This is a genomic window from Microbispora amethystogenes (assembly GCF_016863015.1).
In the GTDB taxonomy this organism is placed as follows: domain Bacteria; phylum Actinomycetota; class Actinomycetes; order Streptosporangiales; family Streptosporangiaceae; genus Microbispora; species Microbispora amethystogenes.
Window position 1 is genome coordinate 1 of record NZ_BOOB01000020.1, and the last position, 56249, is coordinate 56249.

Annotated in this window: 57 protein-coding genes (1 of these 57 running past the window's edge); 31 read left to right on the top strand and 26 right to left on the bottom strand. The window is 71.5% G+C overall.

Translation table 11 applies throughout. The annotated features are described in order from the left end of the window. Window positions 1-1285 (top strand): LLM class flavin-dependent oxidoreductase (locus Mam01_RS15530; RefSeq protein WP_204286037.1); only part of this gene is annotated, 1285 nt, incomplete at its 5' end. Between the two features lie 366 nt (window positions 1286-1651). After that, on the top strand, window positions 1652-2428 hold the full coding sequence (locus Mam01_RS15535) for a class I SAM-dependent methyltransferase (protein ID WP_204286038.1): 777 nt from the start codon (window positions 1652-1654) through the stop codon (window positions 2426-2428). Window positions 2429-2433: 5 nt separating this feature from the next. On the opposite strand, the gene Mam01_RS37345 is transcribed toward Mam01_RS15535, so the two are convergent. Both Mam01_RS37345 and Mam01_RS15545 read right to left on the bottom strand, forming a co-directional pair. Further along, entirely contained in the window at window positions 2434-4500 is a 2067-nt protein-coding gene (locus tag Mam01_RS37345) for a cellulose binding domain-containing protein (protein ID WP_204286039.1), read from the bottom strand. A gap of 239 nt (window positions 4501-4739) precedes the next feature. Beyond that, the gene (locus Mam01_RS15545) at window positions 4740-6137 is read right to left on the bottom strand and encodes an MFS transporter (RefSeq protein ID WP_204286040.1); all 1398 of its coding nucleotides are present in this window, start codon (window positions 6135-6137) and stop codon (window positions 4740-4742) included. 391 nt (window positions 6138-6528) lie between these two features. Between Mam01_RS15545 and Mam01_RS15550 the strand changes: the two genes are divergently transcribed. Beyond that, entirely contained in the window at window positions 6529-7929 is a 1401-nt protein-coding gene (locus Mam01_RS15550) for a hypothetical protein (protein ID WP_204286041.1), read from the top strand. 980 nt (window positions 7930-8909) lie between these two features. Here the strand turns inward: Mam01_RS15550 and Mam01_RS15555 are convergent. Further along, on the bottom strand, window positions 8910-9824 hold the full coding sequence (locus Mam01_RS15555; protein ID WP_204286042.1) for an HD domain-containing protein: 915 nt from the start codon (window positions 9822-9824) through the stop codon (window positions 8910-8912). Window positions 9825-9962: 138 nt separating this feature from the next. After that, window positions 9963-11363 carry a dihydrolipoyl dehydrogenase gene (gene lpdA, locus Mam01_RS15560; protein WP_204286043.1) on the bottom strand — a complete coding sequence of 467 codons (1401 nt, stop codon included), beginning with the start codon at window positions 11361-11363 and terminating at the stop codon, window positions 9963-9965. Window positions 11364-11471: 108 nt separating this feature from the next. Between lpdA and Mam01_RS15565 the strand changes: the two genes are divergently transcribed. Next, the gene (locus Mam01_RS15565) at window positions 11472-11873 is read left to right on the top strand and encodes an SRPBCC family protein (protein WP_204286044.1); all 402 of its coding nucleotides are present in this window, start codon (window positions 11472-11474) and stop codon (window positions 11871-11873) included. Between the two features lie 157 nt (window positions 11874-12030). Here Mam01_RS15565 and Mam01_RS15570 read toward each other — a convergent pair whose 3' ends face one another. Continuing rightward, window positions 12031-12309, bottom strand: a complete 279-nt coding sequence (locus Mam01_RS15570) for a hypothetical protein (protein ID WP_204286045.1) — start codon at window positions 12307-12309, stop codon at window positions 12031-12033. Window positions 12310-12738: 429 nt separating this feature from the next. Here Mam01_RS15570 and Mam01_RS15575 point away from each other — a divergent pair, with 429 nt between their 5' ends. From Mam01_RS15575 to Mam01_RS15610, 8 genes are all read left to right on the top strand, one after another. Continuing rightward, entirely contained in the window at window positions 12739-13311 is a 573-nt protein-coding gene (locus Mam01_RS15575; protein WP_204286046.1) for a COG4315 family predicted lipoprotein, read from the top strand. Window positions 13312-13523: 212 nt separating this feature from the next. Continuing rightward, window positions 13524-13997, top strand: a complete 474-nt coding sequence (locus Mam01_RS15580; protein WP_204286047.1) for a GAF domain-containing protein — start codon at window positions 13524-13526, stop codon at window positions 13995-13997. 65 nt (window positions 13998-14062) lie between these two features. After that, complete coding sequence (locus tag Mam01_RS15585; RefSeq protein ID WP_165900800.1) at window positions 14063-14791, top strand: GAF and ANTAR domain-containing protein; 729 nt, start codon at window positions 14063-14065, stop codon at window positions 14789-14791. Then, a complete protein-coding gene (locus Mam01_RS15590) occupies window positions 14763-15128 on the top strand; it encodes an STAS domain-containing protein (RefSeq protein WP_204286048.1) in 366 nt (121 codons plus the stop codon). Before Mam01_RS15585 ends, Mam01_RS15590 begins: the two co-directional genes overlap by 29 nt. A 60-nt stretch (window positions 15129-15188) precedes the next feature. Further along, the gene (locus Mam01_RS15595) at window positions 15189-16241 is read left to right on the top strand and encodes a quinone-dependent dihydroorotate dehydrogenase (RefSeq protein ID WP_204286049.1); all 1053 of its coding nucleotides are present in this window, start codon (window positions 15189-15191) and stop codon (window positions 16239-16241) included. 28 nt (window positions 16242-16269) lie between these two features. After that, window positions 16270-16467, top strand: coding sequence for a heavy-metal-associated domain-containing protein (locus tag Mam01_RS15600; protein WP_117408511.1), 198 nt, complete (start codon window positions 16270-16272; stop codon window positions 16465-16467). 122 nt (window positions 16468-16589) lie between these two features. Beyond that, window positions 16590-17060: a hypothetical protein gene (locus tag Mam01_RS15605; protein ID WP_204286050.1), complete on the top strand. Its 471-nt coding sequence runs from the start codon at window positions 16590-16592 to the stop codon at window positions 17058-17060. Between the two features lie 141 nt (window positions 17061-17201). Then, window positions 17202-18296 (top strand): DUF4037 domain-containing protein, encoded by a 1095-nt coding sequence (locus Mam01_RS15610; protein ID WP_239101330.1) that lies wholly within the window; start codon window positions 17202-17204, stop codon window positions 18294-18296. A 116-nt stretch (window positions 18297-18412) separates the two neighbouring features. On the opposite strand, the gene Mam01_RS15615 is transcribed toward Mam01_RS15610, so the two are convergent. From Mam01_RS15615 to Mam01_RS15630, 4 genes are all read right to left on the bottom strand, one after another. Continuing rightward, on the bottom strand, window positions 18413-20053 hold the full coding sequence (locus Mam01_RS15615; protein ID WP_204286051.1) for a beta-N-acetylhexosaminidase: 1641 nt from the start codon (window positions 20051-20053) through the stop codon (window positions 18413-18415). Window positions 20054-20139: 86 nt separating this feature from the next. Next, window positions 20140-21105: an N-acetylmuramoyl-L-alanine amidase gene (locus Mam01_RS15620; RefSeq protein WP_239101331.1), complete on the bottom strand. Its 966-nt coding sequence runs from the start codon at window positions 21103-21105 to the stop codon at window positions 20140-20142. Window positions 21106-21171: 66 nt separating this feature from the next. Further along, window positions 21172-21438 (bottom strand): hypothetical protein, encoded by a 267-nt coding sequence (locus Mam01_RS15625; RefSeq protein ID WP_150936638.1) that lies wholly within the window; start codon window positions 21436-21438, stop codon window positions 21172-21174. 115 nt (window positions 21439-21553) lie between these two features. After that, the gene (locus tag Mam01_RS15630) at window positions 21554-22657 is read right to left on the bottom strand and encodes a LacI family DNA-binding transcriptional regulator (protein ID WP_204286052.1); all 1104 of its coding nucleotides are present in this window, start codon (window positions 22655-22657) and stop codon (window positions 21554-21556) included. Window positions 22658-22889: 232 nt separating this feature from the next. Here Mam01_RS15630 and Mam01_RS15635 point away from each other — a divergent pair, with 232 nt between their 5' ends. Then, window positions 22890-23570, top strand: a complete 681-nt coding sequence (locus Mam01_RS15635) for a TetR/AcrR family transcriptional regulator (RefSeq protein ID WP_239101332.1) — start codon at window positions 22890-22892, stop codon at window positions 23568-23570. 302 nt (window positions 23571-23872) lie between these two features. Here the strand turns inward: Mam01_RS15635 and bldC are convergent, their stop codons facing one another. Continuing rightward, window positions 23873-24076, bottom strand: a complete 204-nt coding sequence (bldC, locus tag Mam01_RS15640; protein ID WP_013133571.1) for a developmental transcriptional regulator BldC — start codon at window positions 24074-24076, stop codon at window positions 23873-23875. Window positions 24077-24435: 359 nt separating this feature from the next. Then, on the bottom strand, window positions 24436-25302 hold the full coding sequence (locus Mam01_RS15645; protein ID WP_150936642.1) for a DUF8083 family protein: 867 nt from the start codon (window positions 25300-25302) through the stop codon (window positions 24436-24438). A 134-nt stretch (window positions 25303-25436) separates the two neighbouring features. On the opposite strand from Mam01_RS15645, the gene Mam01_RS15650 reads away from it, so the two are divergent. Together Mam01_RS15650 and Mam01_RS15655 are read left to right on the top strand one after the other, a co-directional pair. Next, window positions 25437-26555, top strand: coding sequence for a Leu/Phe/Val dehydrogenase (locus Mam01_RS15650; protein ID WP_275409001.1), 1119 nt, complete (start codon window positions 25437-25439; stop codon window positions 26553-26555). Between the two features lie 151 nt (window positions 26556-26706). Further along, window positions 26707-26937 (top strand): DUF3073 domain-containing protein, encoded by a 231-nt coding sequence (locus tag Mam01_RS15655; protein ID WP_117410310.1) that lies wholly within the window; start codon window positions 26707-26709, stop codon window positions 26935-26937. A 377-nt stretch (window positions 26938-27314) separates the two neighbouring features. Here Mam01_RS15655 and purM read toward each other — a convergent pair whose 3' ends face one another. Together purM and purF are read right to left on the bottom strand one after the other, a co-directional pair. Further along, window positions 27315-28343: a phosphoribosylformylglycinamidine cyclo-ligase gene (purM, locus tag Mam01_RS15660; RefSeq protein WP_204286054.1), complete on the bottom strand. Its 1029-nt coding sequence runs from the start codon at window positions 28341-28343 to the stop codon at window positions 27315-27317. Further along, the gene (gene purF, locus Mam01_RS15665) at window positions 28340-29776 is read right to left on the bottom strand and encodes an amidophosphoribosyltransferase (RefSeq protein ID WP_150936647.1); all 1437 of its coding nucleotides are present in this window, start codon (window positions 29774-29776) and stop codon (window positions 28340-28342) included. The genes purM and purF overlap by 4 nt, the downstream gene beginning before the upstream one ends. Before the next feature lie 164 nt (window positions 29777-29940). On the opposite strand from purF, the gene Mam01_RS15670 reads away from it, so the two are divergent. Continuing rightward, a complete protein-coding gene (locus tag Mam01_RS15670; RefSeq protein ID WP_204286055.1) occupies window positions 29941-30483 on the top strand; it encodes a DUF4190 domain-containing protein in 543 nt (180 codons plus the stop codon). Window positions 30484-30665: 182 nt separating this feature from the next. Here the strand turns inward: Mam01_RS15670 and Mam01_RS15675 are convergent, their stop codons facing one another. After that, window positions 30666-31106, bottom strand: a complete 441-nt coding sequence (locus tag Mam01_RS15675) for a sterol carrier family protein (protein ID WP_239101333.1) — start codon at window positions 31104-31106, stop codon at window positions 30666-30668. Between the two features lie 69 nt (window positions 31107-31175). After that, complete coding sequence (locus Mam01_RS15680; protein ID WP_204286056.1) at window positions 31176-32699, bottom strand: MFS transporter; 1524 nt, start codon at window positions 32697-32699, stop codon at window positions 31176-31178. Window positions 32700-32805: 106 nt separating this feature from the next. Here Mam01_RS15680 and Mam01_RS37350 point away from each other — a divergent pair, with 106 nt between their 5' ends. The 5 genes from Mam01_RS37350 (at window position 32806) to Mam01_RS15705 (ending at window position 37616) form a co-directional block, all read left to right on the top strand. Beyond that, on the top strand, window positions 32806-33501 hold the full coding sequence (locus Mam01_RS37350; RefSeq protein WP_204286057.1) for a TetR family transcriptional regulator: 696 nt from the start codon (window positions 32806-32808) through the stop codon (window positions 33499-33501). Between the two features lie 274 nt (window positions 33502-33775). Further along, complete coding sequence (locus Mam01_RS15690; protein ID WP_204286058.1) at window positions 33776-34525, top strand: collagen-like domain-containing protein; 750 nt, start codon at window positions 33776-33778, stop codon at window positions 34523-34525. Between the two features lie 345 nt (window positions 34526-34870). Next, window positions 34871-35710, top strand: a complete 840-nt coding sequence (locus Mam01_RS15695) for a collagen-like domain-containing protein (protein WP_204286059.1) — start codon at window positions 34871-34873, stop codon at window positions 35708-35710. Window positions 35711-36111: 401 nt separating this feature from the next. Further along, window positions 36112-36720: a collagen-like domain-containing protein gene (locus Mam01_RS15700; protein WP_239101334.1), complete on the top strand. Its 609-nt coding sequence runs from the start codon at window positions 36112-36114 to the stop codon at window positions 36718-36720. Between the two features lie 239 nt (window positions 36721-36959). Continuing rightward, window positions 36960-37616 (top strand): class I SAM-dependent methyltransferase, encoded by a 657-nt coding sequence (locus Mam01_RS15705; RefSeq protein ID WP_239101335.1) that lies wholly within the window; start codon window positions 36960-36962, stop codon window positions 37614-37616. A gap of 10 nt (window positions 37617-37626) precedes the next feature. On the opposite strand, the gene Mam01_RS15710 is transcribed toward Mam01_RS15705, so the two are convergent. Next, window positions 37627-37872, bottom strand: coding sequence for a hypothetical protein (locus Mam01_RS15710; protein ID WP_204286061.1), 246 nt, complete (start codon window positions 37870-37872; stop codon window positions 37627-37629). A gap of 169 nt (window positions 37873-38041) precedes the next feature. Here Mam01_RS15710 and Mam01_RS15715 point away from each other — a divergent pair, with 169 nt between their 5' ends. Further along, entirely contained in the window at window positions 38042-39049 is a 1008-nt protein-coding gene (locus Mam01_RS15715) for a NosD domain-containing protein (protein WP_204286062.1), read from the top strand. Window positions 39050-39126: 77 nt separating this feature from the next. On the opposite strand, the gene Mam01_RS15720 is transcribed toward Mam01_RS15715, so the two are convergent. The 7 genes from Mam01_RS15720 to purS form a co-directional block, all read right to left on the bottom strand. Then, a complete protein-coding gene (locus tag Mam01_RS15720; RefSeq protein ID WP_204286063.1) occupies window positions 39127-39684 on the bottom strand; it encodes a DinB family protein in 558 nt (185 codons plus the stop codon). A gap of 112 nt (window positions 39685-39796) precedes the next feature. Beyond that, window positions 39797-40222, bottom strand: a complete 426-nt coding sequence (locus Mam01_RS15725) for a type II toxin-antitoxin system VapC family toxin (RefSeq protein WP_239101336.1) — start codon at window positions 40220-40222, stop codon at window positions 39797-39799. Then, window positions 40219-40503, bottom strand: coding sequence for a hypothetical protein (locus Mam01_RS15730; RefSeq protein WP_204286064.1), 285 nt, complete (start codon window positions 40501-40503; stop codon window positions 40219-40221). The genes Mam01_RS15725 and Mam01_RS15730 overlap by 4 nt, the downstream gene beginning before the upstream one ends. A gap of 189 nt (window positions 40504-40692) precedes the next feature. Further along, window positions 40693-42972 carry a phosphoribosylformylglycinamidine synthase subunit PurL gene (gene purL, locus Mam01_RS15735; RefSeq protein WP_444980302.1) on the bottom strand — a complete coding sequence of 760 codons (2280 nt, stop codon included), beginning with the start codon at window positions 42970-42972 and terminating at the stop codon, window positions 40693-40695. After that, a complete protein-coding gene (gene purQ, locus Mam01_RS15740; RefSeq protein ID WP_150936678.1) occupies window positions 42972-43655 on the bottom strand; it encodes a phosphoribosylformylglycinamidine synthase subunit PurQ in 684 nt (227 codons plus the stop codon). The genes purL and purQ overlap by 1 nt, the downstream gene beginning before the upstream one ends. A gap of 194 nt (window positions 43656-43849) precedes the next feature. Further along, window positions 43850-44299 carry an ATP-binding protein gene (locus tag Mam01_RS15745; RefSeq protein WP_150936680.1) on the bottom strand — a complete coding sequence of 150 codons (450 nt, stop codon included), beginning with the start codon at window positions 44297-44299 and terminating at the stop codon, window positions 43850-43852. 173 nt (window positions 44300-44472) lie between these two features. Next, window positions 44473-44718: a phosphoribosylformylglycinamidine synthase subunit PurS gene (gene purS / locus Mam01_RS15750; protein WP_204286066.1), complete on the bottom strand. Its 246-nt coding sequence runs from the start codon at window positions 44716-44718 to the stop codon at window positions 44473-44475. Window positions 44719-45164: 446 nt separating this feature from the next. On the opposite strand from purS, the gene pdhA reads away from it, so the two are divergent. The 7 genes from pdhA (at window position 45165) to Mam01_RS15785 (ending at window position 52456) form a co-directional block, all read left to right on the top strand. After that, the gene (gene pdhA / locus Mam01_RS15755; protein ID WP_225311858.1) at window positions 45165-46256 is read left to right on the top strand and encodes a pyruvate dehydrogenase (acetyl-transferring) E1 component subunit alpha; all 1092 of its coding nucleotides are present in this window, start codon (window positions 45165-45167) and stop codon (window positions 46254-46256) included. Next, the gene (locus Mam01_RS15760; protein WP_204286068.1) at window positions 46253-47227 is read left to right on the top strand and encodes an alpha-ketoacid dehydrogenase subunit beta; all 975 of its coding nucleotides are present in this window, start codon (window positions 46253-46255) and stop codon (window positions 47225-47227) included. Before pdhA ends, Mam01_RS15760 begins: the two co-directional genes overlap by 4 nt. Before the next feature lie 13 nt (window positions 47228-47240). Further along, complete coding sequence (locus tag Mam01_RS15765) at window positions 47241-48680, top strand: dihydrolipoamide acetyltransferase family protein (RefSeq protein ID WP_204286069.1); 1440 nt, start codon at window positions 47241-47243, stop codon at window positions 48678-48680. A gap of 339 nt (window positions 48681-49019) precedes the next feature. Continuing rightward, window positions 49020-49166, top strand: coding sequence for a hypothetical protein (locus tag Mam01_RS15770; protein ID WP_204286070.1), 147 nt, complete (start codon window positions 49020-49022; stop codon window positions 49164-49166). A gap of 76 nt (window positions 49167-49242) precedes the next feature. After that, entirely contained in the window at window positions 49243-50142 is a 900-nt protein-coding gene (locus tag Mam01_RS15775; protein ID WP_204286071.1) for a hypothetical protein, read from the top strand. A gap of 137 nt (window positions 50143-50279) precedes the next feature. After that, window positions 50280-50573 (top strand): Dabb family protein, encoded by a 294-nt coding sequence (locus Mam01_RS15780; protein WP_150936695.1) that lies wholly within the window; start codon window positions 50280-50282, stop codon window positions 50571-50573. Window positions 50574-50965: 392 nt separating this feature from the next. Next, complete coding sequence (locus Mam01_RS15785; protein WP_204286072.1) at window positions 50966-52456, top strand: sodium:solute symporter family protein; 1491 nt, start codon at window positions 50966-50968, stop codon at window positions 52454-52456. On the opposite strand, the gene Mam01_RS15790 is transcribed toward Mam01_RS15785, so the two are convergent. Next, window positions 52453-54276: an acyl-CoA dehydrogenase gene (locus Mam01_RS15790; RefSeq protein ID WP_204286073.1), complete on the bottom strand. Its 1824-nt coding sequence runs from the start codon at window positions 54274-54276 to the stop codon at window positions 52453-52455. The two genes, Mam01_RS15785 and Mam01_RS15790, sit on opposite strands and share 4 nt — an antisense overlap. A gap of 222 nt (window positions 54277-54498) precedes the next feature. On the opposite strand from Mam01_RS15790, the gene Mam01_RS15795 reads away from it, so the two are divergent. Next, on the top strand, window positions 54499-54744 hold the full coding sequence (locus Mam01_RS15795) for a CBU_0592 family membrane protein (protein WP_150936701.1): 246 nt from the start codon (window positions 54499-54501) through the stop codon (window positions 54742-54744). Window positions 54745-54802: 58 nt separating this feature from the next. Next, a complete protein-coding gene (locus tag Mam01_RS15800) occupies window positions 54803-55180 on the top strand; it encodes a VOC family protein (protein WP_204286074.1) in 378 nt (125 codons plus the stop codon). A gap of 3 nt (window positions 55181-55183) precedes the next feature. Here the strand turns inward: Mam01_RS15800 and Mam01_RS15805 are convergent, their stop codons facing one another. Further along, window positions 55184-55633, bottom strand: a complete 450-nt coding sequence (locus Mam01_RS15805; RefSeq protein ID WP_150936706.1) for a hypothetical protein — start codon at window positions 55631-55633, stop codon at window positions 55184-55186. Window positions 55634-55840: 207 nt separating this feature from the next. Next, window positions 55841-56249, bottom strand: partial view of a molybdopterin-containing oxidoreductase family protein gene (locus Mam01_RS15810; protein WP_204286075.1) — the 3' end only. The gene runs 1637 nt beyond the window's last position; the window shows 409 of its 2046 coding nt (coding positions 1638-2046); the start codon falls outside the window, past its right edge — the gene reads right to left on this strand; the stop codon is at window positions 55841-55843.

The window sequence follows — 56249 nt, forward strand, 5'->3', positions numbered from 1 at the left end:
CCGCAGGAGTGAACCCATGACCGAGCCCGGCTCCCTCCCACCGCTCCCCGAGCGCCGCCTGGAGATCCTCTGGTACCTGATCGCGGGCGACGGCCGGTATCCCTGGGACCCGGCCTGGAGGCGGCGGGTCGACTTCGAGTACGTCCAGGCGTGGGCGAAGTCGATCGACGTCAACGGCTTCTACGGAGCGCTGCTGGCCACCCAGCCGACGAGCGGCATGGACCCCTGGATCACGGCGGCCTCGCTGGTCCCGACCACCCGGCGGATGAAGTTCGTGATCGCCGTCCACCCCTCGGTCTACACGCCGACGTCGCTGGTCAAGCTCGCGACGACGCTCGACCAGAACTCCGGCGGACGGGTCGTCCTGAACGTCGTCAGCGGCCACACCGGGCTGGAGGCCGCCGGGGTGCACCTCAAGCACGAGGAGCGTTACGAGCACACCGACGAGTTCCTCACCGTCTACCGGGCGCTGATGCGCGGGGAGCGGGTCGACTTCGACGGTAAGCACCTCAAGATCCGCGGGGCCGAAGCGGCGTTTCTGTCCCTCCAGCAGCCGTACCCGCCGCTGTGGTTCGGCGGCGCCTCGCCGATCGCCCGCGACGTCGCCGCCAAGCACATCGACAACTACCTGACCTGGGGCGAGCCGCCCGCCGAGACCGCCGAACTGATCGCGGACGTCCGCGCCCGCGCGGCGAAGCACGGCCGGAGTCTCCGGTTCGGCATCCGGCTCAACCTCATCGTCCGGGACACCGACGAGGAGGCGTGGGCCGCCGCGCAGGACATGCTCGACCACCTGGACGACGACGTCGTCGCCCGGGTGCAGGCCGAGTCCGGGCGGCAGGAGTCGGTGGGGCAGGCCCGGCAGCTGTCGTTCCACAAGGGCGTCAAACCCCGCTTCGCCCAGGACCTGGAGGTCTATCCGAACGTCTGGTCCGGCTTCGGCCTGATCCGGGGCGGTCCCGGCCTGGCGCTGGTCGGCAGCCCCGAGTCGGTCGCCGCCCGGATCCGCGAATACCACGCCCTCGGGATCGACTCGTTCATCGTCTCGGGCAACCCGCTGCTGGAGGAGACGTACCGGTTCGGCACCCAGGTCATGCCGTTGCTTCCGGTGACGCACGACGACCCCGGGGCGCTGCGGCCCGCCGGATACACCCGGCCGAAGCCCGCCGGTTCGCCGCCGTCCGGGCCGTCTGCGTCCGGGCCGTCTGCGTCCGGGCCGTCTGCGTCCGGGCCGTCCGCGTCCGGGCCGGCACCGTCCGGTTCGGCGCTGGTCGCCGCCGGCTGAGCGCCGTAACCGTCCGTACGCGGCACCGACGTGGCGCCGGCGCGGCACCGCCCTCCTCGTCGCGAAGAACGAGGAGGGCGGGCTTCATGCGGTTTTTCGCCATCTCAACACCGGGCGGCTTTGCTGGCGATGAGCCGCGGGGTCGCGCCCGGCGAGGCGGGCGCTTGTGAGAAAGCCTCTCACGGCGCAATTCAATCCTCAGCGGCATCGAGGGCAAGAATTCGCCGCAATCGTTCAAAACGGCATGTCCTCATTCGAGGAATTCCGGGAACCCCGGCGTGGCGGCGCCGTTCTTCCGGGCAAATTTTCCTTGATGCCGTACGTGAAACCGAATGACCTCGCCTGCCGCGCGCCTACCTTTGGGGCATGCAGCGACAGCCATATGTGAAAAGGCCGCGGTCACGTCTCAGCTACCAGGTGGCCTACGCCTTGCGCCATCCCGGAAAGGTCTGGCCGCATCTGCGGCGGATGACCCGCGACGCGCGGCTGCGGCTGACGACCGCCGACCACGTCTCCTACTACCGGGAGGTGATGCGCGCCGACATCGCGGAGATGGACGCGGACGCCGCGATCGGCAGTCACGGCAGGGAAAGCTGGCTGCGGATCGGCAAGCTGCAGTTCGACTACCTGGTCCGGCACGGGCTCACGCCGCGCGACCGCGTGCTCGACATCGGCTGCGGCAACCTGCGCCTGGGCTGGCGACTGATCGACCACCTGGAGCCGGGCCACTACCACGGCATCGACATCTCGCCGGAGATCCTGCTGGCCGCCGCGGACACGGTCGCGCAGCGCGGGCTGCAGTCGCGGCTGCCGCACCTGACCCTGGTGAACGACCTCACCTTCGGTTTCCTCCCCGACGCGCACTTCACCGTGGTCCACGCGCACAGCGTCTTCTCCCACAGCCCGATCGGGGTCATCGACGAGTGCCTGCGGCACGTCGGGCGCGTCCTGCATCCCGACGGCTTCTTCGACTTCACCTTCGACCGTACGGAGAAGGCCGAGCACCACGTGCTGCGCGAGGACTTCTACTACCGCACCGAGACGCTGGTGCGGCTCGCCGAGCGGTACGGCCTGAAGGCCAGGTTCATGGACGACTGGGAGCGGTCCCGGCACAAGCAGTCCAAGCTGCGCGTCACCCACTGACCGGCCTACAGCGTCGAGCAGACGGTGCCGTTCAGGCGGAAGACCGTGGGGGAGGGGTAGGCCCCCTCGTTCGCGCCGACGAACCCGACGCCGACCGACCCGCCCGCGGGGATCGTCGCGTTCTGTTCACCGGGGACGACCCGCACGTCCTGACCCTCCGACGTCCACGTGCCGCCCGACCCGCTGCTGACGCGTTCCCCGGCCACCGGGAAGCGGAACGCCAGCGTCCAGCCGGACACGTCGGCCGCGCCGCGGTTGATGACGGTGACCGTGGCGACGAAGCCCCGGCCCCAGCCCTGCGTCACCCGGTAACGGACCGCGCAGGCGCTGTCCGGAGGCGTGGGAGCGGTGAAGGTCACCGGGGCGGAGGGCCGCGACAGTCGTCCGGCCCGGTCCCGGGCCAGCACGTTGACCGTGTAGGCGGCGCCGGGCTCCAGACCGCGCAGTGTCAGCGAGGTGCCCCGGGTCGTGCCCAGCAGCGTGGTCTCCGCGCCCGCCTGCCGGTACACCTCGTACCGGTCCGGCCGCGGTCCCCCGCCGGCGGGCCAGCTCACGGTGACGCCGTCAGCGGCGCCGCGCGCCGTGGGTGTGCCCGGGGCCGGCGCGGGCTTCGGGCCCTTCGCCGCGCTCAGCGTCATCGTCGTCACCGAGTACGGCGGCAGCGTCCGCGCGTACGGGCCGCCCTGCTCCACCCGGACGATCGAGGTGGCCCCGCGCGTGAAGGCGTACGTCACGGGGGGCCGCCCCGAAGGGGTGAACCCGTCGTACCGGAGCCGCACGGGATAGGCGGTGGCCGGATCCTTGTTGACCAGCACGACCGACAGGTCGCCGTCGGCCCGCCGTGCGGCGTGCACGGCCACCTTCGGCTGGTCGGAGGCCGCCCTGATCAGGTCGTCGCCGGGGCGGGCGGCGGTGCCGAGGATCTCGATGCCGTGGTAGGAGGGGAACGGCGTGTTGACGGGGGGCTCGCAGACGCCGTCGGCGCACTGGCCGAGCGACAGGAAGCCGATGTCCTGGAAGTCGGTCTCGCCGTCGATCGTGCTGACCTTCTCGACCGCGTTGTGGGTGTCGAACCAGTCCACGGTGAAGACGCCGTTCTCCAGCGCGGTCAGGTAGGCGTCGGCGGCGAACAGCCCGGCCGCGTGCGTGTTGCGCCCGATGTTGGAGGCGACCTCGGTCAGCGCGAGCGGCAGGTCGCGGCCGCCCAGGGCGGCGACGTCGGCCCGCACCTGGGCCAGCATCTCGGCGAGCCGCGGCGGGGAGGCCAGCAGCGTGGCGACGTCGCCGGTCGTGTCCGGGATGCTCGTGCCCGGATACCAGTGCACGGTGAAGAAGTCGACCTCGGAGGCCAGGGCCGGGATGACCGTGTGGTTCCAGTTCGCCGAGTCGCCCGCGGCCACCACGCCGTCCGGCCAGCTCCCGGGGATGGTGAGCACCGCCCCGACCTTGACGGTGGGATCGACGGCCTTCATCGCGTGGACGAAGTCGAGCGCGTTGCGGGCGTACGCCGCGGGGCTCTTGTCCGGATGGTCGTCGGACTCCCAGGTGGCGCCGTAATGGCCGTTGCCGTAGATCTCGTTGCCGATCTCCCAGTACTTCACGCCGTACTTCTTGACGACGTTGGCGTACCGGACCCATCCGGCCGCCTCCTCCGGGGTCCCGGTGCCGTAGTTGGCGATCACCACGGGCTGGGCGCCGGCGGCCCTGACCGTGCGCATGAACGCGTCGAAGTCCGTGCCGGGCGCCACGGTCCCGCCCGGCGCCGTGTGGGTCTCCCAGTGATAGAGGTCGCCGTACGAGCCGCCCGGGTAGCGCACCGCGGCGATGCCCGCCCGCCGGTACAGCCGCGCCACCTCCGGGTCGTTCATGTGCGCGTCCCAGATGGCGGCGTTGGCGCCGTACGCCGCCTCGTGGACGGCGCCGAGCCCGGCGTTCGCATTGACGGTGACCGTGACGGCGCCGCCCCGAACCGGTGGGGCGGGCGGCGGCGGAGAGCTCTGGGCGGGGGCCGCGGCGGCGAGCAGGGGCGCGGCCACGAGCGCGGCGAGCGGAACGGCCAGGGCTCTTCGCATGAAGTACTCCGGTACGCGGGGAGGGGTGTTTCCGGTGCCACCAGGCTCCGACGATCGACCGCCGTGATCGTTTCGTCAAGCCCGGCGCCCGCCCGTCCGGCGTCGTCCCCGGGTGGGCGCCGATCAGCGCCGATCAGCGGTGGTCGGCCGCGATCGGCACCGGTCACGGCCATGATTCGTTCAGGCCCGTCGTCAGCCCCGCTCGGCCGGGGCCGGTGGCGGTCACGGTCGTGATTCGTTCAGCCTCGCTCGGCGGCGGGTGCGGCGTCGCGCGGGCGGGACACCCGGGGCCCGCCCTCACCGCGCGCCCGCAGGGCGGCCGCCGCGACGGCCACGGCCGGCACCAGGATGACCGCCGCCGCGACGTTGACCGCCTGGAACCCGCCGGCCGCGAGGATCGGGCCCGCCAGCGCGGCCGCCACGGCCCCCGCGTAGCTCATGCCGGCGTCGGTGGCGCCCTGCAACGGAATCCGCAACCGGTCCGGTGCGGCGTTCGCCAGCAGGACCGACGCGGAGAGCATCGAGGCGGACCAGCCCAGGCCCAGCACGATGAGCGCGGTCGCGGTGAGTGCGCTGCCGGCCTGCAGGGCGGCGGCGGAGAAACCGAGGACCACGGACGCCGCGAGCATCGCCATCCCGGCGAGGGCGACCCGGACCGGGCCGAACCGGTCGGCCAGCCACCCGAAGAGCGGGCTCAGCGCGTACATTCCGAGCACGTGCAGGGAGATCACCACGCCCACCAGCCGCAGCGACATGCCGTGGTGCTGCATGTGCAGCGGGGTCATGATCATCACCATCACCATCACCGCGTGCGCCACCGCGATCAGCACGACGCCGAGCCGGGCCACCGGATGCCGCAGGGCCCAGCCCAGCGCGGCGCGCGCCCCGCCCGGAGCCGCGCCGGGAGACGTGCTCTGGGATGTGCCGGGGGATGTGCCGGGGGATGTGCCGGGGGAGACGCCGTCCGCGCGATCCGCGCCGGGGGACGTGTCGTCCGCGCCCGGATCACCCGCTGCGGCCCCGGACCCGGCGGGACCGGCCGGGACGGGCGCGCGGGCCGCGCGCGGCAGGAACAGCACGGCCACGGCCGCCAGCGCGAAGGACAGGACCGCGAACAGGTACGGCCCGGTCAGCGCGGGCAGGCCCAGCAGGCGGCCGGTGCGCTCGCCCGGCTCGCTCAGGTTGGGCCCGGCCACCGAGCCGATGGTGGTCGCCCACATCACCAGCGACATCAGCCGGGCCCGGGTCGCCGCGGGCACGCCGTCCGCCGCGGCATACCTGGTCTGCAGGTTCACCGCCTGGGCGACGCCGAAGAGGGCGAGCCCGGCCAGCAGGACGGCGACCTGCGCGACCACCGCCGCGGTGATGATCAGCACGGCGCCGGTCATCGCCAGCGCGTATCCCACCGCGAGCGAGCGGCGCCGTCCGTACCGGGCGGCCAGGCCGGCCAGCGGGACCGCCGCGACCGCCGAGCCGAGCACGCTCGCGGCCTGGCCGAGCCCCGCGAACGAGGTGCCGCCCAGCCGTTCGACCAGCAGCCCGCCGACCGCGAACCCGCCCGCGACCCCGATGCCGCCGAGCAGGTTGCCGGTGACGAGGAGCCCGATCCTGCGTGTGTGGAACCTCGCCTCGCCCATCGGCGGCCCCCTTCTTCCGGCACCCGTCCACCGTCCGGCGGACCGGCACCGATCGTACGCACTCAGACCGACACAACCCGGGCACAGGCGGCGCCCTCGCTCCCCGCCGCGGGCGGCGGGCCGCCCTATCGGGAAATCGGCCCCTGACGAATTGGCGGCGGTTCCCGGCAATTGCGGCGAGCGCGTTAAAAGGTGATGCCGGATCGGTCGCGGCCCTGACAGGGGACCATCCGGGTCCTATCCTTGACGACGTCCTTTACAGAACTTCTCGCGGATTTCGGGAGAAGACGTGCCCAAGACCACGTGTACGCCGCGAAGGGAGAAAGCGCGAAGCGAGATTTCGTGGGGAGACGGGCTTCGTGATCGGGATGTCGAGTCTTTCATGGAGGTGATGCGGGCGCGCATCCGCGCCGACGCCGAGACGACAGGAGTGGATCTCCGGGCCCTGGAGATCCAGGTGAGGTTGCACCTGCCCCGGCTGAGCAGAACGGCGATCGTCGGATGGTCGCCGGACAAGGTCTACGAGGAGATCCGGCTGCCGGCCGTCGTACGGGCGGCGCAGGTGCGGCAGTCGGCGCAGGACGCGGCGCACCAGGCGCACGCCTCCGTCCTGCTGAACGTCGAGAAGGTGCGCCGCGATCTGAGCCTCTCGTTCACCGACGGCTACCGGACCCGGCTGCGCTTCGGGCAGGTCAGGCCCAGCGTCGGTCATCTCGTCCAGTCCCGCCTGCACTACCTGCACAGCGAGCGGGCCGACACCCTCCTCCAGTTCGGGCTGTTCCTGCCGGGCGCCACGATGCCGCTCACGTACGTGGCCTTCTCCCGGTGCGACCGGCAGTACGTCATGGACGCGCTGGCGGGGCACGGGCTGCGGGCCGAGCCCGGCCGGGTGCTGGTCCTGACGAGGATGCACGGACTGGCCGGGATCCCGGCCAACCTCATGAGCCTGACCGTCGCCCGCGCCGTCAGGGAGATCAGGCTCGCGGACGCCGGCGACTACGTCGTCACCGCCTACAACCCGATGCTCGGCTTCGACGGCGCCGCGTTCCTGGCGTCGGGGTTCACCCCCGTCGCGCTGTCTCCCGTGGCCTACCGGTACGACGAGACGGGGCTGTTCCAGACGCGGCGCATGCCGGGCGGATCGGTGCCGCAGCTTCTGGACACCCCGCGCAACGTCCTCATGATCCTCGGGGTCACCGCGACGGCGAAGCGGAAGGTCCGGGCGCTCGACGGCGTGATCACGGTGCCGCGGCGCACCCACTCCGGCGGTGACCACGTGAGGCCCCGGCAGGCGGATCTCGCCTCGCCCGAGTGGCGGGCCCGGCTCCTCGGCTACCGGCGGATGCTGGAGGCCTGCTGGTCGGACCGGACGGTCCATCCGCGTTACCAGGAGGAGCGGGCGGGCGGCGGCGACCCGCGCGGGCAGTGCGGCGTGACCTCGGTGTGGCTCGCTCGCGAGCTGCGCGCCGGCCTGCTGCTCGAACCCGCGTACTGCTACGGCCGCCTGCGGGTCGGCCGGCGCGGCGACGAGGACGTGAGCCACCACTGCTGGGTCGAGGTCGGCCCGTCCCACGACCCGGGGCGGCTCGTCGTCGACCTGACCGGCGACCAGTCGAGGAGCGTGCCGGAGCCGATCGTCCTCGGCGAGCACCGGGCGCTGGCCGAGCGGGGCCTGCGGTACGAGCCCACGACCCGGCTCGGCCTCGACGAACTGCCGAAGGACCGGGTGTGGCCACGGTTCCTCGCGCTCGACGACCACCTGCTCGACGGCCGATCGGAGGCCCGGCGATGAGGGCGCCGGGTCTCCTCCGGACGAGGGCGGCCGGCCCGCCGGACGCCCGCCCCTCGGTGCTCCTGCTCTCGTCCGACCTGCGGCGGAGGTACGCCGAGGACGTCCTTACGGCTCTGGCCCTGCCCCGAGGGGCGGTGATCCAGTTCCGCTACAAGGCCGGCTACGTCGCGCGGGCCCTCCAGCGGGCGGTCGCGGACCGCTCGGTCGTCGGGCGGCGGTGCCTGCTCGGCTTCGTGGCCGACGCCCACTCCCCGGCGCCCGGAAGTCAGGCGCCCCCGAGTCCGGCGGCCCCGACCCCGGCGTCGCAATCCCCGGCGTCGCAATCCCCGGCGTCACAGCCACCGCCGCCGCCGTTCGTCGTGCCGGTGCGCCTCGCGAGGGTCGTCGCGGCCGTGCGGGTCGCCGACATGTTCGTGTTCCGCCTCCGGGTGGACGACTACGCGAACCTGGACGACTTCCCCCTGACCGAGGCGGAGATCAGGGCGAGGGGCGCGTCGTTCGTCGCGGGGCTGGAAGCGGTCAACGGCGCCCGCTTCTACCCCGCCACCGCCCGGTTCCCCAACCCGCTCCCGCCGTCGCGGACCCGCGACGACGACCCGCACCTGTGGCTCGGCGTGGCCCGGCGGCTGGCGCAGCATCCCACCTTCAGGTCCTCCTACTTCGTACGGGTGGAGGAGCCCGTGCTGGGCGACGACAGGAAGGCCGGGCTCGACGCGGCGGGCCGGCTGAGCCTCAGCGACAGCGACTCGGTGAAGGTGCGGGTGACCTTTTATGCGGACGGCTACTGCGAGCCGGTGCGGCAACTCGCCTGCGCGACCGACGGCACCTACCTCAAGATCTCCTCCGACTGGTCGTACGACCTGTCGCTCCGCTACGACACGGTGGAGTTCTGGCTCCAGCCCGAGGCGCTCGCCTTCGACGCGCTCGCGCGGGTGACGATCAGGCTGGCGGCCGAGGGACCGGCGGAGCAGGCGCCGGGCTCACTGACGACGAAGGTGGGCTTTCCCGTGGTCGTGCACCGGTCGCGGTCGCGGCTCTTCCTCCGGGTGTCCGCGAACGCGGCCGGCGCCTTCCTCGTCGCCCTGCCCGCCGTGCTCGGGCCGTCGTTCCCCTTGCACCTGCGGATGCTGTCCGCCGTCACCGGGGCGGTCCTGCTCGCCCTGGCGACCATCGTCATCTCGCGCGGCGGGAGGTGACGGCTCCTGAGGTGGGGCCCCGCCGGAGAAGAGGTGAGGCCGCCGGGCGAACTCCCGGCACAGCTCCTCGAAGAGAGGCAGCAGTGCCGGGCAGCTCGCCGCGATCTTCCGCCTCGCCGTGATCTCGGTGCGCCGGTACGCCGCCCAGGTCGGCCGCAGCGGGTGATGATCGGCGAGCAGCACGTTGGCGTGGGGGAGCAGCTTGTCCAGCGCGTAGACGAACCTGCTCTCCGCGTCGCGCTGCGCCCGGTAGCCGTCGAGGTCCTCGACGAGCCAGGGGAACGTCCCGCCGAAGTCGCGGGCGATGATCTCCCGCGCCTCCTCCTCGCGTACGGCCTTCTTCTCCCGCTCCGCCGGGTCGGCGTAGACGGAGACGTCCCCCGCGTGGACCTCCGGCAGGTCGTGGACCAGCGCGTACCTGGCGATCCTGCCGAGGTCCAGCGCCGGGTCGACCAGCGGTGCGAGACAGACGGCGGCCAGGCCCAGGGCGAAGGAGTGCTCCGCGTCGTTCTCGTGCCGCGTGACGTGCTGCGGCACGACGGAGGACCGCTCGATCAGGTAGGGCGGGAAGACCAGCTCACGCATGACGGCCAGCAGCGCCGGCGCGTCCGCGGAGCCGGCGTGGCCGGGCGGAACCGGCGTGCCCGGGGTGCCCGGGATGCCTGGGGTGCCTGTGCCGTTCGCGTCGTCCCTCGCCATCGGGCCGCCCTCGCGTCGTCCGCCCGTACCGGGCCGCCGCGCCCCGCGCGGGCCGTACGGGGCCGCCCCTGGGGGCCCTCCCCACCCGCGTCCTCGCGCCTGGCCTTCCGATCAGGGTAACCGACCGTGCGGGGGCCCTCACATGTTGATCATGTGGCCGGCCAGGCCGTGGATCGCCTCCTTCACCGCCTCACCGAGGGTGGGATGGGCGTGGACGTTGCGCGCCACCTCGTGCACGGTGAGGTCCCACTGCTGGGCCAGCGTCAGCTCCGGCAGCAACTCGGTGACGTCGGGCCCGATGAGGTGGGCGCCGAGGATCTCGCCGTACTTCGCGTCGCTGAGCACCTTGACGAACCCGGCCGGATCGGCGAGGCCGTGGGCCTTGCCGTTCGCCGTGAACGGGAACTTGACCACCTTCACGTCGAAGCCCTGCTCGCGCGCCTGCGCCTCGGTGTAACCGAAGCTCGCGATCTGCGGCTGGCAGTAGGTCGCGCGGGGGATCATCACGTAGTCGAGCTCCATGGTCTCCGCGCCGGCGATCGTCTCGGCGGCCACGATCCCCATCGACTCGGCGGCGTGCGCGAGCATGAGCTTGGCCGTGACGTCGCCGATGGCGAAGAGGTGCGGGACGCTGGTGCGGCACCTGCCGTCCACGGCGATCGCGCCGCGCTCGGTGAGCCGTACGCCCGTGTTCTCCAGGCCGTATCCCTCGACGCGCGGCTGGAAGCCGATGGCCTGCAGGACCTTGTCGGCCTCCAGCACTGACGTCTCGCCGTTCCGGGAGACCGTCACCCGCACCTTCGCGCCGGTGTCGTCGATCGACTCGACCCGGGTGGAGGTCAGCACCTCGATGCCGAGCCGCCGGTAGCGCCGCGCGAGCTCGGCGGACACCTCCTGGTCCTCCAGCGGGACCATCCGGTCGAGGAACTCGACGATCGTCACCTTGACGCCGTAGTTGTGCAGCACGTACGCGAACTCGACGCCGATCGCCCCGGCGCCCGCGATGACGACGCTCTCCGGCAGGGTCTCGCTGAGGATCTGCTCCTCGTACGTCACCACGCGCTCGGACAGGGACGTCCCGGGCAGCAGGCGGGTCGTCGCCCCGGCCGCGACGATGCAGTGGCCGAACGTCACGGTCCGCACGGAGCCGTCCGGACCGCGCACCTCCATGGCGTTCGGGCCGGTGAAGGAGCCCCTGCCGTCGTACTCGGCGATGCCGTTCTTCTTCATCAGGTAGTGGACGCCCTTGACGCGGCCGTCCGCGACCTGGCGGCTGCGCCGGAACGCGGCGCCGTAGTCGAGGGAGATCCGGCCGTCCACCTGGATGCCGAACGTCTTGGTCTCGTTCGTGAGGAGGTGCGCGAGCTCGGCGTTGCGCAGCAGCGCCTTGGAGGGGATGCACCCGACGTTGAGGCAGACTCCACCCCAGTAACGCTCCTCGACGACCGCCGTGCTGAGCCCGAGCTGGGCCGCGCGGACCGCCGCCGTGTAGCCGCCGGGCCCCGCGCCGAGGACCACCACATCGTAATGATCGGTCATGCACCGGACCCTACGCCGCCGCCTTCTTCCGCGTTCCCCGGGGCCGGATGGACGGGCCCGCCCGGGGTAGGGGCCGGTTACGCGCCAGACAGGGAGGAATGACCGACCATGAGCGAATTCGAGCGTTCCCGCAGGATGCCCGCCTCGGCCGACCAGGTCTTCCGGCAGGCGAGCGACGTCGGCAGCCTCGATCTGTGGATGCCGCGCGAGCTGCACGTGCGCGAGGAGGAGCCGCCCGCGGTCACCGTCCACGAGGACCAGACGGGGGAGGACGAGCGCGCGCTGCTGCGGGCTGAGCAGGACCAGTTGCGCATGGAGTGGGGCACCCGGGACGTCGACCGGTACGCCGGCTGGCTGCAGGTGGCCGGCATCGACGACGACAGCAGCGACGTCACGGTCCACCTGTCCTTCTTCGACGAGGGGCACACGCCGCCCGCCGAGGCGGTCGAGCGGGCCCTCGACGAGAGCCTCGAACGCCTCGCCGAACAGGTGCGCCGCCAGGCCGCCTGACCCGCGGAACCCGTCAGGGGCGGTTCGCGGAGCCGCACGCAGGCGTACGGCGCGGCTCGCCCGAACCTGGCTGCCCGGTCCGCGAAGCGTCAACCCCCGCGCGCCGCCTGACCGCGACACGACGGGAGAATCTCCGGCCTTCAGGCAGGGGAGGAGTTCAACCGCCGCCGGTGTCGTCCGGCCCGGCGGCCGGGTTCCCCGCCCGGGCGGCATCGTCACGATCGGTGCCGGGCTGAGTGCTCTCGGCCGGGGCGCCGTCGGCGGGGACGGCCTCGGCGGGGGCGGTGGGCCGGGGCAGGGGAAGGGTGAACGCCGAGGCCCGGGCCCCGGCCAGGCCGAGGACCTGCCTTATCCACGCCTCCAGACCTGTGGCGTCCGGCGAGACCATCCCGGCCTCGGACGGCTCGACGGCGGGCGGTCGCGTGTCCTCGGCCATGTGGATGCTCCTTTTCTTCAGCGGCGTCGGCGACGGAGTGCCCCCCGCGAGGGACGTCGTCGGCGAGGGGCGTCATCGGCATGACCCCGGTCGCCGGCCTGCCGGGCGTGCCCACGGGCCGCCGCGGGTTCAGCTTCGCACCGCCCGGGCCGGGCGCCCGTGCACCTCCTCGTGATCGTTTCGCGTGTCGGCGCGCCTCCCGGCGGCCCGCCGGCGGACGCGGCGCGGCCGTACGGCTTCGTGCCGTCTTCCCGGGACGCGGCGGTTCATCCGCGGACGTCCGTCCTCCGCACCGAACGGGCGGGAGATCGGTAGGGCGGAACCCACGGAACGGCAAAGGCCTGTCCCCGATCTTGGCGTCCGACGGCGGGGGCCCCGGCGCCGCGTGTGTCCTTGGAGCCGACTCGCCCACTTCCGAGGAGGCCGAACATGAGGAAACTGCTGTATGCCGGCGCGGTCGCGCTCAGCCTGCTGGCCGCCGGATGCGGCGGTGCCGGCGACAACGATGCGAACCGTGTCGCCAACGACCAGGTCAACGAGCCGACCCCGGCGGAGCCCTCCGAGTATCCCTCGGGGACGGTCGCGCCGAGCACCGGAGCCCCGGCGACGCCGACCTCTCCCGTCCAGGCGACCCCGACCGGCCCCGCGCGCCTCGACGCGGCGTCCACCTCGCTCGGCACCGTGCTGGCCGGCGTGGACGGCCGGACGGTCTACCTGTTCAGCAAGGACAAGGGCGGCGTCTCCGCCTGCACCCAGGCCTGCGCCGCGGCCTGGCCGCCGGTGCTCACCGCAGGCACGCCCCAGGCCGGCTCGGGAGTGCGCGCCGACCTGCTGGGCACGATCAGACGGCCGGAGGGCGACACCCAGGTGACCTACAACAAGCACCCGCTGTACTACTACGCCAAGGACCGGAAGGCCGGGGACGTGTCCGGCCAGAACGTCCGCGACTTCGGCGGCGAGTGGCACGCCGTGACCCCCGAGGGGAAGAAGGCCAAGCACTGACGCCCGGGTCGTCCCGGGCCCGCCATCCGCCCTCCCGTACGGCTCCCGCCGGGCCGTCCGGGAGGGCGGTTTTTCGTGTCCCTCCCGACCGCCGGAGCGGCCTGTCGGCCAACCCTGAGGATCACCTGGATTCAACTGCTCACAGCCCACTAGGCTTAGGGGTAATCCGCCCTGTGTCCGCGGCCGCTTGATCATTTGAGAGTGGGCTCGCGATGGCATCGGACGCGTCGTCGGTATTGGAGAACGTCCTCACCGGCATGGCCGGTCTGTTCGGCGTGGACGGCGCGGCGTTGATGCTCCTCGACACGCAGGACCGCCTCCGCGCGATCGGTGCGACGGACGACGACGGGGTCCTGCTCGAGTCCGCCCAGGAGCACGTGGGCGACGGCCCGGCCATCGCGAGCGCCGCGAGTGGCGGTTTCGTCGCGATCCAGGATCTGCACGCCGATCGCCCCCTGGGGTTCCCGCATGTGGCCGTCCACGCACTCCCGGTCCGGGCCGTCCTCTCCGTACCGCTCATCGAGGGCGGGGAGCTCATCGGGGTCCTGGACTTCTACGCCCGAGCGGGGCACGTCTGGGACCGCACAGAGGTGGAAGCCGGTTACCGCCTCGGTGAGCTGATGGTCATCGTTCTGCAGGTCCTGGCAGAGAACAGGACTGATCGCGCCCCTTCCGGGCAGTTGTGATGGCCGAATCGCCACCTCTCCCACAGCCACGGCGGTGCGAGGTGAGGTTCACGAGAGGATACGGAATGACCCATATCGATCCTGAGGCTCTTGTCGCCAGCCTACGACGTCTGCAGAAGGACAGGTCGGCGACCGGGATCGTGCACCACCTTGAGCGCATCGTCCAAGTGGTCGATCGGCTTTTCGGGTACTCCGGTGCCGGCCTGATGTTCGCCGAGGAGGATCGCACCCTGCGTTACCTCTTCGCGACGGACGAGCGCGGCCGCAGCCTCGAACGGGCCCAGGCGGTGACAAGCCAGGGCCCGTGCGTGGCGGCGTACGTGGGGGACACCGCGGTGACGACGGTCGACGTGCGGGCGGACCGGCGGTGGCCGGCGTTGCGTGACCTGTTGCACCCCGAGGTGCGCGGCGTGGCGGGGGTGCCGATCCGGCTCGGCGGCGTGCCCGTGGGCACCCTGAACGTCTACCAGGACGCGCCGCACGAATGGCAGGAGACCGACACCCAGGCCCTCCACGCGTACGCGCACGTGATCGAGCAGGTCCTGCTCGCGTCGATGGAGGCGGACGAGAAGGCCGTGCTCGCCGACCAGCTCCAGTACGCCCTGGACTACCGGGTGGTGATCGAGCGGGCCATCGGCTATCTCATGGGCAAGCACGATCTGACGGCGTCACAGGCGTTCACGGGGCTGCGCAAGCAGGCCAGGGACAGCAGGCGGAAGGTATCCGAGCTCGCGGCGGAGCTGCTGGGCGAGCAGGGCCCGAGGAATGTTGCGAATCCAGACCACGTCGTCTGAGGCGGGCCTCGGGCTCATCCTGAGCGGCGACCTCGACGTGTCGGGGGCGCCGGACTTCCGCGCGTGCCTGGGCCAGGTGCTCGGGACCCACCGGCCCGGGCACGTCGAGATCGACCTCGCCGGGGTCGGTTTCCTCGACTGCGCGGGCGCCCGGAGCCTGGTGTGGGCCGACGAGCGCGTGCGGAGCTGGGGCGGCAGCGTGACCTTCCATCACCCCGGCAGAAGCCCGCTGCGCCTGCTGCGGCTGCTGGGCTTCGACGCCGCGCTGTCCATCCGGGTGGCGAGGCGGGTGCCGCTCGTCCAGCCCACCGCCCAGGGCCGCCCGCGGCTCAACTGACCCGACCGAACCGGGAGGTGCGGGCCGGACGCCCGGCCCCCGGACGATAGTCTGACCGTGATGTATCGACTCGTGTTCACGCAGGTCCTGAGCCGCCTCGACGCCGAGGCCGCCCACCATCTCACGATCAGGCTGCTCCGCCTGCTCGGGATGTTCCCGCCCCTCACGCGGCTGCTGCACCGGCTGCTCGCGCCGCGGGCGGAGTCGCTGCGCGTCCAGGCGTTCGGCGTCCACTTCCCCTCGCCGTTCGGCCTCGCCGCCGGGTTCGACAAGGACGCCCGCTGCGTCGAGCCGCTCTCGGCGATCGGCTTCGGCCACGTCGAGGTCGGCACGATCACCGCGCATGCCCAGCCGGGCAACCCGCGCCCGCGGCTGTTCCGGCTGCCCGAAAGCCGCGCGGTCATCAACCGGATGGGCTTCAACAACACGGGAGCGGCGGCCGCCGCCACCCGGCTGCGCCGGGTGCGCCACCTCCCGGCGGTGGTCGGCGTGAACATCGGCAAGACCAAGGTGGTGCCCGAGTCGGAGGCAGTGCGGGACTACGTCGACAGCGCCCGCAGGCTGGCGCCGCTCGCCGACTACCTGGTCGTCAACGTCAGCTCGCCCAACACCCCCGGCCTGCGCGACCTCCAGGCGGTGGACCGCCTGAGGCCGCTGCTCTCGGCGGTGAAGGAGGCGGCCGGGCGCACCCCGCTGCTCGTGAAGATCGCGCCGGACCTCGCCGACGAGGACGTGGACGCGGTGGCCGAGCTCGCCGCCGATCTCGGCCTCGCCGGGATCATCGCGACCAACACCACGATCAGCCGTACGGGTGTCTCCAGCACCGAGGCCGGGGGGCTGTCCGGGCGGCCGCTCAAGACCCGGTCGCTCGAAGTGCTGCGCCGCCTGCACCAGAAGGCCGGCGACCGGCTCACGCTCGTCTCCGTCGGCGGCGTGGAGGACGTCGACGACGTGTGGGAACGGCTGCTCGCCGGGGCCACCCTCGTCCAGGGATACACCGGCCTGATCTACGAGGGCCCGCTGTGGCCGTCCCGGATCAACCGGCAGCTCGCCCGCCGGCTGCGGCGGCACGGCTACCGCTCGGTCCGCGACGTGATCGGCCGCACCGCCTGAACCCCGCTTTCTCGGATAGGGAGACCGTATGAGCGTGAAGACCTACACCGTCGAAGGCATGACCTGCGGCCACTGCGTCAGCTCGGTGAAGGAGGAGGTCGGGGAGATCCCCGGCGTCACCGGCGTCGAGGTCGATCTCGGCAGCGGCCGCCTGGAGGTCTCCGGCGACGTCACCGACGACGCCGTACGCGAGGCGGTGAAGGAGGCCGGTTACACCCTGGTGTGACCCGGCCGGTCTTCGTAGGCGGAAGGGGCCGAACGCGATCTTTTCCGGGGAAAAGTGCGAGATCATGCATGGGCGACGTCTCGCAGCCCGCCCCGACGAGAACTGGTAAGCGTGACACCCCCATGAGCGCCATCTACGACCAGGCCGACGGCGAGAGGATCGCCGTGGCCGACAGCGGTGATCTCGTGAGCATCGTCAACCGCTCCGGGAGGATCGTCGTCGCCAAGAAGGACGTCCGCAGGCTCGCGGAGCGGATCCTCGCCGCCGCGGGTCGGATGGCCGTCGTCCTGTTCCCGCCCGCGCTGCGGAAGGACACCCTCTCGGTCGCCGCACGGTCCGGCGGCTGGACGGTCCGCGTCTCGCCGAAGAACGGCGCCCGCGTCCTCGCCGAGATCGACCCCCAGGGGCTCGGGCCGGACGACGCCTACGAGTTCGCCGCCGCCCTCGCGGTGGCCGCCCACCACATCGGCGACGCCGCCCATGCCGACCTGAGCCTGACCACCAGGATCCGGGAGGTGATCGAGGCCCACAAGGACCTCGACACCGAGAAGATCGCCGCCGCCATCGTGGCCGAGGTCCTCGACGGCACCTGACGCCCCCACTCCCACGCCTCACCCCCCACTCCCGGCCGCGCTGTCGCGGCCCGGCGGGTCGCCGAGAGGTCCCGCCCTGCCCTGCTCCCCGGCGCGGAAAGGCGGTTGCCGCGCGCGACGCGGTCACCGGAGGATGCCCGGGTGGAACACGGTCACGTACGCGGACTCGAACTGGCGCGGCGGTTCTACCTCGAGGCCGTCGCACCGCTGCTGGCGCGCCGCTTCGGGGGCCTCACCCATTCGGCGGCTCTGATCGGCGCGGGTTCCGAGGTGCTCGGGTACGACACCGAGCGGTCCACCGACCACGACTGGGGCCCGCGGCTGCAACTGTTCCTCAACGCGGCGGACGTCGCCGGTCAGCGGGAGGCGATCGACGCGGCGCTCGCCGGGGAACTGCCACGGGAGTTCCTCGGTTATCCGACCGGCTTCTCCCCGCCGGGCGCCGACGGGACCCGCCACATGCGCGCCGCCGCCGACGGGCCGCTGCGGCACGGTGTCGTCGTGGCGGAGCCGGCCGGCTGGCTCGCCGGGCATCTCGGGTTCGACCCGACCAGGGGCGTCGGCCTGGCCGACTGGCTGGCGACCTCCACCCAGGCCTTCGCGGAGATCACAGCGGGTGCGGTCTTCCACGACGGGCTGGGCCTGCTCGGGCCGGTCCGCGAGCGCCTCGCCTGGTATCCCGACGACGTCTGGCGTTACATCCTGGCCTGCCAGTGGCGGCGGATCAGCCAGGAGGAGGCCTTCGTGGGCCGGGCCGGCGAGGCCGGCGACGAACTCGGATCGGCCGTCACCTGCGCCCGCCTCGTACGCGACCTCATCCGCCTCGTCCTGCTCGTGCACCGGCGCTACCCGCCGTACGGGAAGTGGCTGGGCAGCGCCTTCGCCACGGTGCCGTGCGCCGCGGATCTGGCGCCCGTCCTGACCGCCGCCGTGTCGGCCACGACCTGGCGGGAGCGCGAGCGCCACCTCGCCGCCGCCTACGAGGCCGTCGGGGCCCTGCACAACGACCTGGGCCTCACCCCGCCCGTCGACCCGCGCACCCGGCCCTACCACGGCCGGCCGTACCGGGTCCTGCACGCGGAACGGTTCACCGAGGCGCTGCTGGAGAGCATCGCCGACCCGGAGGTGCGGCGGCTGCCCCTGACCGGCGCGGTGGACCAGTTCGCCGACAGCACGGACGTGCTCTGCCACCGGACCCGCGCACGGAGGGTGGCCGGGGCGCTGTGGGTGACCTGAGCGTGGGGGGCCATGAGCGTGGGGGTGACCTGAGCGGGGGTGACCTGAGCGGGGGGTGACCTGAGCGGAGGGGGACGTGAACAGGGGGCGTGGACTGGGGACGCGGACCGGGGGATTCACATGCTGGGGCGGGTGGAGTCGGCGGAGAGGCTCAGCTCGTGCAGGTGGCGCATGACCTCCTGGACGGTGACGACGCCCGGGCGGTGCCGCCGCCGACCGGCGCCGCCGCGCTGCCAGGGCCGGGGCCCCGAGAGCGGGCGATACTCGACGCCGATCGCGTCCAGCCGTCCAAGGTGCCTGCCGAGACGGCGGGCGAAGTCCTCGGACGCGGCCGGGCCGCCGATCCACGCGACCTCCGCGGCGGCGCAGCCCCGGGGCCAGGCGCGGTAGTCGAGCACGCGGCCGTCCGGGATGTGCTCGCTCCACAGCTGGAACTGCGTTCCGATCACCCGGGCCCGTTCCTCCGAGGACCATGACACGGGCGCCGGTTCGAACGCCGCCACGTCGGCCACGGTGATCGCGTCGCCCAGGCCGGCCGGTTCCTCGGGTGAGGCGGCCTCGGCGTAGTCGAAGTACATGGGGAAGACCGGCGTCGCCACCACGTCGTGCCCCGCCGCGGCGGCCCGCCGGGCGACGTGCTCGCCGCGCCACGGCATCACGATCGTGTCCGGCCTGAGCCCGCCGCTGACGAACGCCTCGTCCCACACCACCGCACGGCTGCCGCGCTCGGCCAGCGCGTCGGCCAGCCGCCGCAGGAACCACGCGTGCAGGTCGCCCGCGCTCTCCAGCCCCAGCGACGCGCGGTGCGCCGAGATCTCGGCGGAGGCGGCCCAGTCGTCCAGTACGCACTCGTCCCCGCCGATGTGGAAGTACGGCGCCTCGCCCAGGGCGCCGGCGATCTCGCCGAAGACGGTGAGCAGGAAGTCGACGGTCGCCGGAAGCGGGGAGAGGATCGCCGGCGAGATGCCCCACCGGTCGAGCACCCGGTGGCGCTCGCCCGGCCGCGACGCGAGCGCGGGATAGGCGGCCAGCACGGCCGAGGCGTGGCCCGGCACGTCGATCTCCGGCACGACGACGACCGCCCGCGCGCGGGCGTAGGCCGCGATCTCCGACAGGTCGGCGAGCGTGTAGTGACCGCCGTGCGGGACGTCGTCGAAGGCGAGGTCCTCCCCGCGATGGCTGACGACCGTGCGGGGACGGTGCGAGCCCACCTCGTGCAGCAGCGGGAACGCCCTGCTCTCCACCCGCCAGCCCTGGTCGTCGGCCAGGTGCAGATGGAGGCGGTTCAGCTTGTGCGACGCCATCAGGTCGATCATCCGCAGCACCTCCCGTTTGGGCAGGAAGCTGCGGGCCACGTCGAGGTGCGCGCCGCGCCAGGCGAGGGCGGGCGCGTCCTCCACCCGGCCGCAGGGGATGGTCCAGCTCGTCCCGGGCGGGAGCGCCGACCGGAACGCCTCGTCCGGCAGCGCCTGCCGCAGCGTCTGCGCCGCGTAGAAGGCGCCCGCCCGGTCCCCGGCCGCGATGCGCACGCCGTCCCCGGCGATCGTGAGCACGTACGCCTCAGGCCCGAGCCGGGGGTCCTCCTCCACCCGCAGGGCCGCCGCGGCGGCGTCGCCGGGCCGAGGGTCGAGCACGCCGAGCGCGAGCCGTACGGCGTCGCGAAGAGGGGCCGGCCCCGACACGACGGCCCCGACGGCGATCTCCGTCGATCCGGCGCCCGTCTCGATCAGCCTCGGCAGGGGAAGCAGGTCGTCCATGCCGCGATGATGCCAAACGCCACCGACAGGCGCGGCGACGCGTCCCCAGGCCGCCCGGAGCCGCCCCGGATGCGCGGACCAGCGCGTCAGTGGGTGGTGAGGTAGGCCTTGAGGCCCTTGGCCAGCGACTCGGCGATGGTCTGCCGGAAGCTCGGGTCCCTGAACTTGCGGGCCTCGCCGGCGTTGCGCATGTTCCCGCACTCGATGAAGATCTTCGGCACGGTCGACAGGTTGAGCCCGCCGAGGTCGCTGCGGTAGTTCAGCGCCTGCCTGCCGATATAGGTCGAGTACGGCAGCCCGGTGCCGTTGTGGAAGGCGTCGCGAACCTTCCGGCCGAGCTCCTGGGAGTCGCCGACGACCGGGTCGACCGGCCCGCCGATCTTCTTCGGCATGATGACGTGGAACCCGTGCGCGCCCGGCGCCGCGCCGTCGCCGTGGATGGAGATCGCGGCGTTCGCGTGCGCCCTGTTCCCGATCGCGGCCCGCTGGTTGATGCACGGGCCCCAGCCGGCGTTGTCCGCCCGGGTGAGCTTGACCGTGGCCCCCTGGTCCCGGAGCAGCCGGGCGAGCCGGGTGGACACGTCCATGGTGAAGGCCGCCTCGGTGTAGCCGTCGTTGGTCGACGTCCCGGTGGTGTCGCAGGCCTTCTTCTGGGTGAGGATGTTCACCTGCCGGTTGATCTCCCGGGTGTGCCGGAAGTTGCCCCCGTTGTGGCCCGGGTCGATCACCACGACCTTCCCGCTCAGCGGCCTGGCGGCGGACTCGGACGCGGCCGCCGTACGGGTGACCGGGGCGGAGGCGTCGTCCCCTGTGCCGTCAGCGGCGCCGTCCGGCGTGCTGTCCCCCGTGCCGTCCCCCGTGCTGTCCGCGGAGGCGTCCCCGGAGCCGGTCGCGGTGCCGTCGGCCGTTCCGGTGGCGGTGTCCACGGCTGCGGCCGGCGGAGAGGCGGCGGGGGCCGCGGCCCCCGTCTCGGTGGCCTCACCGCCGCCGCAGGCGGCGGCACCGAACCCGCACAGGGCCAGGGCTGCGGCGGCGAGCGGGCGTCTGATCACGCTGGAAGTCCCTTCCCGGAGGTGTGGTCTCACCAACCTAACCGGAAGGCGGTCGTGATCAGACCGTTATGCCGGGAACCTGGCTATCCAGGCCGGCTCGGGGATCTCCTGCCGGTGCAGGAGTGCGGCCAGCTCACGGGCGTCGTCGGCGTCGAGGCCCAGCACCACGCGGGGCCGTCCCCACGGATGGTCGATCGAGTGGGCGACGTAGCTCGCCACCGACTCCGCGACGTCCTCGCCGTCCAGCCCCCGGCTCTCCCGCCAGTGCGCCCAGGCCCGCTCCAGCTCGACCGCGGCCCGCTGGGCGCAGGAGACCAACTCAGGATCACGCATGAATCCCCCCGATTCTCGGTCACCGGCCCGCGGGAAGCCACTCGGCGACCCGCCGGGGGGCCGGCGTCACGGCCGCAGTCAACACCGGCCGCGAGGGGACACGTCGCCGGTTGACCTAGCTTTTGTCCTCGCTTGGCGCGGGACCGGTGCTGCGCCGTACGACGAGCTGGGGGGTCACCTGCCGCAGCCGCGCCGTCTGGCCCGGCTCGGTGATGCGGTCGCTGAGCAGCGCCGCCGCCGAGCGGCCCATGGCCCGCCGGGGCTGGTCCACGCTGGTCAGCGAGATGTGGGTGACGGACGCGAGGTGCGTGTTGTCGTACCCGACCACCGACAGGTCCTCGGGCACCCGCAGGCCCAGCTCGCTCGCCGCGCTCAGCACGCCCATGGCCACGATGTCGTTCGCCGCGAAGATCGCCGTCGGGCGCGGTTCGCGCCGCAGCAGCGCCAGCGCCGCGCGCCGGCCGCCCTCCTCGCTGAAGTCGCCGTGCTCGACCATGATGTACGGCGCCAGCGCGTGGCGGCGCATGGCCACCAGGTAACCCTCACAGCGGCAGCGGGCGGCCGACGACGGAGCGCCCTCGATGTGGGCGATGCGCCGGTGGCCCTGCTCCACGAGGTGGTCGACGGCGAGGCGGGCGCCGTACTGGTCGTCGTCGACGACGATGTCCACGCCCTCGAGCTCGACGTCGCGCTCGCCCACCACCACGGTCGGCGTGTACGCCGCGGCCTCGGCCAGCGTGTCGCTGGAGGGCGCGACGCCGAGCAGGACGAGACCGTCCACGCGCAGCTCCAGGAAGGCCTCCACGGCCTCGTCCTCGAACGCCGGGTCCCAGCGGCCGCTGCCGATCAGCAGCCGCAGCCCGTCGCCGTGCAGGCTCTCCTGCAGGCCGTCGAGGAACTCGGCGTAGAACGGGTTGTGCAGGTCGGCCACGAGGGCGCCCACCAGGTGGGTGCGCCCCTCGACCAGGCTGCGCGCCACCGCGTTCGGCCGGTAGCCGAGCTCGCGGGCGGCCTGCAGCACCGCTTCCCTGCGGTGCTCGCTGACGTGCGGGGAACCCCGCAGTACGAGTGACACCAGCGACTTGGAGACGCCGGCGCGTTCGGCCACGTTGCGGATCGTGGGACGTGGCCGAGGGCTGAACCCGTCGGACAGTCCGCAGTCGGGTATCCCGACCCCGGCGTCTTTCCGGGCAGTGGTCTGCATGGACGGTCCTGACATGGTTCTCCCCACGATGCGTGGACGTGCACCTGACACACCAAACGATCGAGTTGCCCTGAGGGTACGGGTTGACCGCCTTAAGAGCGCCTTAAAGCGGGATCATTCCTTCCCAGCGGGTGTGGGAAGGGTAGCCGGAACGCGGGTACGGCGCCCGCGGCGGATGCGGTTCCGGGGTCAACCCTTGATCTGCCCGATCCCCCCATAACGAGGACGATTCGCTAGGGTGCGGGATGTGGGTGCCACACGCCAAGCGGAGGAGGGCGCACGCCCGGCCCGGCGCAGGCTGAGCGTCGACCGGCGGCGGGAAGAGCTCATCGCCGCCGCGCTGGAGCTGTTCAGCAGGCATGACGCCGAGGACGTCTCGATCGACGACGTGGCGGTCGCCGCGGGCGCCTCCCGGGCGCTCGTCTACCACTACTTCGGGGGCAAGCAGGAGCTTTACGTGGTGGCCCTGCGCAGCGCCGCCGCCGAGTTGCAGGCGCGGCTGCAGCCGCAGAGCGAAGGCGGCCCCCTGGAACGGCTCACGGTGGGCCTGACGCGTTACTTCGACTTCGTGGAGGAGCACGCGGCCGGCTTCGCCGCGCTGCTCAGGGGTGGCCCGGCCAACCGCGCGGGCGAGATCGGCGAGATCGTGGACGGCGTGCGGCAGCGCATGCTCCGCATGATCACGTACGAGCTGGGCGTCGAGATGCCAGGCCCGGCGCTGCGCGTCACGCTGAGGTCGTGGATCGCGTCGGTGGAGACGGCCGGGCTCGACTGGCTGGAGCACCGTGACATGGCGCGGGGAGATCTGGAGCGGCTGCTGGTGGGCCAGGTGGTCGCGCTTCTGGAGGTGGCCGGTGGGCACGACCCCGAAGCGGGGACGTTGCTGAGTCCTCCGGCGCTCGTGCCGGAGGGCGGGACGGTCCGCTGAACCGGATCAGGCCAATCGCCGAACGGGGCCGTCTGGTCGCCGAACGGTCGGATGCGCTCCCCGGTTTTCCCCGTACGGGGACGGTGGGGATGCCCGCTCCGGGCGTTCCGGTAAGGATCGGGTGACCGCGGCGGCAGGGAAGAAAGGCGCACGGGACACCGTGCGCGCGGGGAGGCGCCGGGCGGGCGGCGCCGGCCCCAGATCCTTCCCGTGACCAGTGATCGGTCACGGGAGCATGGTGGGCGCGCTCACATCCCCGACGCGAGCGCGCCGTCGTTCCCCCGTGACGCGGCGGCCACGTCCTACTCGGACCGCTGCTGCGGAATCCCCGCGAGCAGTGCGCGGACCTCGGTCTCCCGGTACCGCCGGTGACCGCCGAGGGTGCGGATCGACGTCAACTTGCCCGCCTTCGCCCACCGCGTGACGGTCTTCGGGTCGACGCGGAACATCGTGGCGACCTCCGCCGGGGTGAGCAGTGGCTCGGCCTCGGGTGTACGAGCTGACATTTGTGCGGCCTCTCCTCCGTGTGGACCGTCGGCAGCGATCTCCGACTTGTCTGACGCTCGTGCCGCTCCGTACAGCACAATGCTGTCAGCGCGGCACTGTCACGGATGTCCGTCAATGATCCAAAAACGTGCGGTTTCTAAGACCATTTACGGCATCACCCGATGTGACCATACAGCCACGTAGCGCGATTGGCGAGCCCTCCGGGCACAACGTCTCGACCACGGGTTGATGTCACGCTGGGTGATTCTAGCGACACGTTTCGTGGTATCGCAGTGAAAACGGCAAACTACTCAGTTCGTAGATGTGTGATCGACTATCCCATGACCAGAATCTGCAGGTCGGGGCGTGTTGATGACCCTCAGTTTGCCGATTCGAGGGCGCGGATCGACCTCCAGCGGACAATCACCCGCTGATACATCGCGAAAGCAAGTTCTTCCTGACCGGTGTCCAGGCCCGCCAGGGCCGCGGCGACCTCCGCGACGGACTGGTCGCCCTGGAGCGTCCGGTCGTCCATGAGGTGGACGAGACCGCCGTAGTCGAGCTCGACGAGTGAGTGGGGATGGAACTCCTCCAGCCAGCGGCCGATGTCCTCCACCTCCGTCAGCGCGGAGACCTGCCCGACGTGCCGGCGGATCACCACCAGGGCCCGGGCCACGCGGCGGCGAGCCTGCGCCATCGAGGTGACGTACAGCATGTTCCGGGGCGGCGCGGCGGTGGTCTGCGAGACGGGCTCGGCCGGCTGCTCCGACCCCAGCACGAGCCAGCGCTCGGCCGAGTCGAACGGCACGAACCACGAGGTCGGCACGTGCCAGGTGCTCGCCCGGATGTAGGTGCGCAGGGACTGGTCCCCGCGCTTGAACCGGTCGAAGTCGTCGGCGGTCTGCTCGGCGATGGCCTGGGGGACGAACCGGGAGGCCAGCTTGACCGGCGTGCCACCCCGGAAGGAGGCGAACGCCAGCCACGACCGGAGCCTGCTCTGCCAGGGGCAGACGTAGAGCGTCTCCTCCACCCGCCGCAGGTAGGCGTTGGGGCTCTCGCGCTCGGGCGCGGGCAGGGGCGGGACGCTCAGCAGGCGGCGGACCGCCTCGCCGTGCTCGACCTCGAGCGCGCCGGCCCGGCGCGGCCGGTCGCGCGAGCCTGCGTACCGGGCCCACCGCGCCCGATCCTGAGGGGTGAAAGCGGTCAGCGGCTCGTACACACGGAGATAGGCGGCGTAGGGGAGCACACCAGAATCGTGCCATGGCGGGGGAGGAACGCGCAGCACTGTCCCGGTTTTTCATGATCGTTTCTTGGCCGGGTCCGATAAGCTGGTGGCGAATCGCCGCAACGAGGCGGCGTACACGATCAGGAGTCACCACCGTGACCGACGTTTTCGGGCTGTCCCACAAGGAATCCGGCTCGGGTGACGGCGCCAACCCCGTTCAGCCGGTACGGCACGAGCAGGTCGTCTTCTGCTCCGACGAGCGCAGCGGCCTGTACGCGATCATCGCGATCTACAGCACCGCCCTCGGGCCGGGGCTCGGCGGCACCCGGTTCTACCCCTATGAGAGCGAGCAGGCCGCCCTCGCCGACGTCCTCAACCTCTCCCGCGCAATGGCGTACAAGAACGCGCTGGCCGGGCTCGACCACGGCGGCGGCAAGGCCGTGATCATCGGCGATCCCGCGGCCGACAAGAGCGAGGCGCTCCTGCGCGCCTACGGCAGGTTCGTCCAGTCGCTGGGCGGCCGCTACTACACCGCCTGCGACGTGGGCACCTACAGCGAGGACATGGACGTGGTGGCGCGCGAGTGCTCCTACGTCACCGGCCGCACCCCGGCGCACGGGGGCGCGGGAGACTCCTCCATCCTCACCGCCTTCGGGGTCTTCCAGGGCATGCGGGCCGCCGCCGACCACGCGTACGGCACCTCGTCCCTGAGCGGCCGGCGGGTCGGGGTCGAGGGGGTCGGCAAGGTCGGCCGCCGGCTCGTCGACCACCTGATCGAGGACGACGCCGAGGTCGTCGTCTGCGACGTGGACGAGCGGGCCGTCGAATGGGTGCGGCAGCGCCATCCGGCCGTCGAGGTCGTGCCCGACGCCGCCACGCTGGCGGCGTCCGACATCGACGTGTACGCCCCCTGTGCACTCGGCGGGGCGCTGGACGACGAGACCGTCCCCCGGCTCAAGGCGAAGATCGTCTGCGGCGGCGCGAACAACCAGCTCGCGCATCCGGGCGTCGAGAAGCAGCTCGCCGAGCGGGGCGTGCTGTACGCCCCCGACTACGTCGTGAACTCCGGTGGGGTCATCCAGGTGGCCGACGAAATCGAGGGGTTCGACATGGAACGCGCCCGCGCGCGAGCCGCCATGATCTTCGACACGACCCTCAAGATCTTCCGGTCGGCCGAGGAGGAAGGGGTGCCTCCCGCGGTCGCCGCGGACAGGCTGGCGGAGCGCAGAATGTCGGAAATAGGTCGGCTAAGGGGGATTTGGCTCCGGCGCTGACCGCCGCCGCTCCTACGACGTACCGAGCGGCGCACAAACCAGGTACGGTAATAGGCGAACGAGAGACTGACGCCTGAAGTCAGGTGGCGTCGGTGCGCGGTGCGTTAGTGACGAGGGGTCGGGCACGACCCCGCATGAGGGGGTCGAGCCAATGGGGCGCGGCCGAGCCAAGGCCAAGCAGGTCAAGGTCGCCCGTCAGCTGAAGTACAACAGCGGCGGGACGGATCTTGAGCGCCTGCGCGCGGAGCTCGGAGTCGTGGACGCCGACGATTCCGGCCACAGTGACGAGCATGACCCTTACGACGAGTTGGCTGATCGCTACAGCGATTACGCGGCCGTCGACGACGATGACGGCGACGACGGCAGCCCCGGGCGGCGTTGAGCCGCTACCGATCGCCAGTTGAGTGACCCGGCGGGGATCGTTCCCCCGCCGGGTTGCTGACTCATATGCGGTGATCAGCGTGTCCGCTACCTGGGACGTGACCTGGGACACGCGTTCACGCGAGGTGGTGCGTACGGTTGTGCGCGCGTTCGCCTCGCGTTCCGGCCACGGCGGCCGGTTCGCGGCTCGCCCGAGAACGCCCGCGTTCTTCCGTTGACGGGCAGCACCCTGCGACGGGAGCCCGTCCTGTTGGCGGCCCGTGCTGACGAGAACCCGTGCGGTGGGAGCCGGGGCGATCCCTCGCCGCAGGCCCGAGATGGGCGGCGGACATCCGGTGAGAGGTGTCCCACACCGGACGACCGCCGGACGACGCGGGGTCACTGACGGAAACGCGCCTGTCCCTCTCCGGGGACGATCTCACCCAGCACCCACGCGGGCAGACCGCGGCCGATCAGCAGCGCCATCGCCCTGTCGGCCTCCGCCGCCGGGACGATCGCGCACATGCCCACGCCGAGGTTGAACGTCCTGTCCATCTCCTCCTGGGGCACGCCGCCGTGACCGGCCAGCACCTCGAAGATCGCGGGAGGCGTCCAGGAGCCGCGGTCGAGCACGGCGTCGGCCGTCTCGGGAAGCGACCTGGCCAGGTTGGCCGCCAGCCCGCCGCCCGTGATGTGGGAGAGGGCGTGCACCTCGGTCTCCCGGATGAGCGTCAGGCAGTCGAGCGAGTAGACGCGGGTCGGCGTGAGCAGTTCCTCGCCGAGCGTGCGGTCCAGCTCGGGCAGCTCCCGCTCCAGGTCCAGCCCGGCCTTCGCGATCACGTGCCGGACCAGCGAGTAGCCGTTCGAGTGGACGCCGCTGGAGGCCAGCCCCAGCACCACGTCTCCCGGCACGACCCGGTCGGGCCCGAGCAGCTCGTCGGCCTCGACGACCCCGGTGCCGGCGCCCGCGAGGTCGTACTCGTCGGGTCCCATCGCGCCGGGATGCTCGGCGGTCTCGCCGCCGACCAGCGCGCAGCCCGCGAGGCGGCAGCCCTCGGCGACGCCGCCCACGATGTCGGCGATGCGCTCCGGCACCACCTTCCCGCAGGCGATGTAGTCGGTCATGAACAGCGGCTCGGCCCCGCACACGACGAGGTCGTCCACCACCATGCCGACGAGGTCGATGCCGATCGTGTCGTGCTTGCCGAGCCGCTGGGCCAGCATGACCTTGGTGCCCACCCCGTCGGTCGACGTGGCGAGCAGCGGCCGGCGATAGCGCAGGAAGGCCGAGGCGTCGAAGAGCCCGGCGAAGCCGCTGGCGTCGTCCACGACCTCGGGCCGCCGTGACCGCGCGACCCGCGACTTCATCAACTCGACCGCGCGGTCGCCCGCCTCGATGTCGACACCGGCGGCGGCGTAGCTGGTCATCGCTGGGCCTCCAGCACGAACTTGCCCACCCGGTCGTCCTCGATCGGGATGGGGTACTCACCGGTGAAGCAGGCGCGGCAGAGCCGGTCGGCGGGCAGCGTCGTCGCCGTGGTCAGCCCGTCGAGCGAGATGTAGCCGAGGGAGTCGGCGCCGAGGGAGGAGCGGATCTCCTCCACCGACAGCGACCCGGCGATCAGCTCCGCCCGGGTGGCGAAGTCGATGCCGTAGAAGCAGGGCCAGGCGACCGGGGGCGAGGAGATCCGGACGTGCACCTCGGTGGCGCCCGCCTCGCGCAGCATCTTCACGATCGCCCGCTGGGTGTTGCCCCGGACGATCGAGTCGTCCACGACCACCAGGCGTTTGCCCTCGATGACCTCGCGCAGCGGGTTGAGCTTGAGCCGGATGCCGAGCTGGCGGATGGTCTGCGACGGCTGGATGAAGGTGCGGCCGACGTAGGAGTTCTTCACCAGGCCCTGGCCGTACGGGATGCCGCTCTCCTCGGCGTAGCCGATGGCGGCCGGGGTGCCGGACTCGGGCGTCGGGATGACGAGGTCGGCCTCCACCGGGTGCTCGCGGGCGAGCACGCGCCCGACCTCGACCCGGGTGGACTGCACGCCGCGCCCGGCGATCGTCGTGTCGGGCCGGGCGAGGTAGACGTACTCGAACAGGCAGCCCTTGGGCTCGGCCACCGCGAAGCGGCGCGAGCGCACGCCGCGCTCGTCGATCGTCAGCAGCTCGCCGGGCTCGATCTCGCGGATGAACGACGCGCCGACGATGTCGAGCGCCGCGGTCTCGGAGGCGACCACCCAGCCGCGCTCCAGCCTGCCCAGCACGAGCGGCCGGATGCCCTGCGGGTCGCGGGCGGCGAAGAGCGTGGTCTCGTTCATCCAGACGAGCGAGTAGGCGCCCTTGACCTCCGGCAGCAGCTCGGCCGCGACGTCGTCGACGGGGCGCGAGGCGTCCTGCGCGAGCAGCGCGGTGAGCACCTCGGTGTCGGTGGTGGCCCGCATCGCGCCGGACGTGAGCCGTTCGGCGAGCTGTGCGGTGTTGATCAGATTGCCGTTGTGGGCGAGCGCCAGCCCGCCGCCGTCGGTGGAGCTCAGCGTCGGCTGCGCGTTCTCCCAGACGCTCGATCCCGTCGTGGAGTAACGGCAGTGCCCGATCGACAGGTGCCCGCGCAGGGTGCCGAGGATCGACTCGTCGAAGACCTGGGCCACCAGGCCCATGTCCTTGTAGACGAGGATTCGGCTGCCCTCGCTGACCGCGATGCCCGCGGACTCCTGTCCACGGTGCTGCAGCGCGTAGAGGCCATAGTAGGTGAGTTTGGAGACGTCCTCCCCGGGCGCCCATACGCCGAAGACGCCACAGGCGTCCTTCGGAGCGCGGTCCTGGGGGTCGAGGTCATGGCCCAGCCGGCCGTCGCCCTTCAACACACAGCCGAGTCTATTTGGGCGTTGGCGCTGCTCAAACCCGCGCATGCCTTTCGGACGCCGTAACCCTCACCTGCTCTTTGCCGTGTCGTCCCTGCTCACAGGGTGATTACGGGAGAGCCTGAGGGCCGCGGCAGAGGCCAGAATCACGTACGGGAGGGAGCATCGTGGCGAGACCCGGCGACCCCGGGCCCCCGCGCGGGCCGTACGGCGAGCCCCCGTACGGGGGACCTCCGGGTGGGCCTCCCTACGGCGGGCCGCCTTTCGGCGAGCCTCCGGGCAGGCCGCCGTACGGCGGGCCGTTGCCGCCGCCGCCCTGGGGGCCGGACGGTCCCGGCGGCGGGCCCTGGGGACCCGGCGGGCCGGGCGGTGGACCCGGCGGCGGGCCCGGGGGCGGGCTCGGCACGGCCGCGCTGGTGCTCGGGATCTGTTCGCTCGTCCTGCTGCTGTTCTGCGGCGCCGGGACGGTCCTCGCGGTCGTCGGACTGGTCATCGGCATCGTGGCGATCGCCCGGAACTCCAACAGGGGCAGAGCCACCGCCGGGGTCGTGCTGAACGCGCTGACCCTGGTCCTCGCCCTGATCCTCGGCCTGGTGCTCTACCACTGGTTCCAGAGCAGGCACCTCGGCGAGTGCTTCGACTCCCGGCTCTACCCCACCCAGCAGGACGCGCGGCGCTGCGTGGACGACAGGCTCGGCCGCCCGCGGTGACCGATCCCCGGTCCGGCCACGGTCACCCCTGAGGGTGCCCCTGTGACGGGCCGGCAGGAGCCGGGCCTTCCGGCGTGAGGGCCACCCCGGAGTACGGAGCCGAAGGCGACTCCGGAGCACGGAGCCGAAGGCCACCCAAGAGCACCGGGCCGAAGGCCACGCCAGGGCGCCGGGGCGTCAGGTCAGGCCAGCGGCAGGAGCCCGGACAGGTCGGCTCGGGCGCCGCTGGCCGCGATCTTCCCGGCGTCCGTCGCGTCGGCCCAGGACAGGCGGCCGGTGGCCAGTTCGAGCCAGGTCCGCGGATCGGTCTCGATCACGTTGGGCGGGGTGCCCCGCGTGTGCCGGGGCCCCTCCACGCACTGCACGGCCGCGTACGGCGGCACGCGCACCTCCACCGACCGCCCCGGTGCCCGCGCGGCCAGTTCCTCCAGCAGGTGCCGTACGGCGGCGCGGGCGGCGGTCCTTACCGGCGCCCTCCCGGCCTCGAAGGCGTCCAGCACGGCCCCCACACACGCGCCGGCCGCCATGGTCGCCGGGCCGTCGTACGGCGGCCGTCCGAGATCGGCGAGCTGGGCGTCGAGCGCCTCTCTGATCTTGTCGGGGTCGAGTCTGCGTGCCGGCACCGGCCCATTCTGACCCACCCCGCCGACGATCCCCGCCGCCCGCCCGCCCACGAGGCGCCCGTACGCCGGTCAGGCGACGGGCTCGGCGACGGCGTCCACGGGGACGGCGGGTGCGGCGGTCCGGGTGCGGCGCAGGGAGTAGAGGCTGACCGGCACGCCGACCAGCACGATCGCCGCCGCGATGAGCAGCGTGAACCGGTAGGCCTCCAGGAAGGTGTGCAGCGGAGGGCCGGTGAGCGCGCTCTGCCTGGCGCTCAGGACGGCGCCCAGGATCGTCACCCCGAGCAGGCCGAAGACCTCGCGGGAGACGTTGAGCACGCCCGAGGCGACACCCGCCCGGGCGGGGGGCATGGCGTTCAGCACGACGTTCGTCAGCGGGACGAGCAGGCCGCCGCCCAGGCCGTAGAGCAGGAACCAGGGGAGCAGGTCGCCGTAGTGGGAGCCCTCGCCCGCGCTCGACAGCCCGCCGACGGCCACCGCCATCAGGCCGAGACCGGCCGCGACGGTCGGCCCGCTGCCGAAGCGCTCGGCGAGCCGGGGCGCGACGGTCGCCGACACCGCCATGAGCAGCGCCATCGGCACGAAGCCCGCACCGGCCTCGATCGGGGAGAACCCGAGCGCGCTCTGCAGGTAGATCGCAGTGAAGAAGTAGATGCCGAAGACCCCGAACGCCCACAGCCCCATGGACAGCAGCCCGCCGCTGAAGACCCGCTCCCTGAACAGCGTCAGGTCGATCATCGGCTGCGCCGTACGGGACTCGACCACGAGGAAGACGACGGCGGCCACCGCGGCGACGGCGAACGCGCCGAGGATCGGGCCGGAGGTCCATCCGCGCGACGCGCCCTCGATCAGCGCGTAGGTGAGGGCGAACAGCGAGACGGCGGAGGTGGCCAGGCCCGGCAGGTCGAGGGAGAGCCGCCCGGTCGTGCCCCGCCCGGTCGTGCCCCGCCCGGTCGTGCCCCGCCCGGTCGTGCCCCGCCCGGTCGTGCCCCGCCCGGTCGTCACCTGCCCGGTGGTGGCCTGCTCGGACGTGACTCGCTCCACCCGGATCGCCCGGGCGCCGATCACGGCCGCCACCACGCCGATCGGCGCGTTGATCAGGAAGATCCACCCCCAGTGGGCGTTCTCGCTGAGAAAGCCGCCGGTGAGGGGGCCGATCGCGAGGGCCAGGGCGCCGACCGCGCTCCAGACGCCGACGGCCGTCGCCCGCTCGCGCGGGTCGGGGAAGATCCGCGGCAGCAAAGCCAGCGTGGCCGGTGTCACCAGCGCCGCACCGAGCCCCTGCAGGGCCCGCGCGCCGATCAGCGTCTCCTGGTTCCAGGCCAGGCCCGCCGCCACCGAGGCGAGCGTGAAGACCGCCAGGCCGGTGAAGAACGCCGTCCGGGGGCCGAAGACGTCAGCGAGGCGTCCCCCGGCGAGCAGCAGACCCGCGAAAACCAGGATGTACGCGCTCACGATCCACTCCAGGCCGGAGATCGTCAGCGCCAGATCGCGCTGGATCGTGGGCAAGGCCACGTTGACGACGTTGTTGTCCAAATAGGTCATGAATGTCGCAAGCGCCACCGCGACGAGCGCCCACCACCGTCCAGACATGAGTCCTCCTCCTGTACGAGGTACATGTACGGCGTACATGTACGATGCATAGGAAAACTTGTACGGCGTATAGTTGTCAAGCGCGGAGGTAGTGAGGGAGCGGACCATGGCTGACACGGAGCGGCTGAGCCGCCGGACGCTGGTGGAGAAGGCCGTGGAGGTGGCCGACTCCGAGAGCCTCGACGCCGTCACGGTGCGGCGGCTGGCCCAGGAGCTCGGCGTGACACCGATGGCGCTGTATTGGCACGTCAAGAACAAGGACCAGTTGCTCGCCTGCCTCTCCGACCACCTGCTGGCCGAGGTGACGCCCGAGTTCGACCCCGGCGCGCCGTGGAACCTCCGGCTGCGCGCGATGGTCGAGGCGCTGGTGGGGGTGATGCGCCGGCACCGGTTCATGCCGGGGCTGTTCGCGCTGGTCAAAGAGGAGGAGGTGCCCAGCTTCACCCGCGCGACCGAGGTCGTGCTCGACCTGCTGTCCCTGGCGGGCTTCACGCTCGCGGAGGGCTGGGCCGTGTCCCACTACCTCCTGAAGGGCGCGATCGCCCTCGTCGACGGCGAGCCGGGGTGCCCCCGTACGCTCACGGCCGCCCAGGCGGCCGAGTGGCGGCGGCAGAAGCGGCTCGCCCTGGAACGGCTGCCCGCCGACGAGTTCCCCCGGATGGTGGAGTTCGCGAAGCTGATGGAGAACGAGACCGACGTGGAGGCGTACTACACGTTCGGCCTGGACCTCCTGATGAGCGGCGTCGAGACCATGGCCGCTCGGAAGTCGCAGGGTGGCGCGGCGGACGACCCCAGGTCATGAGCCCGATGACCAAAGATGCGCATCCGTGATGTTTCGGACGTCAACCACTGCACCTTCCGGCACGTGAGACACATGCACACAACTGTGATCTTCGCGCTCCGCGTGCCGCAGAAAGGGAAGTCCCGTGGCTATCAAGTTGCCGGGCGGTCGGACTATCGGCCTTGTGACGGCTGGTGCTCTGGTGGGGTCGGTTCTGGTTCTGGGTGGGGCGGCGACGGCTTCGTCGGCGAGTGGTGGCGCGTACTACGCGTGTGTGAACAAGTCGACGCGGTATATGCGTTTGGTCGGGGTGACGACCACGTGTAAGGCGACTGAGTACAAGGTGTCGTGGAACCAGTCGGGTCCGCAGGGTCCGGCGGGTCCGGCGGGGATCGGCGGCACGGGCGCGCAGGGTCCCCAGGGTCCGCGTGGTCTGCAGGGCCCGCGTGGCCTGCAGGGCCCGAAGGGCGACACCGGCGCTCAGGGTCCCAAGGGTGACGACGGCAAGACCGGCCCGCAGGGTGAGCGCGGCCTGGCGGGTCCGCAGGGCGCGAAGGGCGACGACGGCAAGGCCGGTCCCGCCGGCCCGCAGGGGCCGAAGGGTGACGACGGCAAGCCCGGCCCGGCCGGTCCGCAGGGCCCGAAGGGCAACGACGGCAGGAACGGCGAGCAGGGCCCGCGTGGTCTGCAGGGCCCGAAGGGCGACACCGGCCCGAAGGGGGACAAGGGCGAGAAGGGTGACACGGGCGCGCGTGGTCCCGCGGGTCCGGAGGGTCCGGCAGGTCCGGCGGGCGGAGGAGGATCCGCCACCGTCGTCACCAAGGCCGAAGCCCTCTATCTGCCGGCCAGTGGTGGCGGCGACTCCATCATGTGCCCGAGCGGAACCATCGCCACAGGAGGTGGCTTCATCACCGGCGGCTCGGGCCAGACACCCAACATCACCACCAACGCGCCCTCCCTGGACGACGACGGCAAGGCGGTCGGTTGGAGGCTCTGGGGCAAGAGCGTCCAGGGCACCATCTACGTGCTGTGCCTGAAGAGCTAGCGAGCACGGTGCGCGACGCGTGAACTGCCAGTGCGCGGATGTGGTCCAAGGCAGACAAAGCTGACTGTACGGCCTGACTCGGAGCGCTGATGCGCATACGTGACGTTTGTTTCGCCAACCATCCCTTTCTCTCACACGTGTATCACTCGTAGCTCTTGTTCAAAGCACCTCGTGTGCCGCAGAAAGGGAAGTCCCGTGGCTATCAAGTTGCCGGGCGGTCGGACTATCGGCCTTGTGACGGCTGGTGCTCTGGTGGGGTCGGTTCTGGTTCTGGGTGGGGCGGCGACGGCTTCGTCGGCGAGTGGTGGCGCGTACTACGCGTGTGTGAACAAGTCGACGCGGTATATGCGTTTGGTCGGGGTGACGACCACGTGTAAGGCGACTGAGTACAAGGTGTCGTGGAACCAGTCGGGTCCGCAGGGTCCGGCGGGTCCGGCGGGGATCGGCGGCACGGGCGCGCAGGGTCCCCAGGGTCCGCGTGGTCTGCAGGGCCCGCGTGGCCTTCAGGGTCCGAAGGGCGATGAGGGCAAGGCCGGTCCGGCCGGCCCGCAGGGCCCGAAGGGCGATGACGGCAAGACCGGTCCGCAGGGCGAGCGCGGCCCGGCCGGCCCGCAGGGCCCGAAGGGCGACGACGGCAAGCCCGGCCCGCAGGGCCCGAAGGGCGACGACGGCAAGCCCGGCCCGCAGGGTCCCAAGGGCGATGACGGCAAGGCCGGTCCGGCGGGTCCGCAGGGTCCCAAGGGCGATGACGGCAAGGCCGGTCCGGCGGGCCCGCAGGGTCCCAAGGGCGAGGACGGCAAGGCCGGTCCCGCCGGCCCGCAGGGGCCGAAGGGTGCCGACGGCAAGGCCGGCGAGCAGGGTCCGCGTGGTCTGCAGGGGCCCCAGGGTGAGCGCGGCCTGGCCGGTCCGCAGGGCCCGAAGGGCGAGACCGGAGCGCAGGGCCCGGCCGGTTCGCTCACCGTGTCGACCCTCACCGACTCGTTCAACTTCCCGGGCAACGGCGGCTCCGAGACCCTGAGCTGTGGCACCGGCAAGATCGCCACTGGTGGCGGGTTCGTCGCCACCTCCACCTCCCCGCAGATCAGCGCGAGCGCTCCGGTGCTGGTCGGTGGCAAGCCGACGGGGTGGAAGGTCAGCGGCAAGAACGCCTCCGGCACCATCTACGTGATCTGCGCCGCGGGCTGATCCTTTCGATCGGCGTCCACCGAAGACGCGCGGGATGTGCCGGCCCGGGCCCGGCACATCCCGGACGGCGCATCGCGGACTAGGCGGGACGATCAGGTGCTAGTCGCCTCTCTTTACCGTGGGCGCTTACTCGTTGCGGAGATGTACATACGTGATGTTTAGGGTGCAAACCTCCGTACCGCCTTGCGCGTGAACCACATGCATCTCTGTTCGCGTTCTACGCACCTCGCGTGCTTCGGAAGGGAAGACCTATGGCGGTCAGGTTGCCGGGCGGTCGGACTATCGGCCTTGTGACGGCTGGTGCTCTGGTGGGGTCGGTTCTGGTTCTGGGTGGGGCGGCGACGGCTTCGTCGGCGAGTGGTGGCGCGTACTACGCGTGTGTGAACAAGTCGACGCGGTATATGCGTTTGGTCGGGGTGACGACCACGTGTAAGGCGACTGAGTACAAGGTGTCGTGGAACCAGTCGGGTCCGCAGGGTCCGGCGGGTCCGGCGGGGATCGGCGGCACGGGCGCGCAGGGTCCCCAGGGTCCGCGTGGTCTGCAGGGCCCGCGTGGCCTTCAGGGTCCGAAGGGCGATGAGGGCAAGGCCGGTCCGGCCGGCCCGCAGGGCCCGAAGGGCGATGACGGCAAGACCGGTCCGCAGGGCGAGCGCGGCCCGGCCGGCCCGCAGGGCCCGAAGGGCGACGACGGTAAGCCTGGTCCGCAGGGCCCGAAGGGTGACGACGGCAAGCAGGGACCGCAGGGTCCCAAGGGTGACGACGGCAAGAACGGCGTCGCCAGTGTCTCGTACAAGTCGGCCGAGTTCAGCTTCGGCCTCGGCGGCGGCTCGAAGAGCCTGAGCTGCGACAGCGGGACGTACGCGACCGGCGGCGGCTACCGCGGCACCAACATCGTCGGTGAGGTCACCACCAACGGCCCGATCATCACCGGAGGCAAGCCGACCGGCTGGGAGGTCAAGGGGTCCGTCGGCACCAAGGGCACCATGTACGTCATCTGCGTCGGCGCCTGAGCCGACCACACGCCGGAGGGTGGAGTCCGTGGGGGCTCCACCGTACGGCGCTCCAAATGCTTGCCGTACGCGACGAGGCGTTGGCGTACGGCACGGCGAAGGCCCTTCCGGAGGGGTTACCGGAGGGGCCTTCGCGCTTTTCCGCCCCGCTGCCGCTCCCGGAGGCCACGCGACAGGTACGGGCGGCCCGCGTCGCCCCGGAAGGCCGTTGCCGGTCCCAGGGACTAGGGTGGCTGGTCGTGATCGAGCCTCCTTACGTCCGAGTCGCCCGGGCCGCGTACGACGCGATGGCGGAGGACTACGTCGACTTCACCCGGCACTCGCTGGCCGGCAAGCCCTTCGAACGCGCGATGCTCGCCTCGTACGCCGAGCTCGTGCGGACGTCGGGCCTCCCGGGCCCGGTGGCCGAGGTCGGCTGCGGAACCGGCCGGATCACGGCCCACCTGCACGCACTCGGCCTCGACGTCTTCGGCGTCGACCTGTCGCCGGGGATGATCGCGGTGGCCCGCCGGGATCACCCGCACATCCGGTTCGAGGAAGGCCGCCTCGCGGCCCTGGACATCGCCGACGAGTCCCTGAGCGGCGTGGTCGCCTGGTATTCGATCATCCACACGCCGCCGGAGGAGCACCCGGCGGTGCTGGCCGAGTTCCACCGGGTGCTGGCGCCCGGCGGTCATCTCCTGCTCGCCTTCCAGGTCGGCCAGGCCGGCGACGAGCCGTTCCACCTCGCGGAGGCGTTCGGGCATCAGGTGGCGCTCGACTTCCATCGCGTCTCGCCGGACCACCTGACCCGGCTGCTGGCCGACGCGGGAGTCCCCGTGATCGCCCGCCTGCTCTGCGAACGCGAGGAGTCCGAACGGACCCCCCAGGCCTACCTCGTCGCCCGCAAACGCTAGGGCGTCGCGGTCAGGTCCACTCCACGTGGGCCCGTACGGCCCCGGCGTCGTCGACCCAGCCCTTGGACGCCGCGTACTCCAGCATCCGGTCGAGCTTGTCCAGCCACTCCGGGTCCCGGCCGTGGTCACCGGCCAGGCGGATGATCTCCTCCCGGGTGAGCCAGACATGGTCCGGGCGCCGGGCCGTCACCTTGAAGGCGGTGAAGTCCTCCGCGTCGTGAAGAGACCGGGGAGTCAGTTCCGCGTCAAGCCACACTGTCTTCTCCTCTGCCGGAGGCGACGATCACCGGAGCGACTTTACGCGCTCTCACCCCGGATGAACCGTCCGATCACATTGGTCCCGGGGCACCGTTCATGCAACGGTGTAACTTTGCACCACATCGCGCCCTTTGTGGTCGACGCGTATCCGCACGGAAAGACGTCTCATGAGAATCCACGCCACGCTTGTCGGCGCCTTCTTCGTATCCCTGATCGTTCCCGCCGTGGCGTGGCCGGCGGCCGCGAGCGCTCCCGAACCCGGGTTGGCCCTACCGGCCGGGGCGGACATGATCCGTTGCCCGAAGCCGACCCGGACGGTCGGCAGCAGCGGTGAGCTGCGCAAGGCGCTCAGGTCGGCACGCCCGGGCGCCGTCATCCGGCTGCGGCCCGGCACCTACCGAGGCAGGTTCGTCGCCCGGACCTCGGGCACGCCGAAGAAGCCGATCTTCCTGTGCGGCACCGGCCCAGCGGTGCTGGACGGCGGCGGCGTCGGCAAGGGGTACGGCTTCCACCTCGACCGGGCCTCCTACTGGCGCCTGCTGGGCTTCACCGTCCGGAACAGCCAGAAGGGCGTCATGGCGGACGGCACACGGGGTTCGGTCATCCAGGGCCTCGTCGTCCGCGACATCGGCGACGAGGCGGTGCACCTGCGCGCCTTCAGCAGCGGCAACACCGTCCAGTACAACCTCATCGACAACACCGGCCTGCGTCGCGCGGAGTTCGGCGAGGGCGTCTACCTCGGCTCGGCGAAGTCGAACTGGGGCCGATACTCCGGCGGGCGGATGGACCGGAGCGACCGGAACGTGGTGCGCGGAAACGTGATCCGGTCCAGGGCCGAGGCGGTGGACGTCAAGGAGGGCACCCGTGGGGGCCGCATCATCGGCAACCACTTCGAGGGGTCGGCGCTCGTCGCCGCGACCGCCGACTCCTGGGTCGACGTCAAGGGCAACGGCTACCTGATCGAGGGCAACTCCGGCATCGACACGCCGGTGGACGGCTTCCAGACCCACGAGCTCGTCGACGGCTGGGGCACCGGCAACGTCTTCCGGAAGAACACCATGAATCTCAGGGGTGCCTCCGGAGTCGGCATCAACGACACGGTGGGCGGCAACCGGATCACCTGCGACAACAAGGCCGTCGGCGGCCGTCTCACCAAGAACGGCAGGTGTTCCTGACGCCTCCGGGCGCCACACCTCACCTGCCCACGCCTCACCGACCCGCGTCATAGACCGGCGTCTTACCGACCCGCGTCCTACTGGCCCACGCGGCCGTCGACGCACTCCCGCAGCAGGTCCGCGTGGCCGCAGTGCCGGGCGTACTCCTCGATCCGGTGCACCAGCAGGTCCCGGACGGGGATGGCGTCCTTCCCCAGACGCACGCCGAGATCCGGGTGCTCGGCCAGCGCGGCGTCGGTGGCCGCCTGCTCGCGGGCGAGGTCGGCGTACGCGGCGTCGACCACCGCCTGATCGGCGACCGCTCCGCCGAAGTCCCCACCCGGGCCGTACAGCTTCGGCAGCGGGTCGCCGGGCAGGATCCAGCCGCGCCAGTCCCGCTCCACCTCGGCGAGGTGCCGGAGCAGGCCGAGCAGCGACATCGTCGACGGCGGCACCGACCGGCGGGCCAGTTGCTCCGCGCTGAGACCCTCGCACTTCATCAGCAGGGTCAGCCGGTAGTTCTTCAGGTAGTCCCGCAGTGTGGCCAGTTCGCCTTCCGGACTGGCTTCGGCGTTCTCGCGGGGATCGTCAGCCGGATCCACCCACATGTCCGAATAGACGGTCGCCTGAGTCCACCGCTGGGGTTCGTCGCTCATCGTGCTCATGCTGCTCCCCCGGTCACCCGTCCCGCCAGCGATTTTCCTCGCCACTGCCCGCAGACCGGCAACCGCCGGCATGGGCTGGTGTCCCTCATAGAACCGACCGGAACTAGGGAAGCAGAGTCAGCGTGAGACAGTGGCGAGGGCGGACGACAGAGAAGTCGCGGCGGTCGAGGGTGGCGATCCGCCGTACGCCGAGACGTTCGGCCATCGCGATCACCGAAGCGTCGGCGGGATCGAGGCGTAGGGCCGGATAGGCGCGCACCAGTTCGGCCATGCGATTCACATCCGCGGGAGTGAGGGAGACAAGGCTGAAGCCGCCGGTGCTCGTGGTGGTGTGAAGGTGATCGAGGAAAGCCGCGTGAGTCAAAGGTCCACCGTACTTGTTGATCAGCCGGCAAGCCTCGATCAGAACAGGTACGGGTAGTAGAAGCGGCCCGGGAAGCTCTTCCAAGAGGCGTACGCACACTTGGTGGTGCTTGTCGCCGCGGTGAGCGGCGGCCACGAGCGGGCCGGTATCAAGCAGGGTTCTCACGCTCGACTAGTAAAGTGCTCATGAAGATAGTCTTCAGCGCGTTCCGCCAAATCGGCAGGGCCGTCGTCGAGAATTCCCGCGAACAGGATGCGTCGGCGCGCTTCTCGTGCGGGGACGGGCGCTTCTTCGACGTCGGCAGATTCGCGACCGGGCGTGAACGTACCGGGTATGTAGCTGGACAATTCAGGATCAATCTCGACCAAATGCAGCAGGCGCCGCGCCTGGTGGGCAGGGAGCCTGTCGACCAGGTCATGCAGTCCGTCATGCGCGGGAGACGCCACACCTCGAGTGTACGACACGCCTGGTCGGACGGGCGGAGTTCGGGAGATGGCTGAGCGTGCCGTCCGCGCCGTCGAATTTCGAGCGATTCGAAGACTGCGCCGCGTTTCGAGTCCCGGCTCCTGACCAGGTCGGCACCCCAAGGCCGAGGCCCTTCCGGACGGGGTGTCCGGAAGGGCCTCGGGTAACGATCAGCCGAAGACGCGGGGCAGGGCCGAGGTGTGGGCCTCGCGAAGCTCCTCGACCGGGACGTCGAGAACGCCCTCGACCACGAACGCGTCGCCGCCGGTGAGGCCGAGCCCGGAGCAGGGCACCTCGTACCGGGCGCACAGGTCGGCGAACGCGTCGAACGCCTCCGGCCGGACGCACACGAGCGCACGCGCGGCCGACTCGCTGAACAGGTCGGTGAACGCGTCGTCGCCCGGCAGCGTCACCGTGCAGCCGACGCCCCGGGAGAGGCACGCCTCGGCCAGGGCGATCGCGAGACCGCCGTCGGAGAGGTCGTGGGAGCCCTCCAGCAGCCCGCGGGCCGCCGCCTCGGCCAGCACCGCGCCCAGGGCGCGCTCGGCCTCCAGGTTCACCTGGGGCGGCAGCCCGCCCAGGTGGCCGTGGACCACATGCGCCCACTCAGAGCCGCCGAACTCCTCGCGGGTCTCGCCCAGCAGCAGCACGCGCAGGCCGGCCTCCGGGAAGCCCGGCCTGACCCGCCGTGCCACGTCGTCGATCACGCCCAGCACGCCGATCACGGGGGTCGGGTTGATCGGGGTCGAGCCGGTCTGGTTGTAGAACGACACGTTCCCGCCGGTGACCGGCACGCCGAGGGTGCGGCAGGCGTCGGCGAGCCCGCGTACGGCCTCCGAGAACTGCCACATGACCTCGGGGTCCTCCGGCGAGCCGAAGTTGAGGCAGTTGGTGACCGCGAGCGGCTTCGCGCCGGTCACGGCGACGTTCCGGTACGCCTCCGACAGCGCGAGCTGCGCCCCGCTGTACGGGTCGAGCCGGGCGTAGCGGCCGTTGCCATCGGTCGCCAGCGCGATGCCCCGGGTGGTCTCCTCCGCCCCCGGCATCGCCTCGGAGATCCGCAGCATGCCGGCGTCGGCGGGCTGGGCCAGGACGGTGTTGCCCCGCACGTACCGGTCGTACTGCGAGGTCACCCACTCCTTCGACCCGAGGTTGGGCGAGCCGAGCAGGGTGAGCAGGGTCTCGCGCAGGTCGGTGGGCCGCGGCAGGCGCTCCGGGCCGTCGGCGTTGAGCGCCGCCTGCCCGGCGGGCTCGTGGAACGGGCGCTCGTAGACCGGGCCCTCGTCGGCGGCGGTGCCCGGCGGGATGTCGACGATGACCTCGCCGTCCCACGTCATGACGAGCCTGCCGGAGTCGGTGACCTCGCCGATCACGGTCGCCGGGACGTCCCACTTGTCGCAGATCGCCATGAAGGCCGGGATGTCGTCGGGTGTGACGACCGCCATCATGCGTTCCTGCGACTCGCTCATCAGGATCTCCTCGGGCCGCAGCGAGGGATCGCGCAGCGGGACGAGGTTCAGGTCCACCCGCATGCCGCCGGTGCCCTTGGCGGCCAGCTCGGTGGTCGCGCAGGACACCCCGGCCGCGCCGAGGTCCTGGATGCCGACGACCACGTCCGCCTGGTAGAGCTCCAGGCAGCACTCGATCAGCAGCTTCTCCATGAACGGGTCGCCGACCTGTACGGCGGGCCGCTTGGCCTGCGACTCGTCCTCGAAGGTGGCCGACGCGAGCACCGACGCGCCGCCGATGCCGTCCGCGCCGGTACGCGCGCCGAACAGCACGACCTTGTTGCCGGGGCCGGGGGCGGTGGCGAGCTTGATCTGGTCCTTGCGCAGCAGGCCGACGCAGAGGGCGTTGACCAGCGGGTTGCCGATGTAGCAGGGGTCGAAGACGACCTCGCCGCCGATGTTGGGCAGGCCGAGGCAGTTGCCGTAGTGGCTGATGCCCTCCACCACCCCCGGCAGCACCCGGCGCGTGTCGGGCTGGTTCGCCCCGCCGAAGCGCAGTGAGTCCATGACCGCGATCGGCCGGGCGCCCATCGACATGATGTCGCGCACGATGCCGCCGACGCCGGTCGCGGCGCCCTGGTGCGGCTCGACGTACGACGGGTGGTTGTGCGACTCGATCTTGAAGGTGGCGGCCCAGCCGTCGCCGATGTCGACCACGCCGGCGTTCTCGCCCATGCCGACGAGCAGGGCCTCCGACTCGGGCGCCTTGGTCCCGAACTGCCGCAGGTGGACCTTCGACGACTTGTAGGAGCAGTGCTCGCTCCACATCACCGAGTAGATCGCCAGCTCGGAGCCGGTCGGCCGCCGCCCGAGGATCTCCCGTACGCGCTGGTACTCGTCGTCCTTCATGCCCAGCTCGGCGTACGGCTGGCGCTCGCCGGGCGTCTCCTGCGCGCGCTTCACGCTGTCGGTGTTCATTGGTCGCTCACCGCTCCCGGTCATCACGCGTTCACCAGTCTCTTGAGGATCGAGGTGAAGAAGCCGCGGCCGTCCACGCTCGGCGCGCCGGTCAGGTCCTCGACCGCGTGCTCGGGGTGGGGCATGAGGCCGACGACGTTCCCGGCCTCGTTGGCGATCCCCGCGATGTCGTTGAGCGAGCCGTTGGGGTTGCCGCCGGCGTAGCGGAAGACCACCCGGCCCTCGCCCTCCAGCGCCGCCAGCGTGGCGGCGTCGGCGACGTAGCGGCCCTCGCCGTGCTTGATCGGCAGCACGATCTCCTGGCCGTCCGCGAAGTCCGAGGTCCAGGCCGTACGCGTGCTCTCGACGCGGATGCGCTGGTCGCGGCAGATGTAGTGCAGGCCCTCGTTACGGGTCAGCGCGCCCGGCAGCAGGTGCGCCTCACAGAGGATCTGGAAGCCGTTGCAGGTGCCGAGCACGGGCAGCCCGGCCTGCGCGGCCGGGATCAGCTCGGTCATGAGGGGGGAGAACCGGGAGATCGCCCCACAGCGAAGGTAGTCGCCGTAGGAGAACCCGCCGGGCAGGAAGACGGCGTCGACGCCCTTGAGGTCGTGGTCGGCGTGCCACAGCGGCACGGCCTCCGCTCCGGCCAGCCGTACGGCTCGCGCGGCATCCTGGTCGTCGAGTGTTCCGGGGAAGGTGACGACGCCCACCCGGGCAGCGCTCATGACTGTGTTCCCTCCAAGGATCGCCGCCAGGCCGGACGTCACCGTCTCATGTGCCGGACGGCGGTCAGTGGCGGTACACCTCAGAGTATCGGAGCCGCCAAATCAGCCGCTCTGGCGGAGCCCCGAACCGATCGGGCCGCGTCATGCGCCACACCTGCCGCGCCGTGCGCCGGCGCGGCCGGTGGCCGGAGCCTTCAGACCCCGGCCAGGTGGCGGTCGAGAGTGAGATGGTGGGCGATGGCGTCCTCGGCCCAGTCGAGCTCCTTGCACATCCGCACGGTCGTGCCGCGGCCGGGCGTGATGTCGAAGGACAGGTCGTCCAGGACGGCCCGCATGATCAGGATTCCTCTGCCGTGCTCGGTCTCCGCCGGCGGGTGCTGCCGGGGGATCATGTGCAGCCCCTGGCCGCCGTCGGCGACGCGCAACTCACATCGGCCGTTGCCGATCGTGGCCATGACCTCGTAACGGTTGGCCGGTCCACCGTGCCTGACGGCGTTGGCGCACGCCTCGGACGTGGCCAGGAGTATGTCGGACACGCACTCCTCGGTCACCCCGAGCGACCGGAGCGCGTTCCCCACCACACGGCGGACCATCGGGATGCCGATCGCATCCCTCGGCATGGCCAGCGAGAACTCAATATCCACCGGACCCCTCCCCGGTGTCGAAGGTCACCACGGTAGGCTTCCCCGATGAATCAGGGCTAACCGCAAAATCACGGTCCTGTTATTCGGGGCGTGCCTCATGGGTGGGTTTAAGACGACCTATGTCCCATTTACGAGGGAGAAGTCAGGGGCACGGCTGTGTGAAATGCACCACTTCACTCCGCGATGCTGATCGCGAAGTCCTCGATCACCGTGTTGGCCAGCAGGGTTTCGGCCATCTTTCGGACCTCCGAAAGGGCGGCCTCGTCGGCGGGCCCGTCCAGCTCCAGCTCGAACCGCTTGCCCTGCCGCACCTCGGAGACCCCGGAGAAGCCGAGCCGCGGCAGCGCCCGGGCGATCGCCTGGCCCTGCGGGTCGAGGATCTCCGGCTTGAGCATGACGTCGACGATGACGCGCGCCACGATGTGCCTCCAATTTCGGGTGGACCCGCCGGCTTTCGGGGGCCCGCCAACTTCAGGTGGGTCCGTTTTCGGGGTCAAGCCTAGTGGCGGCCCGGCGACGCGCTCGCGACGGGCCGCGCGGCGGGCCACGCAGTCCCGCGACGGGCCGCGCCGCGGGTCATGCGACGTGGGCCACACAGTCCCGCGACGGGCCGCGCCGCGGGTCATGCGACGGGCCACGCGAAGGACGTGGCCGCGAGGCGGAGGGGTGTGGCGCCTCACACCCCGGGAATCGGAGAGGTGTGGACAGGAGGAGGCGGGGTCTTGCGCGTAGGGGTGTGAGTTCTGCCACGATGTCCGCATATGCGACCGGTCGCCCCACCCCCGCGACCGTGCGCCGACCCTATCCGGCCCTCCGGCGGTGGCGACCCCACCTGTGGGGGGCAAGAGACGCACAGGAGCGGCATGTGACAGCCCACGCCCCTCGCGGTGCCGACGCACCCCCGGAGCTCGTCCAACTGCTCACCCCCGAGGGAGAGCGGGTCGAGCATCCCGACTACGACATCGAGCTGACCGCCGAAGAGGTCCGCTCCCTCTATCGCGACCTGGTCCTCGTACGCCGCATCGACCTGGAGGCCGTCGCGCTCCAGCGGCAGGGCGAGCTCGGCCTCTGGGCGTCCCTGCTCGGGCAGGAGGCCGCGCAGGTCGGGTCGGGCCGGGCGCTCACCGGCGCCGACATGGCCTTCCCCACCTACCGTGAGCACGGCGTGGCCTGGTGCCGCGACGTCGACCCGGTCAACCTGCTCGCGCTGTTCCGCGGCGTGAACAACGGCGGGTGGAACCCGGCCGAGCACAACTTCCACCTCTACACGATCGTCATCGGCTCCCAGACCCTGCACGCGGTCGGCTACGCCATGGGCATCCAGCGCGACGGCGGGGACTCCGCGGCGATCGTCTACTTCGGCGACGGCGCGACCTCCCAGGGCGACGTGAACGAGTCCTTCATCTGGGCCTCGGTGTTCAACGCCCCGGTGGTGTTCTTCTGCCAGAACAACCAGTGGGCGATCTCCGAGCCGCTGGAGAAGCAGTCGAAGATCCCCCTCTACAAGAGGGCGTCGGGCTTCGGCTTCCCCGGCATCCGGGTCGACGGCAACGACGTGTTCGCCTGCCTGGCCGTGACCCGCGCCGCGCTGCGGAACGCCCGCGAGGGACAGGGCCCGACCCTGATCGAGGCGTTCACCTACCGGATGGGCGCGCACACCACCTCCGACGACCCCACCCGCTACCGCCTCGCGAACGAGCTGGAGGCCTGGAAGCTGAAGGACCCCATCGAGCGGGTCAAGGCGTACCTGTTCAAGAACGAGCTCGCCGACCAGGAGTTCTTCGAGAAGGTCGACGCGGAGGCCGACGCGCTCGGCAAGGACGTGCGCGACCGGTGCCTCGCGCTGCCCGACCCGCCGCCCGGGGCTATCTTTGATCACGTGTACGCGGGCGCCCACGCACTCCTCGACGAGGAACGCGAGCAGTATCTGACCTACCTGGCGGGATTCGAGCGATGACCACACTGACTCTCGCCAAGGCGTTGAACGAGGGACTGCGCCGCTCGATGGAGGACGACGCCAAGGTCCTCCTGATGGGAGAGGACGTCGGCAAGCTCGGCGGCGTCTTCCGGGTGACCGACGGCCTGCAGAAGGACTTCGGCGAGGACCGCGTGATCGACACGCCGCTCGCCGAGTCGGGGATCATCGGCACGGCGATCGGCCTGGCCCTGCGCGGTTACCGGCCCATCTGCGAGATCCAGTTCGACGGGTTCGTGTTCCCCGCCGCCGACCAGATCATCACGCAGCTCGCCAAGATGCCGCTGCGGTCGCTCGGCACGCTGAAGCTGCCGGTGGTCGTGCGCATCCCCTGCGGCGGCGGCATCGGGGCGGTCGAGCACCACTCCGAGTCGCCGGAGGTGTACTTCACCCACACCGCCGGCCTGCGGGTGGTCGCGTGCTCCAACCCCGCCGACGCGTACACCATGATCCAGGACGCGGTCCGCTGCGACGACCCGATCATCTTCTTCGAGCCCAAGCGCCGTTACTGGGACAAGGCCGAGGTGGACCTCGCCGCTCCCGGCCTGCCGCTCGACCGCGCCCGCGTCGTACGGCCCGGCCGGGACGTCACGCTCGTGGCGTACGGGCCGATGGTGAAGACCTGCCTGGAGGCCGCCGCGGCGGCCGAGGAGGAGGGACGGGACATCGAGGTGATCGACCTGCGCTCGCTCAACCCCCTGGACGCCGAGGTGCTGACCGAGTCGGTGACGCGGACCGGCCGCTGCGTGGTCGTCCACGAGGCCCCGGTCTTCACCGGGTTCGGGGCCGAGATCGCGGCGCGGGTCACCGAGCGCTGCTTCTACCACCTGGAGGCCCCGGTGCTGCGGGTGGGCGGGTTCTCCACGCCGTACCCGCCGTCCCGGCTGGAGGAGCACTACCTGCCCGACCTCGACCGGGTGCTCGACGCCGTCGACCGCTCGTTCGCGTACTGAGGGGAGAGATCTGATGCTCCGCGAGTTCAGGCTCCCCGACGTCGGCGAGGGGCTGACCGAGGCCGAGATCGTCAGGTGGCACGTCACCCCGGGCGACTCCGTGAAGATCAACCAGACGATCGTGGAGATCGAGACGGCCAAGGCCGTGGTCGAGCTGCCCTGCCCGTACGAGGGCACGGTGTCGGCCCTGATGGCAGACGAGGGCCAGACGGTCGACGTGGGCGCCCCGATCATCTCGGTCCGTACGGGCGACGGCGAGGGCCCGGCCGACGCCGGCCGGGAGGCGCTGGCGGACGACCTGGTGCCGGACGTGAAAGACGGCGCCGAGCCGAAGAAGGAGAAGCGCCAGCCGGTGCTCGTCGGGTACGGCGTGAAGACGTCCGCGACCCGCCGCCGTCCCCGCAAGCCCGCCCCGCCCGCTCCTGCTCCGTCCACCCCTGTTTCGGCCGCTCCCGCTTCGTCCGCTCCTGTTTCGGCCGCCCGCACCTCCACCGCCCCTGCTGCGCCGGCCCCGGCCGCGTACACCCCACCGGCCCCCGCGGCCACCCCGCCAGCCTCGCCCTCTGCGCCCGCGAACGGGCACGCGGCCTCGGCCCGGGTTCAGGTCCTGGCGAAGCCGCCGGTGCGCAAGCTCGCCAGGGACCTCGGCGTCGACCTGACGGCCCTCACCGGCACCGGCCCGCAGGGGTCGATCACCCGGGCCGACGTGGAGGCCGCGGTGGCGGCGCCCGCCCCGGCGACCTCGGTGGCCGCAGGGGCGCGGGAGGAGTACATCCCGGTCAGGGGAGTCAGGAAGGCGACCGCGCAGGCCATGGTGGCCAGCGCGTTCTCGGCTCCGCACGTGACGGAGTGGCTCCAGGTCGACGTGACCGAGACGATGGAGGCCGTACGGCGGCTGCGGACACTGCCCGAGTTCGCCGAGGTCAAGGTGTCGCCGCTGCTCCTGGTGGCGAAGGCGCTGATCACGGCGGTGAAGCGGCACCCGATGGCGAACGCCTCGTGGACCGGCGAGGAGATCGTGGTCAAGCACTACGTGAACCTCGGCATCGCCGCCGCCACCGACCGCGGCCTCATCGTGCCGAATATCAAGGACGCCGACGCGATGTCGCTGCCCGGCCTGGCGCGGGCGCTCGGCGAGCTCACCGAGCGGGCGCGGGCGGGGAAGTGCCAGCCGGCCGAGCTGACCGGCGGCACGATCACGATCACCAACGTGGGGGTCTTCGGCGTCGACGCCGGAACGCCGATCCTGAATCCGGGAGAGGTGGCGATCCTCGCCATCGGGCAGATCAGGGACATGCCCTGGGTGGTCGACGGGCAGCTCGCGGTCCGGAAGGTGACCACGCTGGCACTGTCGTTCGACCACCGCGTGGTCGACGGCGAACTCGGTTCGTACGTCCTGCGCGACGTCGGCGCCATGCTGGAGGACCCTCTGCGCATGCTCGCCTGGAGCTGACGCACACGATTCCCCCGCACGCGATTCGCTGAAGGGCCGGAGACCGGTGGCGGTCTCCGGCCCTTCCTGCCGGCAGGGCCGCGAAGTAGTGACCAGAGGTCCGCCTCCCCTCCCCGGGGAGGCGGACCTTCGCCATGAGAAAGAAGGCCCGTGAGAAGGGCCGGGAAAATGAACGCCAAAGGCTCAACGAAAACCGGGCGAGTGGGTGAACCGCCTTCTGGCGACGCGCGGTGCGCTATCCGTTGTTCGTCGTCGGCTCTGCACACGCCGCAATGAACGGCACGGCTGACAAAAAAACTTCCGTTACCCCGAAATCCACCGATACTGCGGGAGTCGTCAATGAGCATGCGAATAACGGCACCTTCGGTGGTGCGCTCCCTCGCGGTGGCGGTCCTCGCCTCCACGGTTCCCTGGAAGGCGTCAAAGCACTTCCACACCGACGGCGAGATGCTCTGCCCCATGCCCGGCATCAGCGTCGAGACCTGAGGCGGCCCGGGGCGTACAAGCCGTCTGCAAGATCGGAACCAGTGACACTCAAGCACGGGTTCCTAGCCTCCCTACCGTGATTCGTGGAGACCACGGCCCGCTCGCGACGCGAGACGGGGGAGCGGCGACGATCGCCGGGTTCGCCGCCGTACTCGCCGAGGGCGCGGACATCCTGCGCGCCCTGAGCCGTCGTGCCACGCCTCTCTTCGAGGCGGGGAAGGCGATCGAGGAGTGGGCCGGCCGCCATCCCGGCGCCGGCCCCCGCCTCGTCCCAGGCGACCGCGACGAGTTCCGCCTGCTGCTGCGCCATCCCGACGGCGGGGTGGTGGCGCTGTCGGTGCCCCGAGGCGAGCGACCTCGGCCGGACGGACCGGACGAGGTCGCCGAGCGGTGCATCCCTCCGCGTGAGCTCGTGGAGGACGTCGAGCCGCTGGAGGACGGCGACCTGCGGGAGGCCGTGGCGGAGCTTCGCGCCCGGCGCGGCCTGCACGACCGGGCCGCCACGCTGGCCTGGCTGGCCGAGACGCCGTGGTCCGGGGAGCAGTTCGAGGCGCTCGTCGCCGGGATCGCGCGGCGGCGCCGCTTCCGGCGGCGCAAACAGGCCGAGCTCGGGCCGGGCCACCTCGCCTCCCACCGCGCCGACTTCGACCGCGTACGCGCCCTGTGGGTGACGGGCTCGGAACCGGTGAACGGCGAGCTGCTCCGCGGCGTCACCGCCTTGACCGGCTACCGGCAGGCCGTGGTGACGGTGGGCGAGCGGTGGGCCGGGGAGCTGCCCGCGCCGCTGCGCCACGCCGGTCTCGACACGCTGGTGGGCCCGGTCCCGTACGGCGACGGTTTTCTGACCGGCGTCGTGCTGGAGCGCCGGGCGGCGCGGGACGATCCGGAGACGCTCGCGGCGGCGGGTGAGGCCGCCTTCGGCGAGTGGCTCGTGGCACGGCGCGGCCGGGCCTCCGTCGAGTGCCAGTGGCTCTGACGCCCTCACTGTCGAAGACACCCACGTCGCCGGAGACGGCGGGGGTGCGGGAGATCACCCGGCGCGAGGGATGAGAGGATGAGCGCCGTGAAGAGCGCGGTCACCGGGCCGCGTGCGTCCCGTCCCAGGGAGAGTGCATGTTCCGCCACATCGTGCTGCTGAAGTGGACCGACGACGCCACCGAGGAGCAGGGCGCCGAGGTGGAAAGGCGGCTCAACGAGCTGCCGGGCGTCATCCCCGAGATCCGGAGCTACCAGATCGGCCCGGACGCGGGCGTCAACCAGGGCAACTTCTCCTTCGCCGTGACGGCCCTCTTCGACTCCCCGGAGGACTACGTCGTCTACCGGGACCACCCGGCTCACCTGGCGGTGGTCGAGGAGTGCATCGCGCCGATCCTCGCCGCCCGCACGGCCGTGCAGTACGCGGTCTGATCCGGGGCAACGCGCCCCGGGCACGGAACGACCGAGGGCGAGCGGACAGCGCCGCTCGTCCCGCCGTTCGCGCACGTGCCCTGCCGGACGATCACCGATGCCAGGCGGTGACAGGTCCGTACTGTGCCGCTTGCTGAAATCTCGTCTCGCCGCACACTTTCACCCCCTGCTCTGTGCGGGATCAAGGCCGCGCCCGATAACGATTCAGATACGCGAAGTGTGTTCACAAACATGAACGCATCCTGACCTGGGCCGCTGACTGTCGCCTCCCCGCCCTGCGGCTGTGACCTGCGTACCCGCCATTGACCGCGGCGGTAAGACGAGCGCATCGTTACGGAGCCAGGCGGTTGCCGGAACGGAGTGCCGCGCGTTCAGCCGGAGGTTCGACGCGCGTGAACCACGTGGACTGGTACGTTCTCGGCGGCTACTTCGTCGTGATGGTGGCGATCGGCATCTACTCGCACCGCCGCATCGGCGACATCAGCGACTTCTTCACGGCCGGCGGCAAGATGCCCTGGTGGCTGGCCGGCATCTCGCACCACATGTCCGGCTACAGCGCCGTCATGTTCACCGGGTACGCCGGGGTCGCCTACCTGTACGGCGTCACTTCCTATGTCACCTGGGCCTTCCCGATCGCGATCGGCATCGCCGCCGGTTCGGTGCTGTTCGCGCCGCGGCTGAACCGGATCCGTTCCAGGCTCAGGGTCAGCTCGCCGCTGGAGTTCCTCGCGAGGCGCTACAACGTGCCGACGCAGCAGGCGCTCGCGTGGTCCGGCGGCCTGCTCAAGATCGTTGACGTCGGCGCCAAGTGGGCCGCGATCGCCACGTTGCTGTCCACGTTCACCGGCCTGTCGCTCAACCAGGGCATCCTCATCACCGGCGCGGTCACCGCGGTCTACTGCACGGTCGGCGGCCTGTGGGCCGACGCGCTCACCGACTTCGGGCAGTTCGTCATCCAGTTGCTCGCCGGCGTCGTCATGCTGGTCGCCGTCCTGGGGAGGCTCGGCGGCGTCGACGCGATCGGCGGCCTATGGGACCGGCTCCCGGCCGGGCACGCACAGCCGCTCAACGGGCCGTTCACCGTGACGTTCCTGCTGGCGTTCCTGTTCATCAAGACGTTCGAGTACAACGGCGGCATGTGGAACCAGGCCCAGCGCTACATGGCGGCGCCGACGCCGGGGCAGGCGGCCCGGGGCGCCCGGCTGTCGGCCGCGCTGTGGGCGGTCTGGCCGCTCCTGCTGTTCTTCCCGATGTGGGCCGCGCCGCTGCTGGTCCACGCGAACAAGCCCGACGCCAGCGACTCCTACGCGCTGCTGACCACCCAGCTCATCCCGCACGGCCTGCTGGGCCTGGTGATCGCCGGTTTCTTCTCGCACACGATGGCGATGGCGTCCTCGGACGCCAACGCGATCGCCTCGGTCTTCACCCGCGACGTGATCCCGGTGCTGTCCCGCGCGGCGCGCGCCTGGGACACCCGGGCCGGCCTGATCGCGGCCCGGGTCACCACGGTCGCGTTCATCGCGTTGTCGATGACTGTGGCGACCCAGGTCAACAGCCCGGTGCTGAAGGACATCATCACGGTCGTCATCAAGTGGGTGGCCGGGCTCATCGGCCCGATCTCGATCCCGCTGCTGCTCGGCATGCTGCCGGCGTTCCGCCGGTCCGGGCCGACGGCCGCACTGGTCTCGTGGGCCGCCGGCCTGTTCGTCTTCTGGCTCACCAACTACGGCGTGAGCGGCGTCTCGACCGCCGTGGCGACGGCCGCGCCGGTGGCCACCTCGCTGGTGCTCTTCACGGTCATCGGCTTCCTCCGCCCGGAGAACACCCCCGAGCGGGAGGAACTGCTCACCACCGTCAACACCGACGCGACCGCCGCACCCTAGAAGGAGCTCTCGGGCAGGTCCATGAGGTCCTGCCCGGTGGCGGCGAGCACGCGGCGCTCGGCGGCCAGGCGGGGCAGGACGGTCTGGGCGAAGAACGCCGCCGCCCCGACCTTGCCCGTGTAGAAGTCCTTGTCCTGCTCCGAGACGGACAGCGCGTTCAGCGCCACCTCGGCCTGGCGCAGCAGCAGCCAGCCGAGGACCAGGTCGCCGAGCGCCATCAGGAACCGGGTCGTGTTGAGCCCGACCTTGTAGACCTCGCGCGGCGTCTCCATCGAGGAGATCGCCCAGCCGGCCATCGTGTCGGCCATCGCCTTCACCTCGTCGGCCGCCTCGTCGAGCAGCGCCCGCTCGACCTTCAGCCGTCCGTTGCCCGCCCCTGAGGCGGCGAACGCCTTGATCTCGCCGAGCAGCGACCCCAGCGCCGCGCCCTGGTTCCGCAGGACCTTGCGGAAGAACAGGTCCTGGCCCTGGATCGCGGTCGTGCCCTCGTACAGCGAGTCGATCTTCGAGTCGCGGATGTACTGCTCGATCGGGTAGTCCTGCAGGAAGCCCGAGCCGCCGAGCGTCTGCAGCGAGCGCGCGAGCAGCTCGTACGACCGCTCGGAGCCGACGCCCTTGACCAGTGGGAGCAGCAGGTCGTTGAGCGCCTCGGCGGCCTCGTCGCGGCGGCCCTCGAACTCCGCGATCTGGATCTGGTCCTGGATCGTCGCCGTGTAGAGCACCAGCGCCCGCATGGCCTCGGCGTACGACTTCTGCAGCATGAGCTCGCGGCGGACGTCGGGGTGGTGGGTGATCGGCACGCGCGGCGCGGTCTTGTCGCCGGCGCGGGTGAGGTCGGCGCCCTGGAGGCGGTTCTTGGCGAACTCCAGCGCGTTCAGGTAACCGGTGGAGAGCGTGGCGATGGCCTTGGCGCCCACCATCATGCGGGCGTGCTCGATGACCATGAACATCTGCCGGATGCCGTCGTGTGTGTCGCCGACCAGGTAGCCGATCGCCGGGTGCTTCTCGCCGAGGGTGAGCTCGCAGGTCGTGGAGACCTTGAGGCCCATCTTCTTCTCGACGTTGGTGACGTAGACGCCGTTGCGCTCGCCCAGCTCACCGGTCTCGAGGTCGACCAGGAACTTCGGCACGAGGAACATCGACAGGCCCTTGGTGCCGGGCTTGGCGCCCTCGGGACGGGCCAGCACGAGGTGGAAGATGTTCTCGGCCATGTCGTGCTCGGCGCTGGTGATGAAGCGCTTCACGCCCTCGATGTGCCAGGTGCCGTCGGGCTGCGCGATCGCCTTCGTACGGCCGGCCCCGACGTCGGAGCCCGCGTCGGGCTCGGTCAGGACCATCGTCGCGCCCCAGTGCCGCTCGACGGCCATCTCGGCGAACCGCTTCTGCTCGGGGGTGCCGAGCTCGAACAGCAGGCGGGCGAACGCGGGGCCGCAGGCGAACATCCACACGGCGGGGTTGGCCCCGAGCACCATCTCGGCCATCGCCCATACAAGGCTGCGCGGAGCGGGCGTGCCGCCCAGCTCCGGCTGCAGCTCAAGGCGCCACCACTCGGCGTCCACCCAGGCCTGGTACGACCGCTTGAAGCTCTCCGGCATGGTCACGTCGTGGGTGGCCGGGTCGAAGACGGGCGGGTGGCGGTCGGCGTCCTCGAAGGAGTCGGCGATCGGCCCGGTGGCCAGCCGGTTCACCTCGTCCAGCACGCTGCGGGCGGTGTCCTCGTCGACCTCGGCGAAGGGGCCGGTACCGAGGATCTCCCTGCGCCCGAACACCTCGAAGAGGTTGAACTCCAGGTCGCGGAGGTTGCTCTTGTAGTGACCCATCTGTGTGCGCTCCTAGAACCAGACCCGGGGGTAACGTACTGGTCGGTAACTCTAGCCCGAATGCTACCCGTCGGTAACCCGGCATATCCATGGCCTCCACCACAGATCGCGCGAATCTTCCCGCACAACAGATATGTTGGGGTTGTGAGGGGCGCGGCTCGCGGTCCTCCCGGACGAGGTGCCTGCCGTACCCGGAGCGGCGAAGACGGCGGGCGAAGGGATATGAACCAGCTTCTGCAGATCGCCGGCGCCGTACTCGTCCTCGGCGCGTTCCTGCTCTCCCAGTTGAACGTCCTGGACGGCCGGTCGAAGATCTACCTCACGCTCAACCTCGTCGGCTCGGCGGTGCTCGCCTGGCTCGCGTACGCGGACGCCGACTGGGGGTTCCTGCTGCTGGAGGGGGTGTGGGCCGTGGTCTCCGCGGCCGGCCTCGTCCGATCGCTCCGGCCGCGGCGGATGGTCACATAACCGGCTTGACACCTTTGATGGTGTCGCGGTTGGGTGGGCCGCTGGTTAGGGTGGGCGCATGCTTGAGATCCACACGGTGACTTTCGACTGCGCCCGGCCGTACGAGCTGGCCCAGTGGTGGAGCGAGGCCCTGGGCTGGCCGCTCGCCGACTCCGAGCCCGAAGACGACGAGGTCATGCTGGACCGCCCGGACGGTCCTCCGCATCTGCTTTTCATCCGGGTGCCCGAGGGCAAGACGGTCAAGAACCGGCTGCACCTCGACGTCAACCCGACCGGGGACGGCACCCGCGACCAGCAGGTCGAGCGGCTGCTCGCGCTCGGGGCCAAGCCGTATGAGGACCACCGCACCCCCGAGGGCACGGGCTGGGTCACGCTGCTCGACCCCGAGGGCAACGAACTCTGCGTGTGCCGCAGCGCGGCGGAGCGGGAGTCCTGAGACTCAGGCGCCCTTGGCCCGGTTCCGCATGGAGAGCGTGAAGACGGCGGTGACCAGCAGCACGAGCAGGCCGCCCCACAGCGCGTCCCAGGCGGCGCCGAAGACGCCCTCGCGGTCGATCACGAGCTGCACGGGATACATCAGGGCCGCCGCGCCGAGCCCCGGGTAGAGCGAGAAGCGCCAGGGGTGCCGCAACGCCCAGTGGCGGGCCTGCCGGGTCACCCGGTCGCCCACGTTCGGCTTGGAGATCGAGCCGATCCCCGCGACGAGGGCGAACAGGGTGATCCCCGAGCACAGGGCCCAGGTCAGGTCCGCCGGTCCGGGCAGGATGACGCCCAGGATGAAGCTCGTGGCGGCGACCGCCCCGCCGGCCGTCGCCGCGGCTCGCCAGGGGGCGCCGCGCAGGGCCGCGCCGGCCAGGGACATCTCGTCCATTCGGGTGAGTTCGTTCATGGTTACAGCGTGCCTGTCCAGGTCGTCCGGCGGCATCGGGGAAGTCCCTGAGCATCCCCTGACGCCCCCTGGGCAGGTCCCCCGGAACCCCGGTTCCCGGGCTCCGACACCCCGGTCCCGACACCCCGGTCCCGACACCCCGGTCCCGACACCCCGGTCCCGACACCCCGGTCCCGGCATCCCGGCCCGGCGGCACCGGGCGGCGGCTCACCCCTCCAGGGCCGTCCCCTCCGGCAGCGGGGCGACGTCGACGAAGTTGTCGTGGTAGACCGCGCCCCGGCCCATGTCGGCGTCGCGTTCGTCGACCACCGCGTTGGGGTTGGCCCCGGCCGCGTGCTTCGGCCAGTGACCCTTGGGCGCGGCCACCACCCCCGCCGCGACCCGGTCGCTGACCTCGACGTACGCCCGGAACTCCCCGTTGCCGTTGAAGACGCGGGCGGCCCGCCCGTCCACGAGACCGCGCGGCGCCGCGTCGGCCGGGTTGACCAGCACGCGCGGGCCCTTCGACCGCCTGCGCAGCTCGGGGTTGTTGCCGAAAATCGTGTTCAGGAACGTGTGCGACGCCGGAGTGACCAGCACGAGCGGGTACGGCCGGTCGGCCGGAGCCGTACGGGCC

Coding starts and splice junctions, on each gene's coding strand:
- Mam01_RS15570 (WP_204286045.1), bottom strand. CDS start 12,309: ATGGCCGAGGACACGCGACCGCCCGCCGTCGAGCCGTCCGAGGCCGGG.
- purL (WP_444980302.1), bottom strand. CDS start 42,972: ATGACCGGGAGCGGTGAGCGACCAATGAACACCGACAGCGTGAAGCGC.
- Mam01_RS15700 (WP_239101334.1), top strand. CDS start 36,112: ATGCGTTTGGTCGGGGTGACGACCACGTGTAAGGCGACTGAGTACAAG.
- Mam01_RS15715 (WP_204286062.1), top strand. CDS start 38,042: ATGAGAATCCACGCCACGCTTGTCGGCGCCTTCTTCGTATCCCTGATC.
- Mam01_RS15760 (WP_204286068.1), top strand. CDS start 46,253: ATGACCACACTGACTCTCGCCAAGGCGTTGAACGAGGGACTGCGCCGC.
- Mam01_RS15655 (WP_117410310.1), top strand. CDS start 26,707: ATGGGGCGCGGCCGAGCCAAGGCCAAGCAGGTCAAGGTCGCCCGTCAG.
- Mam01_RS15625 (WP_150936638.1), bottom strand. CDS start 21,438: ATGCGTGATCCTGAGTTGGTCTCCTGCGCCCAGCGGGCCGCGGTCGAG.
- Mam01_RS15765 (WP_204286069.1), top strand. CDS start 47,241: ATGCTCCGCGAGTTCAGGCTCCCCGACGTCGGCGAGGGGCTGACCGAG.
- Mam01_RS15565 (WP_204286044.1), top strand. CDS start 11,472: ATGAGCGAATTCGAGCGTTCCCGCAGGATGCCCGCCTCGGCCGACCAG.
- Mam01_RS15575 (WP_204286046.1), top strand. CDS start 12,739: ATGAGGAAACTGCTGTATGCCGGCGCGGTCGCGCTCAGCCTGCTGGCC.
- bldC (WP_013133571.1), bottom strand. CDS start 24,076: ATGTCAGCTCGTACACCCGAGGCCGAGCCACTGCTCACCCCGGCGGAG.
- Mam01_RS15805 (WP_150936706.1), bottom strand. CDS start 55,633: ATGAACGAACTCACCCGAATGGACGAGATGTCCCTGGCCGGCGCGGCC.
- Mam01_RS15585 (WP_165900800.1), top strand. CDS start 14,063: ATGACCCATATCGATCCTGAGGCTCTTGTCGCCAGCCTACGACGTCTG.
- Mam01_RS15780 (WP_150936695.1), top strand. CDS start 50,280: ATGTTCCGCCACATCGTGCTGCTGAAGTGGACCGACGACGCCACCGAG.
- Mam01_RS15580 (WP_204286047.1), top strand. CDS start 13,524: ATGGCATCGGACGCGTCGTCGGTATTGGAGAACGTCCTCACCGGCATG.
- purM (WP_204286054.1), bottom strand. CDS start 28,343: ATGACCAGCTACGCCGCCGCCGGTGTCGACATCGAGGCGGGCGACCGC.
- Mam01_RS15535 (WP_204286038.1), top strand. CDS start 1,652: ATGCAGCGACAGCCATATGTGAAAAGGCCGCGGTCACGTCTCAGCTAC.
- Mam01_RS15720 (WP_204286063.1), bottom strand. CDS start 39,684: ATGAGCGACGAACCCCAGCGGTGGACTCAGGCGACCGTCTATTCGGAC.
- lpdA (WP_204286043.1), bottom strand. CDS start 11,363: ATGACCGATCATTACGATGTGGTGGTCCTCGGCGCGGGGCCCGGCGGC.
- Mam01_RS15595 (WP_204286049.1), top strand. CDS start 15,189: ATGTATCGACTCGTGTTCACGCAGGTCCTGAGCCGCCTCGACGCCGAG.
- Mam01_RS15615 (WP_204286051.1), bottom strand. CDS start 20,053: ATGGACGACCTGCTTCCCCTGCCGAGGCTGATCGAGACGGGCGCCGGA.
- Mam01_RS15555 (WP_204286042.1), bottom strand. CDS start 9,824: ATGGCGAGGGACGACGCGAACGGCACAGGCACCCCAGGCATCCCGGGC.
- Mam01_RS37350 (WP_204286057.1), top strand. CDS start 32,806: ATGGCTGACACGGAGCGGCTGAGCCGCCGGACGCTGGTGGAGAAGGCC.
- Mam01_RS15605 (WP_204286050.1), top strand. CDS start 16,590: ATGAGCGCCATCTACGACCAGGCCGACGGCGAGAGGATCGCCGTGGCC.
- Mam01_RS15630 (WP_204286052.1), bottom strand. CDS start 22,657: ATGTCAGGACCGTCCATGCAGACCACTGCCCGGAAAGACGCCGGGGTC.
- purQ (WP_150936678.1), bottom strand. CDS start 43,655: ATGAGCGCTGCCCGGGTGGGCGTCGTCACCTTCCCCGGAACACTCGAC.
- Mam01_RS15795 (WP_150936701.1), top strand. CDS start 54,499: ATGAACCAGCTTCTGCAGATCGCCGGCGCCGTACTCGTCCTCGGCGCG.
- Mam01_RS15790 (WP_204286073.1), bottom strand. CDS start 54,276: ATGGGTCACTACAAGAGCAACCTCCGCGACCTGGAGTTCAACCTCTTC.
- Mam01_RS15600 (WP_117408511.1), top strand. CDS start 16,270: ATGAGCGTGAAGACCTACACCGTCGAAGGCATGACCTGCGGCCACTGC.
- Mam01_RS15680 (WP_204286056.1), bottom strand. CDS start 32,699: ATGTCTGGACGGTGGTGGGCGCTCGTCGCGGTGGCGCTTGCGACATTC.
- Mam01_RS15550 (WP_204286041.1), top strand. CDS start 6,529: ATGCGGGCGCGCATCCGCGCCGACGCCGAGACGACAGGAGTGGATCTC.
- Mam01_RS15545 (WP_204286040.1), bottom strand. CDS start 6,137: ATGGGCGAGGCGAGGTTCCACACACGCAGGATCGGGCTCCTCGTCACC.
- Mam01_RS15695 (WP_204286059.1), top strand. CDS start 34,871: ATGCGTTTGGTCGGGGTGACGACCACGTGTAAGGCGACTGAGTACAAG.
- Mam01_RS15770 (WP_204286070.1), top strand. CDS start 49,020: ATGAGCATGCGAATAACGGCACCTTCGGTGGTGCGCTCCCTCGCGGTG.
- Mam01_RS15690 (WP_204286058.1), top strand. CDS start 33,776: ATGCGTTTGGTCGGGGTGACGACCACGTGTAAGGCGACTGAGTACAAG.
- Mam01_RS15590 (WP_204286048.1), top strand. CDS start 14,763: ATGTTGCGAATCCAGACCACGTCGTCTGAGGCGGGCCTCGGGCTCATC.
- Mam01_RS15800 (WP_204286074.1), top strand. CDS start 54,803: ATGCTTGAGATCCACACGGTGACTTTCGACTGCGCCCGGCCGTACGAG.
- Mam01_RS37345 (WP_204286039.1), bottom strand. CDS start 4,500: ATGCGAAGAGCCCTGGCCGTTCCGCTCGCCGCGCTCGTGGCCGCGCCC.